We start from the raw sequence: 42,184 nt of genomic DNA on the forward strand, positions 1-42,184 counted from the left end.
CGAGCGCACATGCGCTTGCCAACCCCACATCGCTGAACACCGCATCGCACCACTCCTCCGTTTGGAATGGTTGTCAGGGTCGGCGTGATGAGGTCACGGCGGTAGGTGGGGTGGGCGGACGCTTACGTATCGGCGGATTTCCGTCCAGTCTTTGTGGCTCTCCAAGGTGCCAGTTCACCGAGCCGTGGAGCTTGGAAATGGTAATGGCGTTTTCGTCCGATCGGTCGTACGTGTACGGTTTGCCGATGGCTAGAAGGGCGGCTTCAAGCAGTCCGTCCCAGTTGAATGAGATCACGAAGTCTCTCGGTTGCAGTTGAGCCGCGAACTCTAGGTATAGGCTTGGGACGGAGCTTGGCTTGGGAGTCCTCGCAACGATGGTCTTCGCTAGGTAGTACCGAAGGGCCAACTTCTCGCGGCTCCCGTTCTGATTCCACCGCTCGCCGCCGCCATACTCTCGTAGCTCAATGAATTCAAGGAACGTGCAGAGTTCTGAGAAGTTCAAATGATCAACGTTGAGACTGCCGGACTCCTGGCCAATCGATTCCATCGCGTAGTTCTCGACGCGGCTGTAGATCCCCGGGCATTCAAGTGAGAAGAGGTGTAGGGCCTCTTTCAGCAATTCGTTCGTCAATGGCACTCCCGCGGCGGCTGAGAAGCCCGCACCCAGGATGAACACCCGATTCGCCCTGATCGACTCGCGGAAATCGCTACGGTCGGCAGTGGTAGTCATTTCAGGCGCCTAACTGTTGAGCTAAGCGGCAGCATCAATCGCGAAGCGATTGATCTGTCCGCTTGAGCGAAATGTTAGGCATCAGATTTTCCCGCCGCCGCCTTGAGCGCTGCAATTGCCTTGGATGCAGACTTTAGCTTCTCCATTCTCTCCCGCTGCTCAAGTAAGCCATCGAGGATCAACTCAATAGCCAGCCTCACCACCGGGAAAGCACTCAAGCAATCTGCCTCGCTAAGAGTGTGGACGCCAACGCTTAGCACACCATAAAGAGCCTTGTTCTCCACAAGGAAGTCCGGCAAGTGCCCCTTGAGCATGACAATCTTCTCGACCATGCGAGCGGAGGCGTATTGATCGTTGTCCCAATCCGGTTGCTTCGAAGCCTCGACACGCGCCTCTTCAATCAAGGACTCAAAGATTCGCCGGAGATAAACGAATGCGCCAACGCCCACGCCATGCGTGGCAAGCCCGATAGCTCGTGCCAACTCCTTGTAGCGCTCGTCACCGAGGACTGCGCGATACTTCTTTAGGTCTGGCATCGCCAGATCAGCCAGAGAGGGAATCTGACCAATTTTCTGGATCGTCCCGCGATGAGCACGGAAGATGAAGAGCGCTTGATGTTGGCTGTCTCGGGAGCAGCGGAAGAAGAGTGAGAAAATGTAGTTCGTGTAGCGAGAACTAGTCGCGTACGAGTTCTTCTTTACGGCGAAGACGCTGTGTTGCCCACATTCTGGGCAGTGCATGTCCAGCGTTCCTTCGAACTGCTCTACCGCAAAGAAGCCATTGTTCTTGTCGTCGTCGTACTCGAACCGCTCGTAGAGCGGAACAGAAAGACAGAACTCCTTTACGGACGGAAGTGCTGGGATGACTTTCTTGGCAATCGCCACGAAACCTCCAATCTGATGCCTAACTTGTACTTATGCCCCGGCTCCGGGCGGTAAGCCGGATTGTTCAGGTAGGCGGGCGCGGCTGTCAATCAGATTTTTCTTACGAAGATTCAAGCACTTCTCCGGCTTTCACGCATCCGGACAGGGTCCAGGCTGAGGGATAACACACTTCGGATCCGAGCACTTATGCCTTATACCCCCGATTCCGCGGTATATCCCAGCCCCGGCGCGGCTCCAGCGCCGCGGCTGATGGACGAGGTTCGTCGGGTGCTGCGGCTGAAGCACTACAGCCACGCCACCGAGAAGGCCTATCTCGGCTGGATCCGTCGCTTCATCCTGTTTCACGGCAAGCGCCATCCGCGGGAGATGGGCGGTGCGGAGGTGGAGGAATTTCTTTCCGCGCTGGCCGTGCAGGGCCAAGTGGCCGCCAGCACGCAGAACCAGGCGCTGGCGGCCTTGTTGTTTCTGTATCGGCAGGTGCTGCTGGTCGAACTGCCCTGGCTTGATGGGGTAGTCCGCGCACGCAAGCCCAGGCGGCTTCCGGTGGTGCTGTCGGTGGCCGAAGTGCAGACACTGCTCGCCTGCATGGACGGGCGTGTCGGCTTGGTCGCGCGCCTGCTGTACGGCACAGGAATGCGTTTGATGGAGGGTTTGCGCTTGCGGGTCAAGGATCTGGATTTCGCGCGCAACGAGATCATCGTCCGCGAAGGCAAGGGCGGCAAGGACCGGCGCACCGTGCTTCCGCAAAGCCTGGTGGCCGGCTTGAAAGCCGAGATCGAGCGGGCGCGGGTGCTGCACGGCCTTGACCTTGCGGACGGCCGCGGCCAGGCCCGATTGCCACATGCACTGGCGCGCAAATACGTGAGCGCCGCCAGCGAGTTCGGCTGGCAGTTCGTTTTCGCATCGGTGCAGTGTTCCCGCGATCCGCTGGACGGCGTGATGCGGCGCCATCATTTGGATGATTCGATGCTGGCCCGCGCGCTTCGGCGTGCGCGTCACCAAGCCGGCATCGACAAGCCGGTGACCGCGCACACGCTGCGGCACTGCTTTGCGACCCACCTGCTGGAGAGCGGGTATGACATCCGCACCGTGCAAGAGCTGCTGGGCCACAGTGATGTCGCCACTACCCAGATCTACACGCACGTTCTCAATCGCGGCGGCTCGGCGGTACTCAGCCCGCTCGACCGACGCGCTTGAAACTGAAGGGCCGGCGCGGTGCGCAAAGCCCTCGCCATCGCCAACCCGCGCCCCACCTGCGATCATGGCGACCCTTTGCCGAACCCTGCGGTCCTGGCCGCTTTCTCTATGCGCCTCAACAAACACATCGCCGACACCGGCTACTGCTCGCGCCGCGAGGCTGATCGTCTGATTGCTGCCGGGCGCGTCAGCGTGGGTGGCAAGCGCGGCGGTATCGGGACGGAGGTCGAGGACGGCGATGAAGTGCTGCTCGATGGCCTGCCGTTGCCGAAGCGGGTCGAGAAGAAGGGCCGCAAGCACATCTATATCGCGCTGAACAAGCCGGTGGGCATCACCTGCACCACCGACACCGAGGTCGGCGGCAATATCATCGATTTCGTCGGCCACGAGCAGCGCATCTTTCCGATCGGCCGGCTCGACAAGGACAGCGAGGGCTTGATCCTGCTGACCAGCAACGGCGACATCGTCAACGAGATCCTGCGTGCCGAGAACCGCCATGAGAAGGAATACATGGTCGGGGTCAACAACGCGGTGACGCCCGAGTTCCTGTTCGGCATGGCCAAGGGCGTGCGCATCCGCGGCGAGATGACCCTGCCCTGCCGCACCGCGCGGCTGGCCAAGTTCGGTTTCCGCATCACCCTGACCCAGGGCATGAACCGGCAGATCCGCCTGATGGCGGCGGCCTTCGGCTACCGGGTCAAGCAGCTGCGCCGGGTGCGCATCGACAACATCAAGCTCGGCGCGCTGAAAGTCGGCCAGTGGCGCAACCTGACCGACGCCGAGCTGCGCGGGCTGATTCCGGGGCGTACGGATTGGTGAGCATCGCGGCACCGGCGTGAGGCAAACACGGCGGAGGCCTGCTAGATTGATTCAGGCGTTCGAAGGCCGCTACCGAGGTGCAGCGTGAGCAAGATTGATCTCCAGGACATGACACCCGGAGAGCTGGACGAGCTGATCGCCCAGGCGGCAGCCACCAAGCGCAAGAAGGAGCACGGGGCCAAAGCCGGTCGCGTTCGACGTACGGCGGCGGCGGACGCGACGAGGGCGGCGGCGAAGACGCAGCGGGAGCGCACCGTTTTTGCCAAGGGCGCGACCAGCACAGGCGCCAACAGGGTTCGCAGCAAAACGATTGATGGCTACGTGGTGTTTGCCTCGCCGATGCAGGGCACGCACGTAAGCGCCGACCTGATCCGCAAGGCGCTGCAAGGCGCTAAAGGTGGCTGAGGCGCTGGCGTCGGCGGAGCTTCCGCCCGAGCTGAGCGTTTTCGTCAATTGTCCGTTCGACGACACTTATCTGCCGCTGCTGCGAGCGATGGTCTTCACCATCCACGATTGCGGCTTCATCGCTCGCTTGGCGATCGAGGACGCAGGTTCCGGTGAAACGCGTATCGACAAGATCGCCCGGATCGTCGAGAGCTCACGGCTCTCCATCCACGACATCAGCCGGGTTGAGCTGAGCGCGGGCTCGCAGCTGCCGAGGTTCAACATGCCGTTCGAGTGCGGCTTGGCCTGGGGCCGCATGCTGTTCGGGCGGTCCGACCTGCAGCGCGACCTGCTGCTGCTCGATTCGAAGCTGTATCAGGACAAGCAGACGCTGAGCGACCTCGCTGGCCAAGACCCCAGTTACCACGGCAACGACCCGCACAGCATGATCAGCAAAATTCGCCACTTTCTGGCGAAGAAGAAGCCCGCAGGCGAGAAGACCCGCGGCGGCGCTGCCATCGTCCGACGCTTCGCTGCGTTCGAAACCAAGCTGCCCGAGCTGTGCGCGAGCGTGGATATCTCGATGGATGAGATCCACCGCTTCGACTACCTCGGCGAATGGATGGTGGCCATGTCCGAGTGGCTGCTTGAGCCCGGCACCCATGCATAAACAGCGCATCGCCATCGACATGGACGAGGTGGTGGCCGACTCGCTCGGCCGCTTTCTGGCGTTCTACGAGCGCGACTTCGGCATCAAAGTGGATCGCGTATCGCTGCGCGGCCGGCATCTGTTCGAGGCGGTGCCGGAGGCGCACCGCGAAGTGGTGCGTGCGTATCCGCGCGAGGCCGGGTTTTTCCACGATCTCGACGTGATCGACGGCAGCCAGGCGGTGGTGCGCGAACTCAGCGAGCGCTACGAGATCTTCTTCGCCACCGCGGCGATGGAGTACCCGAACTCGTTCCAGCCCAAGTACGAGTGGCTGCATGCGCACTTCTCATTTGTGCACTGGCGCAACTTCATCTACTGCGGCGACAAGTCGGCGGTGTGTGCTGATTTTCTGATCGACGACCACGCGCGCAATTTCATCGGTTTCCGCGGCAAGGGCCTGTTGTTCAGCGCCCCGCACAACCTGCTCGATACCGCCCACACGCGCCTGCAGAACTGGCGCGAAGTGCGCGAGTTCTTCAGCGCCTGACACCCGAGGAACTCAATGGACACCATCACCCTTGTCGGGCTGGCCGCAGCGGCCTGCACCACCGTCGCCTTTGTTCCGCAGATCATCCGCAACCACCGGCGGCGCTCGGCGGGCGATCTGTCGATGATCTCGTTCAGCGTGTTCACTGCCGGCGTGGTGCTGTGGCTGGTGTACGGGCTGATCATCGACAACCTGCCGATCATCGTCGCCAACGTGCTGACCCTGGGCGTGAACCTGATCAACCTCGGGCAGATGCTGTGGTATCGGCGCCACCCGAGTACAGCCGCCAGCAGTACCGGCTGAGCCTGTCGTCTGGCAGCAGCGAATCGGCGCGACCGCATCGGCACGCCGCCCCATCGACCGGACCCCGGCCGATGCTGCACAGTGGCGGCCACCGCTGATCGCCCGCCTGGGGGCCCCGTGAAGTTCTTCGATGCGCAGCGCCGCGAGGCGCGCAACCGCTGGCTGTGGCGCTGCGGCTATGTGCTGGCGATTCTCGCCACCCAGCTCAGCGTGGCCACGCTGGCGGTGCTGCTGGCGCAGCTGTTCACCCGCGACGGCGGCGTGTTGACCAGCGTGTTCGTGTTCACCCTGCTCGGCCTGGGGGTGGTGATCGGGCTGAGCCTGTGGCGGCATCCGCTGGCGCGGCTGTCGGGCGCGCAGATGGCGCTGGAACTCGGCGGCGAGCCGCTGCGGGGCAGCAATCTTGAGCGCACCCAGCTGTTGAACGTCAGCGCGGAGATGGCGGTCAGCGCGCGGATTCCGGCGCCGTCGATCTATGTGCTGGAAGAGGTCAGCTCGGTCAACGGGCTGGCGATCGGGCGCACCGCCGCCGATTCGGTGGTGCTGATCAGCGCCGGCAGTTTTGTTCACCTGCAGCGAGACGAGCTGCAGGCACTGGTGGCCTGGTGCATCGGCCGCATCCGCGCGGGCGAAAGCGCCATCGACACCTCCCTGCTCGGCCTGCAGCACGCGTTGCTGGCGCCGTTCGCGCTGTGCGTGCGCGCGTTTCGATGGATACGCAGAACGGCCGGCAGCATCCCGCTCGGCTACACCCGTCGCGGTACGAGTGTCGATGCCAGCGCCTTCGGCATGCTGATCGGCCTGCCGGCCCTGCTGGGGGCCGGAGTCAGCGGGCTGGGCTACGTGTTCGCAACGGTGCTGCAGGCCGCGGCCATGCGCCGCGGCATGTTCAAGGCCGACGCGGCGGTGATCGAGCTGACCCGCAGCCGCGAGCCGCTGCTGAGCCTGCTGCTGAAACTGCCGGACGACTATCGCCTGAGCCGGATGGGCATCGAGCTCAGCGAGGAACTCACCCATCTGTGCTTCGCACCCTCGGGCTGGACGGCGCGGATGTTCCTGGAGAGCCACCCGTCTGCCGCACGCCGCATCGCGCGCTTCGACGCGGGCGTCGACCTCGATGCATTGCGCAAGGCGCCCAAGCGGCGCGTGCACGAAGCGCCCGTCGCCTGGGCCGATCCGGAAGCCCAGCGCCTGGGCCTGGTGGTAACGCCGCAGCATCCCGGTTGGCAGGCCTTGGTCGGCACGCTGGCGACTGCTGAAGGCGCGCCCGCAGCGCCGCTGCCTGATCCACAGCAGCAGCCGGGCGCGGCCTGCGCGCTGTTGTTCGCCCTGTTCGAAACGCCGCTGCGTGAGGACGGCCTGCGGCAGCGGCTGCAGGCGAACCGGGACCTGTGCGCGAATGCGGGGTCTGATGCTGAGAAGACCGATATCGCGAAGACCGATACGGCCGTGATCGACGCGGCACAACTGATCGCCGCCGTGCAGCCGCTGTCACCGCGCCAGCGTATCGAGCTGGTCGAATCCTGCGCCGCCGCGCTGGCGCTGCAGCCCACCGAACAAGGCGAGCGACTGCTGCGGGCGGTGCAGCGGCAGGTGTTCGCCGATGGCCGCATCGAGCTGCTGGAATGGGCGCAGTGGAACTGCCTGGAGACCATCCTGAAACCCGCGCAGAGAACCCAGCGACGCCCTGGCCAGCACAGCCTGCAGCAGCGTGCGGCCGACATCCGCCAGCTGCTGCTGTGGATGGTCCGCCGCAGCGGTGCCAGCGATGCCGCCGCGCTGCAGCTGCTGCGCCGACACGAGACCGCGCTGTGGCTGGATGTGGACGATGTTCTGCCAGCCAACGAACTGCAGCTGTTCGACACCGTGATCGAGCGGCTGGACCAGCTGCAGCCGACTGCGCAGCGTCAGCTGCTGGATCAACTGCAGTCGATCGCCGAGCACGACGGCCGCTGCAGCGATGAGGAATGGCTGCTGCTGCGCGGGCTGTCGGCAGCCTGGGCATGCCCGCTGAAACCGACAACACGCGAGGCCGCCATCGGCACGCTCGAACTGGCGCCCTGACAGCCCCCTTGAAGCACGGCCGCGCGAGCGGCGGGTGCCGTTTCCACCCCGGGGGCTTGCAACATAGGGGCGATAGCAACGGCCAGCCGGATTGGCGCCAGAGTCGAACAGCCAGAGGCACGATGTGCTGGGGCTAGACTGACCGCCCTATCCTCGCACTGGAGCTCCCATGTCTTCGATCGCCGTGCTGGCGCTGGCCGCACTTGCCGGCAGCGCCAGCGACTGTGCCAGTACCGCCGCCTGCAATCGTGTGGGCAGTGATGCCTTGAGCGCCGGCCAGTTCGATGCCGCGCGGCAAGCCTTCGAGCGCCAGGTCGACTTCGCCGAAACCGCGCTGAAGGGTGCAGACGAAGGGGCGGATTCAGAACGTTTGGCTGCGGCCCGCCAGATCGCCCTGAACAACGCCGGCTTGGCCGCGCTCCGCGCTGGCGACTGCCTGCGAGCGCGCGCCTGGCTGGAGGTCGCCGACGCGGGGCACAAGGCGACCCAGGCCAACCGTCGACAGCTGCAACAGCGCTGTGCGCAGGCGTTCGCTGGCAGCCCACAGACGGGCGAGTTCTGGCAGTACGCCGGCCACGGCGCCTGGAACTCGATCAGCATTCGTCCGACCGGCGATGAAACTCTGCGGCTGGATGCGTTCTGGATGCGGATCGGGCGCGGCCCCCTGCAGGAGTACGGCCCGGCCGCCATGGGCGAGTTGGAGCAGGTCTTCCTGCAGCTTGAAGGCAATGCCGCGCAGGGCCCCTTCGAGGGCAATGATCCGGACGTCGAGTGCCAGCTGCAGCTGCGCTATCTGCCCGAGGGGTTTGAGGTGAGCCACACCGACGACGAGCACTGCCGCACCGGCGGCGCAGGTGCGGTGCTGCAGGGCCGCTATTGGCTTGTCGGAGATCCGGCACCGTTGAGCGAAGACGAGGATCTTTGAGCGTCAGTGCCGGAGGCTGAGGGCTGCGCCACGTGCCCGGCGGGGCGTGCGGGCCTGTGGCGCGCAGCGGCGCTCGACGAGCGGAGTGATGGCTGCGATGCGGGAGGTCGTGAGGCGTGCGGAACTTCGGCCGGCGAACTCCGGCGAGGCTCGACTCACGGCTTCCGTGTCGCTGCTTCGTGGTTGCTCCGTGTGCGCCGCTGCACCTGTGGCTCAGTGCCAAGCTGCGCCAAGCGAACACCCGCAGGCGCGCACCTGCGACGACCTAGCGCCCGCCGCCACCGCCGCCGCCTCCACCGCCACCGGAGGAACCTCCGCCACCGCCGCCCGAGCTGCTGCCCGGCGGGCTGCTCGACGAGGCGATTGAACTGTTCAGGCCGCTGCCTACCGCCTTGGCCAGGCTGCCGATGTCGTTGAAGCCTCCGCCGCGATACCAGCTGATGGCGCCGGTGGCCGCGGCCGCTGCGGCGGCACCGACGGCGAGGGTGAACTTGCTGGACCAGGCCTCTTCCACGTCCAGCGCGATCGCATACGGCAGCAACGCCTCGTACCGCGCGGCGTCGAGCTGCGGGATCTCGCCCGGCCCACGCACCGCCGCCAGCTCGTCGCGCTCGGCCACGCTGAGGTAGAGCTTGAGGCCCTCGATCTCATCGAGCAGCTTGCGGCCCTCAGCGGTGGGCGCCTTCACCAGCCAGGCGAACGCGAACACGGCCACCGCCATCAGCACGCACTCCGCGATGATCGCGGCCTCGGCATGCCCGCCAGAGCTTGCAAACGCCAGCACGCCGCCGAGCACGGCAATGAGTGCCGCAATCCCTGCACTGCCGAGGTTGGCGTGGAAGTGGCTGCCGTGCAGGCGCTTGTGCAGGACCTTCAGATGCGCGGCCATCGCGGCCTGCATCTGCTGCGCGGTCTGCTTGCTCTTGGTCAGCTCGATACGCGCACCCGGCGTCGGCAGCAGGCTGCCCAGCAGTGCGGATTGAGTGGCGTGCAGCCGCTCCACGGCGACGCCCGGCAGGCGCCCGATCTGCCAGTGCTCACCGAACAACAGACCTTTGCTGCGCTCGACCTCCACCGCACCGGCCACCGCGCCGGCCAGCAGATCTGCGGTCAGACAGCGGGTGTCGTAACTCATCCGACGCAGGTAGCGCAGTTCGGCCGCTGAACGCCCGGCGGGCGGTTCGTAGCGGGCGAAGATCACCCCGGCCGCCGGATCGCGCCCCACCGCGTGCCAGCGCATCGCGCAGTACACGAGCAGCAGCACCAGCGCCGCCAGCGCGACCAGCAGTCCTCGATTGTCGGCCAGCAACCAGCCCAATCGCTGGCTGCGCGTGGGCTCGGTGACCAAGCCCTTCGGAAAGCCAAGCACGATGGTCAGGCCCTCGCCGGCCTGCAGCGGCTGGGTCAGCGTCCAATCCGCACGCCCGGGCGACACCACCTCGGCGCGAAAGCCACGGCCCTGCGCACCCTGCGGACCGGTGTAGCCGTCGAGCTGCAGATCGGCTGCGGCCACATCGGCCGGCAGCCGCACCTGCACCTGTGCGGTATCGATCGGAAACGCCCAACCGGTGCCGATGGCGTTCCAGTACAGCTCGTCGTGCTCGGCGAAGAATCCGAGCTGACGGGTGGTGCGGTAGCGCAGGCTGAAGCGGAACTCGCGCGGCAGGTCGGGCAGGAACTCATCGCTGCCGGTATTGATGCGCACGCCGTTGTCCATCGGCTCGGTGAACCAGGGCTCGGGCTGGCCGTCGCGCTGAAGCTCGAGCACTTCGAGTTCAACCACCACCGCATTGCCGAAGCGATCGCGATAGCGGGTCGGGAAATCGCGGTAGATGCCGCGCCGGATCTGCTGGCCTTCGGCGCGCACGGTGATGTGCTCAACGACATCGATCGCGCCGTCTGCCTGCACCTGCACCTCGACCCGGTAGTCGCGGATGCGCTCCTGCGCGCTCGCTGCGGCGCTGATCAGCAGCAGCAGAAGGCTCAGCAGCACTTTCACCGCACGCAGCGCACTCATGGCAGCTGCACCTGCGCCGCGGCGCGCTCGCTGTCGCGCGCCTGGTAGAACTCGGCATCGATGAACCCACCGGCACGCGCCACCAGTAAATCAGGCACCCGCTGCACGGCATCGTTGTAGTCGCGCACCGCGCCGTTGTAGAAGCGCCGCGCCATCTGCAGGTGGTCTTCGATCTGAACCAGATCGCGCTGCAGGGCGAGGAAATTCTCACTCACGCGCAGCTCGGGGTAGGCCTCGCGCAGGGCGAACAAGCGGCCGATCGCCTGCTCCAGCTGCAGTTCCACCGCGCCCAGTGCGGCCGGGCTGGACAACGCCAGCGCCTGCGCACGCAGTTCGGTGACCCGACTCAGCGTGGCCTGCTCGTGCTGCGCGGCCGCCTGCACGGTGCTGACCAGCTGCGGCACCAGATCGTGTCGACGGGTCAGCTGCACATCGATATCGGCCCAGGCCGTGCGCGTCTGATTGCGCAGGCGGATCAGGCGGTTGTAGGCGATCAGCGCCCACAGCGGCGGTGCCAGCAGCAGGATCAGCAGAATCAACCAGGTCAAGGGTGTGTCCTCGCAGGATGTGCGTGCAGTCGGGGCACAGGATGCTGCCTGACAGGCGCCGTGACTAGCGAAGGCCCGTCGATGTCCGCTTGGCGGCTGGAGATGAGGCAGCGGAGCCTTGCCTGCGCACCGCCATGGGTTCGGCGTGTGCGCCTTTTGAATCGTCGGGGCTTGGTGTAGCGTGCCGCGCGGCGCCACGCGCCGCCGCAATTTGACCACTGCATGGGATTCGCGATGGACCTTTGCCGCATTTCTTCCGGTTTGAACTCGTTGCCGCATGCGCGGGCCTCGCATCAGCTGCTGACGAACAGTCGAGAGTTCGCCGACGTCGACATCCACACGCAGGCGCCCGGCCCCGGCGGCGATGACATCACCCTGCATGCCAGCGTGCGACAGCTCGATACCGCTGTGGATCGCGCTTTGGTCCCAGTGCTGCGCTTCCACGAGGGCGGCTGCATGAAGACCCTTGCCATGGTCGAAGCAGACGACGATGCGCAGTACTGCGGCCGCGTGCTGCAGGTCGCCGCGGGAGTCAGGCCGCGATGAGCCCTTCGTTGCAGAACTCCGCGATGTCGATCGCGCTGACGCCCTTCGCCCGCGCCCGCCTGTTCCCACGCGACCGGCGCGTCACCGCGATCCAGGACTGCACAGCCGAAGGCTTCATCGAGCACCTGAACACGCATGCGCCAGTGCAGGTGCTGGACGGCTATGCGCCGTTCTGCAAGCTGCACGTGCACCGCAACTGGACCTCGACCCGCTGCTCGGTGCTGCCGATCAGTGCCGACAACAGGCATCTTCTGCGCAGCGCCTACGAGGCCCGGACCAAGGAAGAACTGCCGGTGCTGGTGCGCTGGTTCGAGGGCATCGAGCCGCCGGTTGCGAACTATCTGCTGCCGATTCTCTACAACCGCGAACAGCTGGCGTTGGAGGACACGCCGATCGAGGCCGACTGGGGCGTGGTCGGCTGTCTGTACACGATGGAGCCAGCCGAGTTGCCGATGGTGCCGATCACCCTGCTGCGCAACGCGCTGGGCATCGCCGAGGGCGGTTCAGGCGTCGCCCTCGACCGCGCGGCGTATCGGCGCAGCGTGGCGTTCTGGGACGCGCACGCGAACTGGCGGCCGTAGGCGAAGGCCGGGCACGGCACAGAGTCGTCAGCCGCTCGGAAGCGTCAGTCCGGGCTGCTGGACGCATTGCCCCGACCCTCACCTGCGATACCGGCGCAGCAACTCGACGCCGCGAGCCCCTCTCCCAGTGGGAGAGGGGTTGGGGTGAGGGTTCGGGCAGGCCTCAGCCCCCAACAATGGCCGCAGGTTCAGCCGTCTCCACGGCAACTCGCCCGGATGCAGCTCGCATTCGCCGCTTCACAGTCCAAGCCGACCAAACGCTTCGGCAGTGCACTCTCTCGCGTGAGCCGGTGTCGCTTGAGCGCGCGGCCAAAGGCTTTGCATCGCTGAGATCGCGGGTGGCCCAGCTCGTAGTGGAGGTACGCGAACATTCTTGCAGCACCACGCGTTTGGCCTGTGCTCCGCTCCACCCCAGCCGTTCGCTGTCAGATCTGACAGCTGCGCCTGAACAGCCGCTCCGACAGCATGTCGGTCTTCTCCCGCCAGTCGGGGTGAAGCCAGTCACGGCGCTGATCGGATTAGGATTCGCCCCTGCCCTGAAGCGGCCGCGGGCCGCCTTCGACCGCTTGCACCGTGATCGCCATTCGGGGTGAGCACGTCTATGCGGCGAGACTTGAATCGGCATCGAAGCAGCCGTGGCGCCATGCGCGCGGTGCGTCTGTGCTCGCTATGCAGTCTGGCGGCCCGGTTCGCCCTTGCTGTATCGATCAGCGCGGTAACGGCTGCACCGCCGGTTTCCGCGGCCTCGTCGGCCGAGATGCTGGACGAAGTGCAGGTCACCGCCACCGCGCTGCCGACCACCGCCGCGGCCGCCACCCAGCACGTCAGCGTGCTGCGGCGTGAAGACCTGGATGCCCTGCGCGGGCAAAGCCTGGCGGAGGTACTCTCGCGCCAGGCCGGCCTCGTGATCGATCGCGGCGGGCGCAGCGGCGGTTACGGCGCGCTGTATCTGCGCGGTGCCGATCCGAGTCATGTGGTGGTGCTGATCGACCATGTGCGGCAGAACGATCCGCTGTCCTCGCGCGGCAGCGCGGTCGATCTCAACACTCTGACGCTGGACGACATCGAACGCATCGAGATCGTGCGCGGCAATGCCAGCGTCGCCCATGCCGAGGCGATGGCCGGGCTGATCCATCTGTTCACCCGACGTGCCACTGCGGGCGCCAGTGCCGGCGTGGCGGCTGGCGGCGATGGCCTGCGCGGGGCGCATGCGCGCATCGGTGGCGGCGGCTGGCGGATCGGTGCCAGCGATCGCGAAGACGGCGACGATGCGGGTGGCTTGCAGCAGACGCGCGCCGCCAACCTCGGCTGGGAACACGCGCAGGCTCAGCGCTGGTCACTGCGTGCCACCGCGCGCTTCGCCGACAGCGATCAGCGCGGCTTTCCGGACGACAGCGGCGGTGCGCGCTTCGCCGAACTGCGCGAGCTGCAGCTGCGCCACGACCAGACCCGCCAGCAATCGCTGCGTGGGGAGTATCGCCTGGCCGCCGGCACGTTCGAGCTGCAGGCCGCCCGCTTCAGCCGCGACAGCGAGGACGCCTCGCCGGGTGTGGCGCCCGGGCTGCGCGATCCGTTCGGCCTGCCGGCGCTCAGCGCGGACAGCGACTACCGTCGCGACGAGTCGCAAGCCAGTTGGCAGGGCGAACTCGGCAGCGCATGGCAGCTGGGCTTGGGCGCGCAGCATCAGCACGAGCGCGGCCGCTCTGCGGGTCGCATCGACTTCGGTGCCTTCGTGCTGCCGACCGCCTTTGCGCTCAGCCGACGCAGCGACAGCGTGTTTGCCGAACTGCGCTGGGCGAATGCGGGCTGGACGCTGCAGGGTGGCCTGCGCCATGAGCGGTGGCGCGACGATGGCGAGCACCGTTCCGGCTCTGAACACTCCAGTACCGGGCGCGACAGCGCGACCCATCCGATGCTGTCGCTGCAGCACCTGCTGCCGGGCGAGCGCGGCCACTGGGGCGCCTCGCTGGCGCAGAGCTCGAAGGCGCCGAGCTTCTACGCGCTCGGCCATCCGCTGGTCGGCAACCCGGCGCTGCGCAGCGAGCGTGCGCGCCACCGCGAGCTGTACTACGCCAGCGCGGCCGACGCCGTCTGGCCCAGCCGGCTCACGCTGTTCAGCGCGCGCTACCGCGATCTGATCGACTTCGACAGCGGGCCGCCGCCGCAGTTGGTCAATCGCGAACGTATCGAAGCCGATGGCCTTGAGTGGCGCAGCGAGCGACGCCTCCCGCAGGACTGGCGTCTGCAGCTCGACGGCAGCTGGATGCGGGTGCGCAATCCGGCCGACGGCAGTGCGCTGCGCTACCGGCCGCGGCTGCAGGCCGGCGCGGGGCTGCGCATACCGCTGCGCGCCGAGCGCGAGCTGATCCTGGGCCTGCGCCACCTCGGCCGCCGCTTCGATTCCTCGATTCCCACCGGCGACCGCTGGCTGGACGCTTCCACACTAGTCGATGTCGGCCTGCGCCAGCAGCTCGGCGCGTTCGAACTTCTGCTGGCGGTGGACAACCTCGCCAATGCGCGCGAGGAAGAAGCCATCGGCGTGTTGATGCCCGGCCGCCGCCTGCGGCTTTCTCTGCAGTGGCAGACGCCGTGAGCAGCGTCGCGCCGCCCCCGCGCATGCTCGCGCCGTGGCTGCGGATGGCGAGCCTTATCTTCGCCCTGCTCGGCTGCATCCTGCTGCCGTTTGCACTGTCGGGCGAACGCTTCGATCAACAGGCGCCGGTGTGGCTGCAGGCACATCACGCGCCTACGGGTCTGGCCCTGCTCGGCCTGGCCGTGCTCGGCACCGCCTTGCTGGTGATCGATGTGGTGCTGCCGGTGCCGAGCAGCGTGGTGGCGGTCGCGCTGTGCTGGGGGCTCGGCCCGTGGCTGGGTGGCTTGTCCGTGGCGAGCGGCGTGTTCTTCGCCTTTGTCGTGGGCTATGGCTTGGGCCGCTTGTTGCCGGAATCACGACTGCGCGGCTGGATCGGGCCGCGCCTGTGGGACTCCACGCGAACGCAGGCACGCGAGCACGCCCTGTGGTGGATCGTGCTGGCGCGACCGCTGCCGGTGCTGGCCGAGCTGAGCGCGGTGCTGGCGGGCGTCTGGCGGGTGCCACCAGCGCGCGCGTTTGCGCATGCCGCCGCGGCCTCGATCGCGGTCGGCGCGCTGTACGGCGGCAGCGCCTGGGTCGGTGCGCAGGCGCCGTCGACCGTGCTGCTGGTGCTCGCGATGAGCGCCCTGCCGACGGCGCTGTGGGCGCTGCATCGACTGCTACTGCGGCGACTGCTGCCCGAACGCGACGTGCGCGGCACATCGCTGCCGCAGCGCCCGTCTGAAACGGCCGAGGAGAACCGCGATGCACGATGACTCGACGGATCACAACCGCCATCCGGCGCTGATGTTCGAGCTGATCACTCGCGATCAAGCCAAGCTCAAGGCCTTCTATGCCGCGGTGTTCGGCTGGACCTATGAGACCGGCGCCAGCGGCTTCGCCTATGTCCACTTCGGGCGCCAGCCGCGGGCCTTGCTGGGTGGCATTGGTCAGGCCCAGCCGAACACACCGGGCTTCGAGCCCGGCCACAACTTCTATCTGGAGGTCGACGACCTCGAGGCAACCATCACCGCCGCGGTGGCGGCCGGCGGCGAGCGCTTCGTCGAACCGGCCGCGGTCGACGGCTACCGCTTCGCGATGATCCGCGACCCCGAGCGCAACCCGATCGGCCTGATCACGAAGTTCCAGAGCTGAACCACCCAGCGTCCATACGTTCCCGCAAGGAGGGACCGCCATGAGCTATCTCGACCCGCTTCGACTGCACTTCGCCGGGCGCTTCCAGGCCAATGTGTCCACCGTCAACAACGACCCCGGCCACTTCGACAACGCCAGCTTCAAGCCCAGCTATCAGGACATGCAGACCCGCACCGCGATGAACGGCTGGTTCAACCCGCAGGGCGATGCCGCCTGGCGCCTGCTCGGGGTCAAGGTCAGCTCGGCCTGGACCGCAGCCGGTGCAGTCGACGCCAGCGATCCGGTGCTCGCCTGCATCGTCGCCGACAGCGACGGCCGGGTGCCCGCGAAACTGGTTGACCTCGACCCCGAGCAGCAGCTGGTCTCGGAGATCTGGGGTCTGCAGGTCCGCATTGCTCATGCCGACGGCAGCACCCTGCTGCTGGCCGACTTCGAACCTGCCGCGTTCATCGACATCTGGGACCGCGCGACCGTCTCCAGCGGCGGCGATGCCGATGCCGGTGCGATGTATCAATCGGTGCTGCGCAACCTGCGCTGGAGCGATGTGTCGGCCTCGCCTTTCCTGAGCGCACTGAAGGCCGCGGCCAGCGACGGTCTGCTGTCGATCAAGTTCAATGTCGACGGCTTCAATCTGAACTTCCAGTCGCCGGACTTCATGACCGGGCGCATCGTCGGCAGCATCGGCCCCGCCAGTGCCGACGAGCCACGGCACTTCGTGCTCGGGCGCCAGTTCATGGCGGCCGGCAACCCGTATGCGCTGCCGCCGGCCAACTTCTTCCAGCCGGTTGGCAATATCAATTTCTGCGTCGCTCGGGTGGACGCCGAAGCCAGCCTGCTCTACCTCGACCTCGGCAATGCGCTGCTGACCGGCGCGAACGGCAGCCTGCTCGATCTGGGCGATCTGCAGATCGAGGTGTTTGTCAGCAGCGCCGGCCGCGCGTTCAACATCGGCACCCTGCCCTCGCAGGGCGCCAGCGGCTACAGCAGTGATCCGGACTGGTATGCGCGCACCGCCGGCGTGGTGGTGCTGCCGATCGCACCGAAACTGCTGGCGCAGGTGCAGGCGAACCCGCTGTGTCTGTCGGCGCCGCTGGGGCGGATCAACGAGGTCGCCGAGGGCGGCTTTGTGCGCGCCGACACCTATGTGTTCCGCGCCAGCCCCGGTGACACCGTGACCATCGATGTGTACGCCAGCGTGTTCGGTCAACCGGCGGCCAACGCGGTGATCGACTTCGTACCGGATTCCTCGCAACTGCAGCCCGGCAATTTCATCGGCGGCGAGGTGCCGCCGGTGGCCACACCGCTCGCGGCGAGCGGCTTCGCCACCCTCGCCTCCAGTCTGACTGCCAGCACCGGCGCCAAGGGCCTCGCACAGCTGAGCCTGCGACCGACCGATCCGGGCACGCCGCGCTGGTTCGGCGGCGGCACGCGCTATGGGATCGACGGCCAGGTGTACGGCATCCGCGCCTCGCTGCAGAGCGGCGCCGACCAGGGTCCGGTGAACCCCTGGAACTTCATCAGCCTGCTGCTGTGGAGCGGCTACAAACAGCCAGCCACACCGACCTGGGCCGACGTGCAGCCGATCTTCCAACAGTACGCGAACCTCTACCCGGTGATGAACCGCTTCCTGGACATGGGCGATTTCGATTCTGTTCTGGCCCATACCCGGCTGCTCAGCCTGGCGTTCGGGCTGGATCCGGCCGATCCCAATGCGATGCCGGTCACCCGCGATCTGTCGCCGGCCAAACGCTCGACGATTCTGGCCTGGCTCGCAAAGCCGCTGCCCGCGCCAGCAACGAAAACCTCGGCGCCACCGCTTGCGGTTGCTGCGGCAGCCAAGGCGGACACCGAAGCCAGCCTTGATTCCGCAGCGCGCGGCGGCAAGGCCGCTGCCGCGGCGCGGCGCCTGGTGCTGCAGAACCCCTGAAGGAGAACCGACATGATCCGTCTGCAACGTTCGCTGGCCGCGGGCCTGTACGAGGCCCTGCCCAACCCCGCCGCGGTGATCCAGGCGCTGCAAAGCGCGGTCGAGCTGGAGCACGCCACCATCCCGGTCTATCTGTACGGGCTGTACTCGCTGGATGAATCGCGCAACCCCGAGATCGCCGACATCCTGCGCTCGGTGGTGATCGAGGAAATGCTGCACATGACCCTCGCCTCCAACGTGCTGAATGCGCTGGGCGGCGATTCCGAAGTCGGCAACCCGGGCTTTGTGCCCAACTTCCCGGGCCCGCTGCCCGGCGGTGTGGAAAGCGAACTGGTGGTGCATCTGGCGCCGTTCTCGATGGATCAGCTGCAGACCTTTCTGACCATCGAACGCCCCGAGCAGCCGCTGGAGTTCCCGGTGCTGAAGGCGGCGACCGGCGCCGAGCCCATCACCATTGGCGAGTTCTACACCGCGATCTCGCGTGCGATCGGCCAGCTCGGTGACAGCGCCTTCGTGAAACCGCCGCGCAACCAGGTCGGCCCAGACCTGATGGACGGCTCAATCGTCGTCACCGACGTCGCCAGCGCGCAGGAAGCGCTGCGGATCATCATCGAGCAGGGCGAAGGCACCTCGACCTCGCCGGAAGAAATCGACGGCGATGAAGTCGCGCACTACTACCGGTTCCTGCAGATCGAAAAGGGCCGGCTGCTGGTCGAGACTCCCGGCCAACCACCGGGCTGGGCCTATGCGGGTGCGCCGATCAAGTTCGACCCGGCTGGCGTGTACGCGGTGCCGACCGACCCCGCCTACCCGAAGCCCTATCCACCGGGCTCGGCCCAGGCCATGGCCAATGACAATTTCAACTACACCTACACCAGCCTGTTGCTGGCCCTGCGCGGCCTGTTCAGCGGCAACGCCACCAATACCCAGATGAACCGCGCGATCGGCCTGATGATGTCGCTGAAGGGCCAGGCCAAGGCGATGATGGCGGGCATTCCGAACCCGGCCGTGCTGACCGGACCGAGCTTTCAGTATCAGCCGGTGAACCCGGCCGGCTGAGATCGCAGGTGCTGCTTGCGGGTGGATCGAATGCCCGCCCGCAAGCAGCGGTCCGACGGCGCTCAGCAGCCGTAGAAGCTACACAGCGGAACGAAATTGGCCGAACTGAAGCGCGGCCCGACGAAGGTGGTGCCAAACCAGCCGGGATACGGGCCGCTGGTCACACCGGTGACCAGGTTGTGTGCGCCGCTGCTGGAATACGGGTGATAGCGCAGCAGCCAGCCGCCGCCGCTGCTGCCGTAGGTCATGTCGCAGCCCTTGGCCAGCACATCCAGCCCGCCGTTGAAGCTCTCCGCAGCGCAGATGTGGGTGTACTGGGTGCTCAGATTGCTGGCATAGCCGACGGAATGCAGGTTCATCACAGAGGGCTGGTTCCAGGTCCGGCCCAACCAGCCGACATAGCTGGTAACCGGAATACCGGTGCTCAGGTTGTTGCCGAGCCGGATCATGCCCACGTCCCAGCGCCGCCCGCCAATGGTGATCCAGTTGGTCATGATGCCGGCCGACTGCCAGCCGTAAACACCGTACGGCGCCACCCCGAAGCGATCGGCCGGCACAAAGCGGAAGTTGCTGTGCCAGCCCTGGCCGCGGGTGTACAGGCAGTGCGCCGCGGTGACCAGGATGTTGCGCTGGCTGATCACATTGGCGGTGCAATAGCTGCTGCCACCGCCAGGCGTGGTGAAGTACAGCTTGCCGATCTTGTTCCAGGGGGAGAACTGCCACATCTGGGTGTTGATGTTGCCGGAGTAGCGGGTGAATACGCCGGGAGTCCCCTTCGGCACGGCCTGCCGGGTGTCGAGCTTGGAGTCGAGCCGAGCGTCGAGATCGATCTCACCCCGCTCGATCATCCGATCCATCGCCTCCAGTTCGGTCCAGGCCTCGGGAAAGTCGGCTTTCGCCTGCGCTGCGGCATCAGCATCGGCCGCTCCGCCCGCCGCGATGCCAGGCTCCAGGGCAGCAGCCTTGCCGCCGGGATCGGTCGCGGTGCCGCTGGAATCGTCCTCGACCCAGCGCAGCGGCGACACCCGCTCGCGCTGTTCGGGTTTCTCGAACGGATCGGGGCCCTCGTCCGCCGGCGCCTCAATGTTTCTCACGTCTTCCGTCGGCTCGGTCTGCGCGGCCGCGGTCAGCGGCGCGAACAGCAGGGCCAGAACCAGCGCACCCAGCCAGTGACGGCCAGACGGCAGGCGATGCAAGCGTGATGTGTTCATGATCTGCTCCTTCGTAGGTTCGGATCGAGAGTTTCGGATCGACACTCCGCCGGCATGGCGCATGCGCACCCGGCGGCGGAACCACCTGTCGCCGCGGTGTCGGACTTCCCTCACCCGATCCAGCACTGCTGCGGAACTGAATGAAGCCCGGGCCGAGTCGACTGCGCCATGTGGTCGATCTATGTTGCGCCGGGGTTTGGTAACCCGCGGGAACAAATGGGGGAGCGATGAGGGGAACAAGTGCGGAATATTCCGGAGCAAGCGGGCAGGTTCCTGCGGCGGCTGATTCACAGGCCGGCGCCGGTCGCCCAGGCGCACCGTCCGAGACGCGCTCTCGCGTGCCCGCAAACCGCCACCTGGCGCCCGCATGTGCGCCGAACGCGCGTGGCATGCTCACGCTTTCACGGAATCGAGTCCCGAGCATGTCGCCACTCACCTCAATACTGACCCTGACGTTGCTGATGGCCGGCTCGTCGGCCCAGGCCGAGCCGCATGCGGTGCAGGACCTCGGCGAGTTCCACGGCGGTGAAACCATCGCCCGCGATGGCGAGACCTGGCTGGCACTGGTCGAGGAGGATCAGACCCTTAGCCTGCGCAGTGTGCAGGTACAGGTACGCCCGGTGAACGACCCGGTTCTTGACGCCGAGGGCGAAACCAGCGGACGCGAAGTCAGCGTCCCGGCGCTGTCTAGCGCACCGGTTCTGCTGCTGCGCGGGCCGGCGTTAACGGATGGCACCATCAGCGCGACCGCGCCACGCTATGTCGGCCCGCAGATTGGCAGCGCGATCGAAATCGCCGAACCAGACGGCGAGACGCTATACCTCGGGCTCAGCTGCAATTCGCTAAACCTGGCTCCGCAGGACAGCCAGCCCGGCGTGTTTCGCTGCGACGTGAGGCTACGCGGGCGTGGCCGCGAGCAGGTGCTGCACAGCCTGGATGCGCGCATGGATCCCGATGCGGGGCTGGTGCTCGGCAGCGACGGCAGCGTGATGCTGCGCTTTGCGGGCGATCTCGACGGCGATGGCCGCAGTGATCTGGTGCTGGACGTGAGCGAGCACTACAACGGCATGCGCACTGTGCTGTGGCTGTCGTCGGGTGCAACCCTGCCTGCACTGCTACACGAGGTGGCGGCAACCAACGTGACCGGATGCTGATCGATCGGTTGACAGCCAAGCCCGAGTTCGCCGCCGCAGGTCAGCCGCTATCGAACAGGCTGAAGCGCGCGGCATCGCCCCCTGCGCCTGCGCGCACGAACCCGGCTAGCGCGCAGGCGCCTGTGCTGCCAGCGGCACCGGAATAGCTGAGATTTTTGCTCAGCGTTGAGTTCGGCGCGATTACCCGCACATGGGTGCGCTGGTGCCACGACATCGGATAGCAGCCGATGTTGTTGCGGACGATCGCGTTGCCGTCCGGCACATCGCAGCCCGCGTACTCCATATGACCGACGCTGATGCCGGTCTGAAACGCGAGCTGGGTGTTGATGATTCGATCGTCCTTGATCAACACCCCGTGGCTATCATTGCGGGCGAGGCAGCAAGCGAGGGAGTTCGCGCGAGTGTCCTGGCTGACTTGGATTCGGGCAGCGGACCAAGCACCCGCGGACTGAGCCGGCAAAGGCCGGGCGATCAGCGCGATGTGCCGGGAGCCGGGAGCCGGACGGTAGCGCAGGGCTGTGCCCGGAGGGCGCCCGGCGGAACCCGCGGCGGTCGGCACAGACATCGCAGCGCCGAGATCGCACAATCGCGGCATGGCAGACAAACCGATCAAGGGCCGCGGTGCGGCCAGCAATCGTGAAGGACGCTTCGAGTCGGTGCAGGTCGAGGGCATCGACGACGGCTGGGCAACGCCCGAGCTGGAGGAGGCGTTCGCTTCAGGCCGCCCGGCGACCACGGTGACCGAAGAGCGCGCACGAACGATTCTGAGCCACAACGACTCACCCGACATTCCCTTCGACCTATCGCTGAACGCCTACCGCGGCTGCGAGCACGGCTGCGTTTACTGCTTCGCACGACCCAGCCATGGCTACCTCAACCTGTCGGCAGGCCTCGACTTCGAAACCCGGTTGTTTGCCAAAACCAATGCGGCCGAGCAACTGCGCAGCGAGCTGGGCAAATCCGGCTATCGCGTCTCCCCGATCAATCTCGGCGCCAACACCGACCCCTACCAGCCGATCGAACGCCGCTACCGATTGAGCCGGCAGGTGCTGGAGGTGCTGCTGGAAACAGGCCACCCCTGCACCATCGTCACCAAGAATGCCGGCGTTGAGCGCGACCTTGATCTGCTGGTCGAGATGGCCCGGCGCAACCTGGTGTTCGTGGCGGTGTCGGTGACCACTCTGGACAACCGGCTGGCGGCCAAACTGGAACCCCGCGCCAGCGCGCCGCATCGGCGGCTGCAAGCGATCGCTCGGCTGAGCGCTGCTGGCGTAGCGACCGGGGTCTTCGCGGCCCCGATCATCCCGGCCATCAACGACCGCGACCTTGAGGGCATTCTGGAGCGCGGCCGCGAGGCCGGCGCGCGCTACGCCAACTACACCTTGGTGCGCCTGCCCCACGAGGTCAAAGATCTGTTCCGCGAGTGGCTGCAGCTGCACTTCCCGGAACGCGCGACCCACGTGATGAACCTGATCCAGGACATGCGCGGCGGCCGCGACAACGACCCGCGCTTCGGCGCGCGCATGCGCGGCGAAGGCGCGATCGCACAGATGCTGCACGCCCGCTTCGAGCTGGCTCGCCGAAGGCTGGGTTTCGTGCATCGCGACCAGATCGAGCTCGACTGCGGCCAGTTCAAGCCGCCGCGCGCGCCTTCACCGCAGGGGGAGTTGTTCTAGCGGAGCAGCATCAGACCGAGCTTGCATCTCGTCCGGGCATTGCGCGGTCGCTCCGGCCGATCGGCGCCCACTCTCGGGGCACGATCCTCGTTGAACAGCGCCGCTGTCCGGGTCTGCCTTCGGCAGGCACCTCACTCGATCAGTAGCGTGGCGAACCCTCGCGCATCACGCCAGGTGCGATCAGCCCTTGGCAGTCGGCTGCAACCGCGCCACCGCCTGCAGCAGCTGGGTCTCGTCGAGCAGGTTCAGCGCGTGCAGGCCCGCGCGCAACAGCTCGCTCTTCTTGACCGGTCGGCCGGCGGCTTTGGCGCGCTTCTTCAGCGCTGAGATCAAGGCGTGGTCGCTGGCCGGCATGGTGAAGCGATCCTTGATCTTGCCCTCGCCGTCCTTGGTCTGACCGTCCTTGGGCCCGGCGACACGCGACTTGGCGCTGGATTTCTCGGCTTTCGGCGGCTTGGCAGCCGAAGACTTGCGGCTCTTCGGCTTGGCCTCGGAGGCGGATTTCGCTTTCGACGTGGCAGTCTCGCTCCGCTCAGGCAGTGCGCGTTTGCGCCGCGAGGCGGCAGCCTTGACGACCGGTTCCGCGCTGGAAGTCGCAGACGGTTTGCCTGCCCTGAGAGGGGATGCAGTATCGGTGATGGTTTTGGACATCGGTGCCGTGCTCGGAAGAAATCAAGCGCGGAACCTTAGCGGAACAGGGCCGCGGAGGTATCACAGAAAAGTTGCATATTCGTGACACCCCACCCACTCGTACCGCGAACTCGGCACGGCCGAAAGCCATCCAGATCAGCCGAACCAAGGCGTGGACGATGGGGTTTCCGACCCCATCCGCACAACGACGGGTTTGCAGCGTGCTGCAAGTTCAAGGGCGCGTGGCCTGAGCCAGCTCGCGAGCCTGGAGGCTGCTCAGGCGCGGCCTCCACGCGCGTGCTCAGCGTTTGCTGTCGCGCATGCTGCCGACCAGCATGCTGTCGTCCATGGTCGACAGCATGCAGACGATCTCGCGGTCGTTCTCTTCGTCCCAACCGGACTGGGTCGGCCACAGCATCTGATAGTTCAGGTCGGACTCCTCGTACTCACGTCCAACAAAGGACACGAAGTTCTCCAGGCACATTTTCTCCGAAAGGGTCTCGATGGCGGCCTGCCCCGGGTACTGGGCGTCCTCCACACGGTGCACGTGATAAATCTCGTACTTGTGCGGTTCGCTGCACGGGCGCTTGCGCACCTGTTCAACACTATCGGTATCGCCGTCGATGGCGTCACTGGCGCTGGCGTCGTTCATGCACTCACCCTGGCGCAGGGTGAACACCGAGCCCAGATCGCCTTCCGGCGGGGGCGTGCAGCCGGTTGAGAACACGGCGAACAGCAGAACAAGCGGCGCAACAATCCGGGCGGTCATGCAGAGATCCAGAGGCGAGGCCGAACGATTTCGGGCACGCAGTATGCGCGCTGCAATCCGCCAGACCCAGCCGGCGCCTGCAAGGCCGGCCAGCGGCGCGTCACTGTTCGGCATCGTTTAGACTCCGCTGCCTGTCGCCGTCCGCGGCACTGCTTCGCCATACAGGCCGTTCGAGACTCCGATGGAACTTCTGCTGCTACTCGCCCTGATCCTGCTCAATGGCCTGTTTGCCATGTCTGAAATGGCACTGGTGTCCTCGCGCAGTGCACGTCTGGAGCAGCGCGCGCAGGCAGGCAGTGCCGGCGCACGCGCGGCATTGAAGTTGTCGTCCGATCCATCGGTGTTCCTGTCCACCGTGCAGGTCGGCATCACCACCATCGGCATCTTGAGCGGCGCCTTCGGCGAGAACGCCATCGCCGAGAAACTCATTCTGGTGTTCAACGACTGGCCGCTGCTGGCGCCCTACAGCAATGGGCTGGCAACCACGATCATGGTGATCACCATCACCTATTGCTCGGTCGTGCTGGGTGAGATCGTGCCCAAGCGCCTGGCCCTGCTGAACCCCGAGCGCGTGGCCAGTTTTGTGGCGCCGCCGATGGCGGTCGTGGCGCGTCTTGCGCATCCACTGGTGAGCCTGTTCAGCCTGTCCAGCAATGCGCTGCTGCGCCTGCTCGGTGCCCGCCCCAACAGCGAGCCCGGGGTGAGCGAGGACGAGATCCGGATGATGCTGGCGCAGGGCGCTGCCGAAGGCGTGTTCCACCGCTCGGAGGCGGCGATGGTCGGCAATGTGTTCCGCCTCGACGACCTGCAAGTCACCGCGATCATGACCCCGCGGCCGGATATCCGCTGGCTTGATTTGAATGACAGCCTGGAAGAGAACCACGCGGTGCTGCGCGAGGGCCACTACCAGACCCTGCCGGTGTGTCGCGGCAGCCTGGATGAAATCGTCGGCCTGCTGGATACCAAGCGCTATCTGGCGCTGTGCCTGCAGGACAGCACCGCGCGGCTGGAAGACGCACTGGACGCACCGGTATTCGTGCCGGAAACCGTGTCACCGATCCAGTTGATGGAAACCCTGAAGCGCAAGCACAGTCATCTGGCGCTGGTGGTGGATGAGTACGGCAGCATCGAGGGCATGGTCAGCCTGACGGATGTGCTGGAGGCCATCGTCGGCGACCTGCCGGACCGCAGCGCCGATGAGTCCAATGCAGCCGTGCAGCGCGCCGATGGCTCGTGGCTGCTGGACGGCATGCTGGCACTGGATCGGGTGTCGCAGCTGCTGCAGGTCAGGGACGGTCTGGATGACCCGTCCGCCGGCTATCACACGCTTGGCGGGCTGGTGATGGACCAGCTCGGGCGCGTGCCCGAGGTCGGCGCCAGCTTTGACTTCCGCGGCATCCGCTTCGAGGTGGTCGACATGGACGGCAACCGCGTCGACCGCGTGCTCGCTTCACATCGCGCGAGTCCGGCCGTGGCGGGGGATTTCAACTGTTGATCGTGCACGGACGCGCCGACTTCTCGATGGCGAATTGCAGCTGCTGAACCCGCCAATGCGCGAACACTCAACGCAGATCAATCGCCTCATCACCGGCCTCGGCCACGACCTCCATGCGCTGATAGGCCCAATCGCCCGCCTGCTTGGTTGCCTCGACATGCAGGATCGCGCTGCCGCGCGGGCCCTGCAGTGGAATCGACAGCTCGGCCTCACCCTCGTCGTTCTTGAAATTGATGTTGCCCTGGGTAAACCAGCCCGCTTCCACCGGTTCGCCCAGCAGACGACGCACGTCAGCCGAGGCTTGGGCGCGCTGCAGCGGCACGGTGTAGGCATCGGCCTGCTGGATCACGCCGTTGACCAGACTCAGCATCGCGAACAGCGCGCCGCATGCCAGCACAAGCAGACCCAGACAGCCCAAGGGCAGAATCCAAAGCCAGGGTCGGCGCTTGGGCTGGTTGGGCGCAGTGGCATCGTTCATCGCTGGAACCTCCAATGGCAGGACGGTCGGGATTCGCCCGCAGCGCTGCGGGCCGTGCGTCCAGTGTGCCGCCACCGGCTTGTGCCTCGCTATCGGGTGTCAGTTCCACTGAGCTTGCCGCGCGTGCAGCCCGGTCAGGCCAGCTGCAGTTCTAGACCGATGTCGGCCAGCACGCCCTGTTCGGTGACGAGGTCGGCGCGCGAAAGCGGATGTTGGGCCAACCAGGCGGCCGGGTGCTCCAGCTCCAGGCCGCGTTCCAGCGCGCGGGCGCGGATGTGCGGCAGGCCGGCCGGGTCGTGGCTGCGATGCAGCAGCACCGCCAGGCGCAGCAGCATCACACAGCGCAGAGTGGTGACAGGGTCGCGCCCGCCGGCGCCGGCCAACACGGTTTTCGGCACGTTGCGGCGCTGCGCGCGCACCAGCGCCGCCAGGAACTGCTGCTCCTGGGTCGAGAAGCCGGCGATATCGGAATGTTCGATCACGTACGCGCCATGCACATGGTGCTGGCTGTGGGCGATGGCCTGGCCGATCTCATGGACGCGGGCCGCCCAAGCCAGGCTGTGGCGTTCGTCCTCGCCCAGCCGCCAGTCGGCGGCGACCTGATCGAACAGGTCCAATACGGTGGATTCGACCCGTCCGGCCTGACGCGTATCCACGCCGTAGCGCTTGGCCATGGCATCGATCGACCCATCGCGTGGATCGCGCAGGCCGACGCGGCCCTGCATGTCGTAGAGCACGCCCTCGCGCATCGCCGTCTGCGCCACCTGCATGCGGCTGATGCCCAGCTCGTTGAAGGCCGCTTCCAGCACCAGCAGTCCGCCGGGAATCACGCTGCGGCGCTCGTCGGAAAGATCCGGCAGCTGGATCGCGTCGATGTCGTCAAAGGCCAGCATCGAATCGCGCAGGCGGGCGATACCCTCGGGCGTGATCTCGCCGCGGCCGAGCTTCATCGCCTTGAGGATGCCGCCAATCGCCTTGACCGTGCCGGACGAGCCGATCGCATCCTTCCAGCCACGCGCGCGATACACCGCAGCGAACTGCTGGAACTCGGCCGAGATTTCGGTCAGGCCCTCTTTCCAGCGCTTCGGCGACAGCCGGCCGGTGCCGAAGAAGCGCCGGGTGGTGGCGATGCAGCCCATCTGCAGGCTTTCGCGCTCAAGCGGCTCGAAGCCCTCACCGATGATGAACTCGGTGCTGCCGCCGCCGATGTCGATCACCAGCCGGCGCGACTCACGCGGCGGCAGGCCTTGCGCAACGCCGAGGTAGATCAGGCGCGCTTCCTCGCGGCCGGAGACCACCTCGATGCGATGACCGAGCGCGGTCTGGCCGGGGATCAGGAACGATTGCGGGTTGCGCAGCTGGCGCACCGTATTGGTAGCGATCGCGCGGACACGGTTCGATGGAATCGTGCGCAGGCGCTGGCCCATGCGCTCAAGACACTCCAGCGAACGCCACATCGCCTCCTGGGTCAGCTCGCCGCGCGCAGTCAGGCCCGAGCCCATGCGCACCTGCTCGCGCAGACGATCGACCACCCGCAGCTGTCCCAGCGTGTGCCGGGCCACGATCATGTGGAAGCTGTTGGAGCCGAGGTCGACGGCTGCGAGCAGCTCGTCTTCCTTGAGGCCGGTGCTGGCGGCGGCAAGTCGGGCGTCAGGCATCGGCGGGTTCGATTCTCATTGGCAGATCAGGGCGAGCAGGTATTGCTGGGCCGAGTGCGGCATCGCATCGCCCTCGGGCACCACATGCGTGTAGCTGCCGTCGGACTGCAGCTCCCAGGCCTGGGTGTTGTCGCGCAGATAGTTCTCGAGTTCCTCACTGCGTACGCGCTCGGCCAGCACCGGGTCGAGAATCGGAAAGCAGGTCTCGATCCGGCGCATCAGATTGCGCTCCATCCAGTCGGCGCTGGAGGCGTACAGCTCGGCCTCGCCGCCGTTGGCGAACCAGTAGATACGGCTGTGCTCCAGGAAGCGGCCGATGATCGAGCGCACGCGGATGTTCTCCGACACACCCTCGACGCCGGGGCGCAGGCCACAGGCGCCGCGCACGATCAGATCGATCTGCACGCCGGCCTGCGAGGCCTCGTAGAGCGCGCGGATCACGGTCGGCTCATTGATCGCATTGAGCTTGGCGATGATCGCGGCCGGCTTGCCGGCGCGCGCGTTGTCGGCCTCGCGCTGGATCTTCTTGAGCAGGCCCGGGTGCAGGGTGAACGGAGACTGCAGCAGGCGCTTCAGGCGAATGGCCGGCGCCAGGCCCGACATCTGCTGGAACAGCAGGTGCACGTCCTCGCCGATGTCCGTATTCGCGGTGATCAGGCCGATGTCGGTGTACACCTTGGCGGTACCGCTGTGATAGTTGCCGGTGCCGAGGTGTACGTAGCGCTGCAGCTTCTTGCCCTCGCGGCGCACGATCAGCAGCATCTTGGCGTGAGTCTTGTAGCCGACCACGCCGTAGACCACCTGCACGCCGGCTTCCTGCAGCCGATCGGCCAGGCGCAGGTTGGCCTCTTCATCGAAGCGCGCGCGCAGCTCGATGACGACGGTGACGTCCTTGCCGTTGCGCGCGGCTTCGATCAGCGAGATCACCAGCGGCGAGTTGTTGCCGGTGCGGTACAGGGTCTGCTTGATCGCCAGCACATCGGGATCATGCGCCGAGGTTTTCACCAGGTCCTGGATCACCGCGAAACTGTCGTAGGGGTGATGCAGCAGCACGTCGCCGCGGCGGATCACATCGAACAGCTCCAGCCCGGATTCCGGCGGATGCACGCGCTGCTTGAGCGCCGGAAACTTCAGATCCGGGCGGTCGACCATGTCATAGACCGCGGTGACCCGGTTGAGGTTGACCGGCCCGTTGATGCGCGAGATCGCGGTCTCCGGCAGCTCGAAATGGCGCAGCAGGGTTTTCACGATCGGGCGCGGGCAGGTGTCGGCGATCTCCAGCCGCACCGCGTGCGAGTAGCCACGGCCGACCAGTTCGTCGCGCAGCGCGGCGGCGAGGTTCTCGACTTCGTCCTCGTCGACCACCAGCTCGGAGTTGCGGGTCACCCGGAACTGGTAGGTTCCCTTGACCGTCATGCCGGGGAACAGATCCTCGACGAAGGCCGACAGCACCGCCGACAGCAAGACGAAATCATGCTGGCCACCGGACACATTGGCCGGCAGCTGGATGATCCGCGGCAGCGAGCGCGGCGCACGCACCAGGGCCAACCCGCCGTTGCGGCCGAACGCGTCCTTGCCCTGCAGCACCACCACCAGGTTCAGGCTCTTGTTCATGATCCGCGGGAACGGATGCGCCGGATCGACCGCCAGCGGCGACAGCACCGGGGTGATGTCGCTGTCGAAGTAGTCCTTCAGCCAACGCTTCTGCTTGGCGCTCCAGCTGTCGCGCGTCAGGATGCGGATGCCGGCATCCGACAGCGCCGGGCGCAGGGTTTCGTTCCAGTAGCGGTATTGAGCATCGACCAGCTCGGCCGCGCGGGTGTAAATCTGCTGCAGGGCTGCGGTCGGCGCGATGCCGTCGGCCATGCCGCCGCCGCCGAAATCCTGCTGATGGCGGATCGCCGCCACCCGCACCTCGAAGAATTCATCGAGATTGGTGCAAGAGATGCACAGATACTTCAGCCGCTCCAGCAGCGGGACGTGCTCATCCATCGCCTGCGCCAGCACGCGGAAGTTGAACTCCAGCTGGGACAGCTCGCGATTGATGTAGAGCGCGGGATCATTGAGGTCGCGGGTCGAGGACATCGCAGCAATTCGGCTGGGCAGTGGCGAGGCCACCGCGATTTCGGAAGGGATGAGCGGTGCGCGCCGATCAGGCTGCGCGCGGCGGCCAAGAGGGCCGCGGGGCCTCATGATGCCGTATCAGCCATCTCATCGTCGCGCGGCAGACAGTGCCGGGCGATGAACGCGCAGCAGAAGCGGCTGCCGCGGCCCACTTCACTCTCCAGCCGCAGCTGGGCATGGTGCAGCTGCAGGATGTGCTTGACGATCGCAAGACCGAGGCCGGTGCCGCCGGAGTCACGCGAGCGACTGGTGCTGACCCGGTAGAAGCGTTCGGTCAAACGCGCCAGATGCTGGGGCGCTATACCGGGGCCGGTATCGACCACGCACAGCCCGACGCCGCCGTCGCCCGAACGATGGAACTCGACCCGCACATCGCCGCCAGCCGGGGTGTAGCGCACCGCGTTGATGATCAGGTTGGAAAACGCGCTGTGCAGCTCCTTGGCCGAGCCGAGCAGGTCGCAGCCGGCGCTGTCCTCCAGCACGATCCGATGGCGCCCGGCGCTCATCGCCTCGGCTTCGGCCAGCAGCGAGGCCAGCATCGGCGCCATCTCGACCCGCTCCAGCGGCAGCGAATCGCGGGACTCAAGCTGCGACAGGGTCAACAGGTCCTCGACGATCTGGGTCATGCGGCCGGACTGCCGGCGCATCTCGCCAAGCACACTGGCCCACTCCGGCACGTCATCGGGTTCGAGCATGTCGAGATAGCCGTGCAGCACGGTCAGCGGCGTGCGCAACTCGTGCGAGACATTGGCCACGAAATCGCGCCGCACCTGTTCGAGGTGCAGCAATTTGCTGACGTCGCGGGCGATCAGCAGCTGTTCCTCCGCGGTGTAGTCGATCAGGCGCATCGACAGCCGCAGGCCTTCTTCGCCAGTGCCCTGCACATCCAGCAGCGGCTCTTCGGCTCCGGACTCAAGCCAAGCGGTCACGCGCGGTGTGCGGACCAAGTTGCTGAAGCGATTGTCGAGGTCACGCGGATAGGACAGACCCAGCAGGCGTTCGCTGGACTTGTTGAACCACTCGATGCGCTGGTCGCTGCGGCTGAGCACCACCACGGCATCGGGCAGCGCCGCCGCGGCCTGACGGAACGCACGCAGGGTGCCGAGCAGGCGCCGCTTGCGCGCCTGTCCCTCGCGCTGGCGCTCGTACAGCACCCGACTCAGTTCGGAGAACACGCCCTGCCCGCGCGGCGGGCTCAAGCGCCGCCTGCGGTTGAGCAGACCGAGCAGGCCGTGCAGCTGGGCGTAGTGCCAGATCAGTACGCCGAGCAGGCCTGCGCACAGCAGCGGCCACGGCTGGCCGATCCAAACGCCCACGCCGAGCACCGCCAGCAGGATCAACAGCAGGCGCAGCGCGGTGTGCTGCCAGGCACGCTTGTACGGCGTGGAGGCACGGAAACGATGGCGCACAGAGAGCGTCAAGGGGGCGGCTCGCGAAGGTAGCGCCTTTCGGCGCAGGCAGACATCAGGGGCTCAGGGATCAACCGAGAAACGGTAGCCGGCGCCACGCACGGTCTGCACCAGGTTGTCGAGCGCATGCGGTTCCAGCGTGCGACGCAAACGGCGGATGTGCACGTCGACGGTGCGCTCTTCGACATAGACATTGCCGCCCCAGACGTGGTCCAGCAACTGGGTGCGCGAGTAGACGCGCTCAGGGTGGGTCATGAAGAAATGCAGCAGGCGGTACTCGGTAGGGCCGATGTGGATCGGCGTCTCACCGGCATAGACGCGATGCGCGGCACCGTCGATACGCAGGCCGCCCAAGGCGACGCTGCCGTCCTCACCATCGCCGCGCGAACGGCGCATCACCGCCTTGATCCGCGCCAGCAGCTCGCGCGCGGAGAAGGGTTTCACCACGTAGTCGTCAACGCCGGCTTCGAGTCCACTGACACGGTCATTCTCTTCGCCGCGCGCGGTCAGCATGATGATCGGCACCTCGCGGGTCAGGCCTTCCTTGCGCAGGCGTCGGGCGAATTCCACCCCACTCATGCCGGGCAGCATCCAGTCGAGCAGGATCAGGTCGGGCACGCGATTGATGATCGCGGCCTGGGCTTCACGGGTGTCGCCTGCATGCACGGGCTCATACTCGGCTTTGCGCAAGGCAAAGGCGACCATGTCACGGATGGCGGGCTCGTCGTCGACGATGAGAATCTGCTTCTGCACTGGGCGTCCTTGAGGTTTCAGCCGCGCCCAAAGTAGATAACAGTTTTATGACCCTTGCGTGACGCGGAAGGCCGTCGTTTGCTCCAGGCCACGATTGCTCTGCTGCTCGCGCCCGGCGCGGATGCCGCGCTCGCGCAGCTCCAGCACCACCGGCGTGAGTTCGGCGATGCGCGCATCGATGCGGGCGCGCTGGTAATAGTCGAGATCGTCGCGCAACTTCAGCGCTTGCAGCTGGTTCAGTGCGTCCTCGGCACGCCCGCTCAGGTAGGACGCCTCGGCATGCGCTTCACTGGCGCGGACGATATCGCCGGCCAATTCGCTGGCGCGGCCAAAACTGCGCTGCAGGGCGATGTCGTCGCCACGACGCAGCAGCAGTGGCCGCAGCACCTCTTGAGCGCGGCGGCCATGCTCGGATCCGCCGGTGCGGATCAGCACATCAGCGTAGCCAAGCACGATCGGGCGGCTGTCCGGATACAGCGCCAGCAGCTGCGCATATGCGCTTTCTGACTCGGCCTGGCGCCCGGCCAGGTGCAGCAACTCGGCCTCGGCAAGCTCGATCCAGAAGCCCGGCGGCGGCTGCCGGATCTTCGCCAGTTCGGCCAACGCGCGCTCGGCTTCGCCGGTGCGCGACAGCGCCAATGCGAAACCATAGCGCTCGGGCTCGGGCAGGCTGGCGCCCAGCGCGACCGCGCGGCGGTTGAGCTCATCCACGGCCTGACCTGGGCTACCGGCGCTGAGCACGCGCAGCCGCGCCTGCACCCACGGGAACAGTTCACGCGAGGGCGGCGCGTCGAGCCCGACGTGCGCGTACATGCCGCCGGGCAGCAGCGGGTTGATCGGCTCGGCGGTCGGCTTGATCGGCGGCACGAAACCGATCGGGCGGGTGGCGCCCTCGGCGCGACCCTTGGCCTCGCTGATGCGGCTGCTGGTGACCGGATGCGTGCGCAGGAATTCGGGCGCCTCCTCAGCACCGATGGTGGAACGCAGGGTGCGGTGCATGCGGCCAAAGAAATCGGCCATCGCCATCGGCTGGTAGCCGGCCTTGGCCAAGGTGGCGATGCCGACGCGATCGGCCTCGTACTCGTTGGAACGCGTGTGGTTGATCGAACGCTGCTGCAACAGGGCCATGCCGCTGGTGATGGCGGCCTGGGTGGCATTGCCAGCACTGCTGCCGCCGGCCTGCTGGGCCAGCACCACGGCGCCCAGGGTGGCCAGCAGGATCGGCAGGGTGTCCTTCTGCTGACGCTCGACCGCGCGCACGATGTGGCGCTGGGTCACATGTGAGATCTCATGCGCCAGCACCGCGGCGACCTCGTCTTCGGTCTGGGCGGTGAGCACCAGACCGGCATTCATGCCGACGTAGCCGCCGAGGGTGGCAAAGGCATTGATGTCGCGGGAGTGCATCCAGAAAAAGGTGAACTCCTGCTGCGGCCGATCGCTGAAGCTGGCCAGGCGATTGCCGAGGCGGTTCAGGTACTCGTCGAGCAGCGGATCCTCCAGCAACATCTGATAGGCGCGCAGCTGGAACAGGGTGTACTCGCCGTACTGCTTTTCCTCACCCGGAGTAATCAGGGTGCCGGCCGAGGAACCCATATCGGGGAGTTGCAGAGGATCGCGCGCCTGCGCAAGCAGGCCGGTCGAAAAGGTCGCTGCCGACAGCAGGATCAACAGGGCGCTCGGGCGGATCGACATGCGCAGGCTCCAACAGACAAGACCGGCATCTTGGCCCTTCGGCCCTGCACCGGGGTTAAGGGCGGGTAAAACCGCGCCGCGGTTTTCAGCCGGCGTTGCGGAAAATCAGCAGATACATCAGCACGATATTGGCCGCCAACACGCCCAGCGCGGTCGGAATCTGCACGCGAATGACCGCATAGGGGTCTTTCAGTTCCAGTAGAGCCGCCGGCACCAGGTTGAAGTTGGCCGCCATCGGCGTCATCAGGGTGCCGCAATAGCCCGACAGCATGCCGATCGCCGCCATCGATGCGGCATCGGCGCCGTGGCCATGCACCAGCAGCGGCAGGCCGACGCCGGCGGTGATCACCGGGAACGCGGCGAAGGCGTTGCCCATGATCATGGTGAAGGCCGCCATCCCGAGCGCGTAGGCCAGCACCACCACGAAGCGGTTCTCGACCGGAATCCACTCGCGCATAAGCTGCGCGACGGCCTCGCCCACACCGGCTGCAGCGAACACGCTGCCGAGGGTGGCAAGCAGCAGCGGCAGCAGGGCCGCCCAGCCGATGGCATCCACCAGCCCCCGCGAATGTCCGAGCGCGGCCAGCACCGGTGTGCGGGTCAGCCATGCGGCGGCGAACAGGGCCAGCAGGCAGGAGGTGCCGAGGCCGATCTGGGTGATCTGCTGCGCGCCGAACAACCGCCAATCACCCCAGCCGATACCGGCGCCAAACAGCACCACGCCCACGGTGACCAGCGGGATGACCAGGGCAGGCAGAAACAGGCGATGGCCGAGCCGCTGCGCTTCGGCTTCAGGCTGGCCGACGGGCGACGGCTCAACCCGGCCGGCGCGCACGCCGCCGAGCCCGGCCAGCGCGGCCAGGGCGATCACCACGCCACCCATCCAGGCCGCAGGCAGACGATCGCCGATCAGAAACGACAGCGCCATCAGCGCCCAGAACAGGGCCGTGGGCAGTCGCCGTGGGTTGGCCGGATCACGCGCCGACAGCCAGGCGATGCGGGCCAGGTACAGGCCAGCGAGGACGTAGATCAGCTCCAGCGAAATCATGCCGGGTCGACCTGCTGCGCGGCGGCACGAGACGCCTCTCGCGCTAGCCTTGCGTCCAGCCGCAGCAGGCGTGCGCCATGGATCGCGAACGCGCATAGCGCGGTGGGAATGCCCCACAGCGCGATCTCGATCGGCTGCAGCTCAATACCGTTGTCTGCGAAGAAGCTCTGCATCAGCAGCACCGCGCCGAAGGCGATGAACACGTCTTCGCCGAAGAACAGGCCGACGTTGTCGGTGCCCGCACACAGCGCGCGCAGACGCTCGCGTTCGGCCGCCGGCAGCAGGCCGTGCTGAGCCTCGGCCGCGGCTTCGGCCATCGGCGACAACAGCGGGCGCACGGTCTGCGGATGGCCGCCCAGGCTGTGCAGACCGATCGCCGACAGCAGCTGGCGCAGGCCCAGGTAAACCAGCAGCAGACGCCCGGCAGTGGCACCGCGCAGGCGCACGATCACCGCCTGCACATGCGCCTTCAAGCCATGCCGCTCCAGCACCGCGATCACCGGCAGGGTCAGCAGCAGCAGGGCGAGGAAGCGGTTCTTGACGAAGGCTGTGCCAAGCAGCTCCAGCGTGGCGATCGGCTCGATTCCGGCCAGCAATGCGGTGATGAAGCCTGCGCCGACCACCACCAGGGCGGGATTCAGACGCAGCGCAAAGCCCAGTACCACCAGGGCGACGCCAAGCAGGGGCAGCAGACTGACGCTGTCGCTCACAGTGCGCTGACCTGCAGACCGGCCGCGGCCAGGCTCGCGCGCAGGCGCTGCCCGAACTCGACCGCATCGGCACGGTCGCCGTGCAGGCACAGGGTGTCGGCCTGCACCGCCACCGTTTCGCCGCCGCGGGCGATGACTTCACCGCGCGCCAGCAGACCCAGCACCTGAGCCTCGGCGGCCTCGAAGCTGTGCAGCACGGCGCCGGGCAGGCTGCGCGGCGTGAGGCTGCCATCGGCTTCGTAGCTGCGCTCGGCGAAGGCCTCGGCGGCAACGCGTAAGCCGGCCGCGCGACCGGCTTCCAGCAGTGCGCTGCCGGCCAGTGCATACAGAATCAGGCCAGGGTCGAAATCGCGCACCGCCGCAGCCACCGCCTGCGCCAGCGCGGGGTCACGCGCGGCCTGGTTGTACAGCGCCCCATGCGGTTTGACGTGGTGCAGCCGGGCGCCGCGCGCGCTGACAAAGCCCGCCAGCGCGCCGATCTGATAGAGCACGAAGGCATAGGTTTCCGCCGGCGAACAGGCCAGCGCGCGGCGGCCGAAGCCCTGCAGATCCGGCCAGCCCGGATGCGCGCCGATCGCCACGCCATGCTGCAGACACAGGGCCACCGTGGTCTGCATGTGCAGCGGGTCACCGGCGTGATAGCCACAGGCGATGTTGGCCGAACTGGCCAGCGGAATCAGCGCGGCATCCTGGCCCATCCGCCAGTCGCCGAAGCTCTCGCCGACATCGCAGTTGAAATCGATCTGTCGGCGCATGGCGAATTCTCTGATTGCAGCCGGAACGCGGGCCGCGTGCGCGCGGGCCTCCGCCGTGAGCCGGGGGCGGGCCGCAGTCCAGCATGCGGGGCGTGGGCTGTAAAGCTCCAGGCCGGCGTACGCCTTCGGGCATCACCGCGATCGCGCTTCCGCGCTCCGACCCGGACCCTTGGCTGCCGACGGCTCGGTCGGGGCATCGCCAACTGATCCGCTGCAATCTGCACAAAACTGCTGCTGTACCGGATGAACTGATCCGCTCAACATCCTCGCCATGCAAATCTTCCTTCGCCCTTTGCTGGTGCTGGCACTCAGCGGCCCTGCCCTGGTCAACGCCCAAACCGGGCACGAAGCCCTCGACCTCAGCGAGCGGCTGGCCGCCTGCAACGTCTGTCATGGCGCGCGTGGGGAAGGCACTGCGGGGTCGGAATACGTGCCGCATCTGGCCGGCAAACCGCGCGACTATCTTCTGCAGCAGCTGCGCGCCTTCCGCGATGGCGGCCGCCAGCACGCGCAGATGGCGTGGCTGGTGCGCAATCTGGACGACGGCTATCTCGAAGAAATCAGCGCCCACTTTGCGGCGATGCCGCCGCGCACGCGCGCCGTGCTCGCCGAAGCGCCCGCTGCCACGGATCCACGCGCCATCGCGTTGGTGCAACGCGGTGATCCTGCACGCGGCATCGCGGCCTGCACGGCCTGCCACGGCGATGACTTGACCGGTCTCGAACCGGCGATTCCGGCGCTGGTCGGACTGCCGGCCGACTACGTGGTGGCGCAGTTCGGCGCCTGGCGAACCGGCGTGCGTAATGCGCGCGAACCCGACTGCATGGGTGCGATTGCCGACGCGCTGGAGCCAACCGAGATCCGCGCGCTGGCCAGCTGGCTGGCCACCCAGGGCCACGCCGACCCACGGCCACCGGCGGCGGCCGGCAGCTTCACTCCGCCGCAGGATTGCGGCGGCCTATCGAATGCGGAGGCGCAGCCATGAAGCTGCGCCGGCGCTATCTGTTCGCTGGGTTGCTTCTGCTGCCGCTCGGCTTGGCTTTGGTCAGCTGGGCCGGGGTGCTGTTCATGGCGCAAGGCGGAATGACCCCTCTGCGAGTGCCCAACACCGGCACGCGCCAGCTGTCATCAGATCCGCAGGTGTTGGAGCGCGGGCACTACCTGGCCCGGATCGGCAACTGCGCCGGCTGCCACACGCGGCAGGGCGGCCCGCCCTATGCCGGCGGTCGCGGCTTCGGCACGGCGTACGGGCGCATCTACAGCAGCAACCTCACGCCCGACCCGAGCCACGGCATCGGCAGCTGGACGCGCGAAGAGTTCCACCACGCGATGCGTCACGGCGTCAGCCGCAGCGGCGTGCAGTCGCCCGTTTTTCCATATGCGAACTTCGCCCACCTCGCGGCAGCCGACCTCGACGCCCTGTTCGACTACCTCGGCAGCGTGCCCGCGGTAGCCGAGGCCGCGCCTGCTGACGTGCTGGAGTTCCCGGCCGACCTGCCCGGAGCGATGCTGTTCTGGCGCATGCTCAATTACCGCCCGGTCGCATTGGCCGAAGCCGCCGAACGATCGGTGGATTGGCGGCGTGGCCGCGACCTCGTCAACGGCATCGGCCACTGCGCGATCTGCCACGGCAGCCGCGGCAGCCTGGCCGCACTTTCCGACGCTGCACAGCTTGGCAGCAGCACGATTTCCGGCTGGTACGCGCCGCCACTCGATCAGCTGAGCCTGCAGCGCTATGCACAAGGCCAGCTCGCGCACTACCTGCGCGGCGGCTTGGTCGATGGTCGCGGTGGCTACGGCGGCATGGCCGATGTGATCGCCCACAGCCTGCAGCATCTGCAGGCGACCGACGCCGACGCGGTCGAAACCTATCTGCGCAGCCTGCCGCCCGCACCGCGCGCAGCGACGCGGCCAGCAACGCTGAAGGCCAGCGATCAGCACATCGCCCTGGGCACCCGGCTCTACACCGAGCACTGCGCCGACTGCCACGGCCGCGAGGGTGAGGGCGAGGCCGGCAAATACCCGGCGCTGAAGGACTCGCCCGCGCTGACGGGACCGGACCCGATCAATGCGATCAAGCTGGTGCTGTTCGGCGCGGTGCCGCCCAGCACGCCGCTGAATCCACGCCCGTACAGCATGCCGCCCCACGCGCAGCAGCTGTCGGCTGACGAAGTCGCGGCGCTGATCAATGCAATGCGCCAGCGCTGGGGCCAGCGCGATCTTGCGCCGGTGACCGCCGACGAGGTGCGCAGCAAGGGCGGCATCGCGCCGCGCTGGGGCGCATGAAACTCTACGAACAATTCGCCGAAGAGCTCAGCGCTTTGATCCGGAGCGGCCAGCTGCGGGCCGGCGAGCGACTGCCCTCGGTACGTGAAGCGCGCGCCCGCCGCGGCGTCAGCGCATCGACTGTGTTCATGGCCTACCAGCTGCTGGAGCGCGATGGTCTGGTGCATGCGCGCCCGCAGTCGGGCTTCTACGTATCTGCGCAGATCAGCGCAGGCACGGCCGCGCCTGCGTCCACCGCGCCGCGCGCGGAAGCCAGCGAAGTGGCGATCAGCGAACTGGTGTTCGAGGTGCTGCGCGCGGCGCGCTCCGACGGCATCGCGCCGCTGGGCTCGGCCTTTCCCGGCCCCGAGCTGTTCCCCTTGCCGCAGCTGGCCAAGGCCACTTTTGCAGGCCTGCGTGGGCAGGATCCGCAGACCATCGTCGACAACCTCTCGCCCGGCAACCCGCGCCTGCGCGAGCAGATCGCGATGCGCTACCGGCTCGACGGCGTGCAGGTGCAGGCCGATGAGATCGTCATCACCAACGGCGCGCTGGAAGCTCTGAACGCCGCCCTGCAGGTGCTGACCCGGCCCGGCGACACCGTGGTGATCGAGTCACCGGCCTTCTACGCGGCCCTGCAGGCGATCGAGCGGCTGAAGCTCAAAGCGCTGGAAGTGCACACCGACCCGGTGGCCGGGATCGATCTCGACGCCCTGCGCGAGGCGCTGAGCCGTCATCGCGTGGCGGCCTGCTGGCTGATGCCCGGCTTCCAGAACCCGCTGGGCAGCCTGATGCCGGAAGCGAACAAGCGCGCGCTGGTGGCCCTGCTGGCCGAACACGCGGTGCCGCTGATTGAAGACGACGTCTACGCCGAACTGTTCTTCGACCGCCAGCGCCCACGACCGGCCAAGGCCAGCGACAGCGCAGGTGGCGTGCTGCACTGCGGCTCGTTCTCGAAATCGCTGGCGCCGGGCTACCGGCTGGGCTGGATCGCCGCTGGGCGCTACAGCCAGCAGGTGCAGCGACTGACCCTGATGACCACGATGTCGGCCGCGCTGCCGGCACAGATGGCGGTGCTGAACTATCTGGAGACCGGCGCCTACGACCGCCATCTGCGCCGCCTGCGTACCGCGCTGCGCGCACGCATGGAGGCCGCACTCGCCACCATCGAGGCCAGCTTCCCGCAAGGAACCCATGTGTCACGTCCACGCGGCGGCTATTTCCTGTGGCTGGCGCTGCCGCCGGGGGGCGACGCGATGGCCCTGCATCGGGTCGCTCTGCGCGAGCGCATCGGCATCGCCCCGGGCCAGATTTTCTCGCCCGACCACCGCTTCAGCCACTGCATCCGCATCAACTGCGGCCACTCGGGCTCGATCGTCCTGCCCGCCCTGCAGCGACTCGGTGCCCTCACCCACGCATTGCTGCGAGAGTCCACATGAAAACCCTGCTCGTTCTGGCCGCACTGGCCTTGATCGTCTATCACCTCGGCGCCGGCCTGTATCACCTGGTGCACGACCGCAGCGGCGAACGCGTGCTGCAGTCGCTGACCCGCCGCATCGCGTTCTCGGTCGGCCTGATCCTGCTGGTGCTGGCCGGCATCGCCAGCGGACTGATCGAGCCGCACGGCCTGGCCGGTTAGGGCACCGCGCATGCATCCGCTGATTGAAGCCAACCTCGCCCTGGTCCTGTTCCTGCCCTGGTACCTGGTGATCGCCATCGCCTACTGGCGCCACCGCGCCCGCCCCGCGAGTTGGCCGCAGCGCCTGTTCGACAGCCTGGCCCTGCTCGCCGCGATGATCGCCGCGGCCATCGGCGGCTGGTGGAGCTTCCACAGCGCCGACCCCGATGCCGGCAACATGTGGAAGCACGTACTGTCGACCGTGGTCGGATACGGCTGTTTTCTGCTGCTGGTGCTGCTGGCACTTTTGGCGCGTGGACCACAGCGCCGGGCGCAGCCGCGCTAGGGCCGCCGCGGCGATCGAGCGGGGCTTGAGTGCTTTGGCATCCACGCGAACGGCAAGCGGATGCGTGCCGAACGCGATGTCGAGGCACAGGGGCTTACGCGCCCCGGATTCACCGCAAGAGTATGGGTCTGAGGACGGGCCTCCAGCCGGGAGTGTCCGCCGGACTTGAGCCACGCGCGACTGTGCAAATCAGATGGCGGAGGGAGTGGGATTCGAACCCACGGTGACATTGCTGCCACGCCGGTTTTCAAGACCGGTGCCTTAAACCGCTCGGCCATCCCTCCGCGAGCGGCGCGATTGTACTTGCTCCGACCGCTTCTGAGCAGGCCCGCCGCTTGGAAGGCCGGGGCAAAGTCGAGGCAGAGCGTACGGGCGCAGGGCAGGAGCGGGAGCGGGGAAGTACGTGGGTCAGTCCGCCGACACCAGCTGCCAGCTGACCGCTGAGGACCCGCCTGAAGCGCGCGGCGCCACAGTCTGGGGGCTGATTCACAGCTCACGCTGCAGTTTGTGGGCAAACTGCAACGCAATGTTTCGACCCCCCAGGCTTCATCATGCGTCCTCTCTTTCTCTACCGTGTCTTCGTAGGCCTTGCCTGCCTGTTGGCTTCCGCCCTGGTCAGTGCCGAGGGCGCGCGCATTCTGGCGCATTCGCCGGTCGCGATCGTCGCATCGAGCACCGATGCACCTTCCCGCATCGAGCTGCTGCTCGAGGGCAACAGCCTGAGCATGCTGCTGGAGCCGAACGTCGAGCTGCTGGCCTCGCTGAAGGATGCACAGCGCAATGCGTTGTCGAGCCGCGGTGAATTGTTCATGCGCGGCAGCATCGAGGGTATCGATTCGAGCTGGGTCCGGCTTTCGCGCGTTCAAGGCCGCTGGAACGGCGCCTGGTGGGACGGCACCGAACTCTTTCTGCTCGATCCGACGGAGTCGGTACAGGCGCAATTGAAGTCGAAGGCTGACGGTACCGGCCACGTTGCCTACCGGCTGTCGGATATCGAGATGCCGAGCCTGTTGAACGACATGGTCAGCCTGCCCGGCTACGCACTCGGCGCCAAGTCTGCGCGTACCGACTATGCGGGCTTCGCGCGGCATCTGGCGGCGGCCAGCCTGCTTGAGCATGCCCAGCCCAAGGGCGGCCCGGTGCGCCAGATGCGCATCACCGTGGTCACCGACACAGAGTTCAGCAGCACCCATGGCGGCGATCGCGACGCGGTAGTGGCGTCGCGCGTTAACGTGATTGACGGCATCTACAGCGACCAGCTGCAGACCCGGATCGTGCTGGGCGAGCTGCGCCACCTCAGCAGCAATGGCACCCTGAACATCACCGCGGTCAGCGGCGAAGACACGCTGTGGGATCGCTTTATTGACCCGGCGGCATTTATCCATCAAGCCGCGTACTTGACCTTTGGGTCCTGAAAGTAGGCCCGCACGACCTCCGGCCGCTGTTCGAGTTCTTTCATGTGGTTCTCTGTGGCCAGCGTGAGCTT

General features: G+C 66.9%; 41 protein-coding genes and 1 tRNA gene. 24 read left to right on the forward strand and 18 right to left on the reverse strand.

The annotated features are described in order from the left end of the window. Positions 1-73: 73 nt before the first annotated feature. Together ACIQ7H_RS14385 and ACIQ7H_RS14390 are read right to left on the reverse strand one after the other, a co-directional pair. On the reverse strand, positions 74-730 hold the full coding sequence (locus ACIQ7H_RS14385) for a hypothetical protein (RefSeq protein ID WP_395792659.1): 657 nt from the start codon (positions 728-730) through the stop codon (positions 74-76). Positions 731-804: 74 nt separating this feature from the next. Further along, positions 805-1,614: a hypothetical protein gene (locus ACIQ7H_RS14390; protein ID WP_395792661.1), complete on the reverse strand. Its 810-nt coding sequence runs from the start codon at positions 1,612-1,614 to the stop codon at positions 805-807. Positions 1,615-1,800: 186 nt separating this feature from the next. Between ACIQ7H_RS14390 and ACIQ7H_RS14395 the strand changes: the two genes are divergently transcribed. The 8 genes from ACIQ7H_RS14395 to ACIQ7H_RS14430 all read left to right on the forward strand — a co-directional run bounded on the left by ACIQ7H_RS14395 (position 1,801) and on the right by ACIQ7H_RS14430 (position 8,502). After that, positions 1,801-2,811, forward strand: coding sequence for an integron integrase (locus ACIQ7H_RS14395; RefSeq protein WP_395792663.1), 1,011 nt, complete (start codon positions 1,801-1,803; stop codon positions 2,809-2,811). A 108-nt stretch (positions 2,812-2,919) separates the two neighbouring features. Further along, a complete protein-coding gene (locus ACIQ7H_RS14400; RefSeq protein WP_395792665.1) occupies positions 2,920-3,630 on the forward strand; it encodes a pseudouridine synthase in 711 nt (236 codons plus the stop codon). A gap of 84 nt (positions 3,631-3,714) precedes the next feature. Beyond that, positions 3,715-4,035 (forward strand): hypothetical protein, encoded by a 321-nt coding sequence (locus ACIQ7H_RS14405; RefSeq protein ID WP_395792667.1) that lies wholly within the window; start codon positions 3,715-3,717, stop codon positions 4,033-4,035. Continuing rightward, positions 4,028-4,684, forward strand: coding sequence for a hypothetical protein (locus ACIQ7H_RS14410; RefSeq protein ID WP_395792669.1), 657 nt, complete (start codon positions 4,028-4,030; stop codon positions 4,682-4,684). The genes ACIQ7H_RS14405 and ACIQ7H_RS14410 overlap by 8 nt, the downstream gene beginning before the upstream one ends. Continuing rightward, positions 4,677-5,210 carry a hypothetical protein gene (locus tag ACIQ7H_RS14415; RefSeq protein ID WP_395792671.1) on the forward strand — a complete coding sequence of 178 codons (534 nt, stop codon included), beginning with the start codon at positions 4,677-4,679 and terminating at the stop codon, positions 5,208-5,210. Before ACIQ7H_RS14410 ends, ACIQ7H_RS14415 begins: the two co-directional genes overlap by 8 nt. Before the next feature lie 15 nt (positions 5,211-5,225). Then, positions 5,226-5,513, forward strand: a complete 288-nt coding sequence (locus ACIQ7H_RS14420) for a SemiSWEET family sugar transporter (RefSeq protein ID WP_395792673.1) — start codon at positions 5,226-5,228, stop codon at positions 5,511-5,513. A gap of 117 nt (positions 5,514-5,630) precedes the next feature. Further along, positions 5,631-7,577 (forward strand): M48 family metalloprotease, encoded by a 1,947-nt coding sequence (locus ACIQ7H_RS14425; RefSeq protein WP_395792675.1) that lies wholly within the window; start codon positions 5,631-5,633, stop codon positions 7,575-7,577. 169 nt (positions 7,578-7,746) lie between these two features. Beyond that, a complete protein-coding gene (locus ACIQ7H_RS14430) occupies positions 7,747-8,502 on the forward strand; it encodes a hypothetical protein (protein ID WP_395792677.1) in 756 nt (251 codons plus the stop codon). A gap of 265 nt (positions 8,503-8,767) precedes the next feature. Here ACIQ7H_RS14430 and ACIQ7H_RS14435 read toward each other — a convergent pair whose 3' ends face one another. Together ACIQ7H_RS14435 and ACIQ7H_RS14440 are read right to left on the reverse strand one after the other, a co-directional pair. After that, complete coding sequence (locus ACIQ7H_RS14435) at positions 8,768-10,519, reverse strand: DUF2207 domain-containing protein (protein WP_395792679.1); 1,752 nt, start codon at positions 10,517-10,519, stop codon at positions 8,768-8,770. Next, positions 10,516-11,067: a LemA family protein gene (locus ACIQ7H_RS14440; RefSeq protein ID WP_395792681.1), complete on the reverse strand. Its 552-nt coding sequence runs from the start codon at positions 11,065-11,067 to the stop codon at positions 10,516-10,518. The genes ACIQ7H_RS14435 and ACIQ7H_RS14440 overlap by 4 nt, the downstream gene beginning before the upstream one ends. Before the next feature lie 234 nt (positions 11,068-11,301). On the opposite strand from ACIQ7H_RS14440, the gene ACIQ7H_RS14445 reads away from it, so the two are divergent. The 7 genes from ACIQ7H_RS14445 to ACIQ7H_RS14475 all read left to right on the forward strand — a co-directional run bounded on the left by ACIQ7H_RS14445 (position 11,302) and on the right by ACIQ7H_RS14475 (position 18,907). Continuing rightward, complete coding sequence (locus ACIQ7H_RS14445) at positions 11,302-11,613, forward strand: hypothetical protein (RefSeq protein ID WP_395792683.1); 312 nt, start codon at positions 11,302-11,304, stop codon at positions 11,611-11,613. A 23-nt stretch (positions 11,614-11,636) separates the two neighbouring features. Then, positions 11,637-12,194, forward strand: coding sequence for a DUF3228 family protein (locus tag ACIQ7H_RS14450; protein ID WP_395792739.1), 558 nt, complete (start codon positions 11,637-11,639; stop codon positions 12,192-12,194). Between the two features lie 643 nt (positions 12,195-12,837). After that, complete coding sequence (locus ACIQ7H_RS14455) at positions 12,838-14,787, forward strand: TonB-dependent receptor plug domain-containing protein (protein WP_395792685.1); 1,950 nt, start codon at positions 12,838-12,840, stop codon at positions 14,785-14,787. Positions 14,788-14,831: 44 nt separating this feature from the next. Beyond that, entirely contained in the window at positions 14,832-15,542 is a 711-nt protein-coding gene (locus ACIQ7H_RS14460; protein WP_395792687.1) for a VTT domain-containing protein, read from the forward strand. Beyond that, positions 15,532-15,921 (forward strand): VOC family protein, encoded by a 390-nt coding sequence (locus tag ACIQ7H_RS14465; RefSeq protein ID WP_395792689.1) that lies wholly within the window; start codon positions 15,532-15,534, stop codon positions 15,919-15,921. Before ACIQ7H_RS14460 ends, ACIQ7H_RS14465 begins: the two co-directional genes overlap by 11 nt. Positions 15,922-15,961: 40 nt before the next feature. After that, positions 15,962-17,848: a hypothetical protein gene (locus tag ACIQ7H_RS14470; RefSeq protein WP_395792691.1), complete on the forward strand. Its 1,887-nt coding sequence runs from the start codon at positions 15,962-15,964 to the stop codon at positions 17,846-17,848. A 12-nt stretch (positions 17,849-17,860) separates the two neighbouring features. Then, positions 17,861-18,907, forward strand: a complete 1,047-nt coding sequence (locus ACIQ7H_RS14475; protein WP_395792693.1) for a ferritin-like protein — start codon at positions 17,861-17,863, stop codon at positions 18,905-18,907. Positions 18,908-18,969: 62 nt separating this feature from the next. Here ACIQ7H_RS14475 and ACIQ7H_RS14480 read toward each other — a convergent pair whose 3' ends face one another. Next, the gene (locus tag ACIQ7H_RS14480; protein WP_395792695.1) at positions 18,970-20,118 is read right to left on the reverse strand and encodes a trypsin-like serine peptidase; all 1,149 of its coding nucleotides are present in this window, start codon (positions 20,116-20,118) and stop codon (positions 18,970-18,972) included. Between the two features lie 422 nt (positions 20,119-20,540). On the opposite strand from ACIQ7H_RS14480, the gene ACIQ7H_RS14485 reads away from it, so the two are divergent. Further along, complete coding sequence (locus ACIQ7H_RS14485) at positions 20,541-21,272, forward strand: hypothetical protein (RefSeq protein ID WP_395792697.1); 732 nt, start codon at positions 20,541-20,543, stop codon at positions 21,270-21,272. A 40-nt stretch (positions 21,273-21,312) separates the two neighbouring features. Here ACIQ7H_RS14485 and ACIQ7H_RS14490 read toward each other — a convergent pair whose 3' ends face one another. Further along, complete coding sequence (locus ACIQ7H_RS14490; RefSeq protein WP_395792699.1) at positions 21,313-21,624, reverse strand: hypothetical protein; 312 nt, start codon at positions 21,622-21,624, stop codon at positions 21,313-21,315. Positions 21,625-21,865: 241 nt separating this feature from the next. Between ACIQ7H_RS14490 and ACIQ7H_RS14495 the strand changes: the two genes are divergently transcribed. After that, positions 21,866-22,948, forward strand: coding sequence for a PA0069 family radical SAM protein (locus tag ACIQ7H_RS14495; protein WP_395792701.1), 1,083 nt, complete (start codon positions 21,866-21,868; stop codon positions 22,946-22,948). A gap of 180 nt (positions 22,949-23,128) precedes the next feature. Here ACIQ7H_RS14495 and ACIQ7H_RS14500 read toward each other — a convergent pair whose 3' ends face one another. Together ACIQ7H_RS14500 and ACIQ7H_RS14505 are read right to left on the reverse strand one after the other, a co-directional pair. Then, on the reverse strand, positions 23,129-23,599 hold the full coding sequence (locus ACIQ7H_RS14500) for a hypothetical protein (RefSeq protein ID WP_395792703.1): 471 nt from the start codon (positions 23,597-23,599) through the stop codon (positions 23,129-23,131). Between the two features lie 280 nt (positions 23,600-23,879). Further along, the gene (locus tag ACIQ7H_RS14505) at positions 23,880-24,461 is read right to left on the reverse strand and encodes a septum formation family protein (RefSeq protein ID WP_395792705.1); all 582 of its coding nucleotides are present in this window, start codon (positions 24,459-24,461) and stop codon (positions 23,880-23,882) included. A 67-nt stretch (positions 24,462-24,528) separates the two neighbouring features. Here ACIQ7H_RS14505 and ACIQ7H_RS14510 point away from each other — a divergent pair, with 67 nt between their 5' ends. Next, complete coding sequence (locus ACIQ7H_RS14510; RefSeq protein ID WP_395792707.1) at positions 24,529-25,842, forward strand: hemolysin family protein; 1,314 nt, start codon at positions 24,529-24,531, stop codon at positions 25,840-25,842. Between the two features lie 67 nt (positions 25,843-25,909). Here the strand turns inward: ACIQ7H_RS14510 and ACIQ7H_RS14515 are convergent, their stop codons facing one another. The 9 genes from ACIQ7H_RS14515 to ACIQ7H_RS14555 form a co-directional block, all read right to left on the reverse strand. Continuing rightward, entirely contained in the window at positions 25,910-26,320 is a 411-nt protein-coding gene (locus tag ACIQ7H_RS14515; protein ID WP_395792709.1) for a cytochrome c oxidase assembly factor Coa1 family protein, read from the reverse strand. 134 nt (positions 26,321-26,454) lie between these two features. Next, positions 26,455-27,978 (reverse strand): exopolyphosphatase, encoded by a 1,524-nt coding sequence (locus tag ACIQ7H_RS14520; RefSeq protein WP_395792711.1) that lies wholly within the window; start codon positions 27,976-27,978, stop codon positions 26,455-26,457. 15 nt (positions 27,979-27,993) lie between these two features. Then, the gene (gene ppk1 / locus ACIQ7H_RS14525) at positions 27,994-30,063 is read right to left on the reverse strand and encodes a polyphosphate kinase 1 (protein WP_395792713.1); all 2,070 of its coding nucleotides are present in this window, start codon (positions 30,061-30,063) and stop codon (positions 27,994-27,996) included. A gap of 104 nt (positions 30,064-30,167) precedes the next feature. After that, entirely contained in the window at positions 30,168-31,523 is a 1,356-nt protein-coding gene (gene phoR / locus ACIQ7H_RS14530) for a phosphate regulon sensor histidine kinase PhoR (protein ID WP_395792715.1), read from the reverse strand. Positions 31,524-31,574: 51 nt separating this feature from the next. Then, positions 31,575-32,264: a phosphate regulon transcriptional regulator PhoB gene (gene phoB, locus ACIQ7H_RS14535; RefSeq protein WP_395792717.1), complete on the reverse strand. Its 690-nt coding sequence runs from the start codon at positions 32,262-32,264 to the stop codon at positions 31,575-31,577. 45 nt (positions 32,265-32,309) lie between these two features. Beyond that, positions 32,310-33,956 carry a M48 family metalloprotease gene (locus ACIQ7H_RS14540; protein WP_395792719.1) on the reverse strand — a complete coding sequence of 549 codons (1,647 nt, stop codon included), beginning with the start codon at positions 33,954-33,956 and terminating at the stop codon, positions 32,310-32,312. A gap of 85 nt (positions 33,957-34,041) precedes the next feature. Further along, entirely contained in the window at positions 34,042-35,004 is a 963-nt protein-coding gene (locus ACIQ7H_RS14545) for a DUF979 domain-containing protein (RefSeq protein ID WP_395792721.1), read from the reverse strand. Further along, the gene (locus ACIQ7H_RS14550) at positions 35,001-35,714 is read right to left on the reverse strand and encodes a DUF969 domain-containing protein (protein ID WP_395792723.1); all 714 of its coding nucleotides are present in this window, start codon (positions 35,712-35,714) and stop codon (positions 35,001-35,003) included. Before ACIQ7H_RS14550 ends, ACIQ7H_RS14545 begins: the two co-directional genes overlap by 4 nt. Then, positions 35,711-36,469 (reverse strand): LamB/YcsF family protein, encoded by a 759-nt coding sequence (locus tag ACIQ7H_RS14555; RefSeq protein ID WP_395792725.1) that lies wholly within the window; start codon positions 36,467-36,469, stop codon positions 35,711-35,713. Before ACIQ7H_RS14555 ends, ACIQ7H_RS14550 begins: the two co-directional genes overlap by 4 nt. A gap of 271 nt (positions 36,470-36,740) precedes the next feature. Here ACIQ7H_RS14555 and ACIQ7H_RS14560 point away from each other — a divergent pair, with 271 nt between their 5' ends. From ACIQ7H_RS14560 to ACIQ7H_RS14580, 5 genes are read left to right on the forward strand one after another with little or no spacing between them, the layout of a single operon-like run. After that, positions 36,741-37,454, forward strand: coding sequence for a c-type cytochrome (locus ACIQ7H_RS14560; protein WP_395792727.1), 714 nt, complete (start codon positions 36,741-36,743; stop codon positions 37,452-37,454). Continuing rightward, positions 37,451-38,755: a c-type cytochrome gene (locus ACIQ7H_RS14565; protein WP_395792729.1), complete on the forward strand. Its 1,305-nt coding sequence runs from the start codon at positions 37,451-37,453 to the stop codon at positions 38,753-38,755. The genes ACIQ7H_RS14560 and ACIQ7H_RS14565 overlap by 4 nt, the downstream gene beginning before the upstream one ends. Then, positions 38,752-40,173 carry a PLP-dependent aminotransferase family protein gene (locus ACIQ7H_RS14570; protein WP_395792731.1) on the forward strand — a complete coding sequence of 474 codons (1,422 nt, stop codon included), beginning with the start codon at positions 38,752-38,754 and terminating at the stop codon, positions 40,171-40,173. The genes ACIQ7H_RS14565 and ACIQ7H_RS14570 overlap by 4 nt, the downstream gene beginning before the upstream one ends. Beyond that, entirely contained in the window at positions 40,170-40,373 is a 204-nt protein-coding gene (locus tag ACIQ7H_RS14575) for a DUF2909 domain-containing protein (RefSeq protein WP_395792733.1), read from the forward strand. The genes ACIQ7H_RS14570 and ACIQ7H_RS14575 overlap by 4 nt, the downstream gene beginning before the upstream one ends. 10 nt (positions 40,374-40,383) lie before the next feature. After that, entirely contained in the window at positions 40,384-40,698 is a 315-nt protein-coding gene (locus tag ACIQ7H_RS14580; RefSeq protein ID WP_395792735.1) for a hypothetical protein, read from the forward strand. A gap of 194 nt (positions 40,699-40,892) precedes the next feature. On the opposite strand, the gene ACIQ7H_RS14585 is transcribed toward ACIQ7H_RS14580, so the two are convergent. Then, positions 40,893-40,982, reverse strand: a tRNA-Ser gene (locus tag ACIQ7H_RS14585). Between the two features lie 267 nt (positions 40,983-41,249). On the opposite strand from ACIQ7H_RS14585, the gene ACIQ7H_RS14590 reads away from it, so the two are divergent. Next, a complete protein-coding gene (locus ACIQ7H_RS14590) occupies positions 41,250-42,113 on the forward strand; it encodes a hypothetical protein (protein WP_395792737.1) in 864 nt (287 codons plus the stop codon). Positions 42,114-42,184 lie beyond the last annotated feature (71 nt).

The sequence above is a fragment of the Aquimonas sp. genome (assembly GCF_044377145.1).
Classification (GTDB): Bacteria; Pseudomonadota; Gammaproteobacteria; order Xanthomonadales; family Xanthomonadaceae; genus Aquimonas.

Coding starts and splice junctions, on each gene's coding strand:
- ACIQ7H_RS14385 (WP_395792659.1), bottom strand. CDS start 730: ATGACTACCACTGCCGACCGTAGCGATTTCCGCGAGTCGATCAGGGCG.
- ACIQ7H_RS14395 (WP_395792663.1), top strand. CDS start 1,801: ATGCCTTATACCCCCGATTCCGCGGTATATCCCAGCCCCGGCGCGGCT.
- ACIQ7H_RS14400 (WP_395792665.1), top strand. CDS start 2,920: ATGCGCCTCAACAAACACATCGCCGACACCGGCTACTGCTCGCGCCGC.
- ACIQ7H_RS14415 (WP_395792671.1), top strand. CDS start 4,677: ATGCATAAACAGCGCATCGCCATCGACATGGACGAGGTGGTGGCCGAC.
- ACIQ7H_RS14420 (WP_395792673.1), top strand. CDS start 5,226: ATGGACACCATCACCCTTGTCGGGCTGGCCGCAGCGGCCTGCACCACC.
- ACIQ7H_RS14430 (WP_395792677.1), top strand. CDS start 7,747: ATGTCTTCGATCGCCGTGCTGGCGCTGGCCGCACTTGCCGGCAGCGCC.
- ACIQ7H_RS14435 (WP_395792679.1), bottom strand. CDS start 10,519: ATGAGTGCGCTGCGTGCGGTGAAAGTGCTGCTGAGCCTTCTGCTGCTG.
- ACIQ7H_RS14445 (WP_395792683.1), top strand. CDS start 11,302: ATGGACCTTTGCCGCATTTCTTCCGGTTTGAACTCGTTGCCGCATGCG.
- ACIQ7H_RS14450 (WP_395792739.1), top strand. CDS start 11,637: ATGTCGATCGCGCTGACGCCCTTCGCCCGCGCCCGCCTGTTCCCACGC.
- ACIQ7H_RS14455 (WP_395792685.1), top strand. CDS start 12,838: ATGCGCGCGGTGCGTCTGTGCTCGCTATGCAGTCTGGCGGCCCGGTTC.
- ACIQ7H_RS14460 (WP_395792687.1), top strand. CDS start 14,832: ATGGCGAGCCTTATCTTCGCCCTGCTCGGCTGCATCCTGCTGCCGTTT.
- ACIQ7H_RS14465 (WP_395792689.1), top strand. CDS start 15,532: ATGCACGATGACTCGACGGATCACAACCGCCATCCGGCGCTGATGTTC.
- ACIQ7H_RS14470 (WP_395792691.1), top strand. CDS start 15,962: ATGAGCTATCTCGACCCGCTTCGACTGCACTTCGCCGGGCGCTTCCAG.
- ACIQ7H_RS14475 (WP_395792693.1), top strand. CDS start 17,861: ATGATCCGTCTGCAACGTTCGCTGGCCGCGGGCCTGTACGAGGCCCTG.
- ACIQ7H_RS14480 (WP_395792695.1), bottom strand. CDS start 20,118: ATGAACACATCACGCTTGCATCGCCTGCCGTCTGGCCGTCACTGGCTG.
- ACIQ7H_RS14485 (WP_395792697.1), top strand. CDS start 20,541: ATGTCGCCACTCACCTCAATACTGACCCTGACGTTGCTGATGGCCGGC.
- ACIQ7H_RS14495 (WP_395792701.1), top strand. CDS start 21,866: ATGGCAGACAAACCGATCAAGGGCCGCGGTGCGGCCAGCAATCGTGAA.
- ACIQ7H_RS14500 (WP_395792703.1), bottom strand. CDS start 23,599: ATGTCCAAAACCATCACCGATACTGCATCCCCTCTCAGGGCAGGCAAA.
- ACIQ7H_RS14505 (WP_395792705.1), bottom strand. CDS start 24,461: ATGCCGAACAGTGACGCGCCGCTGGCCGGCCTTGCAGGCGCCGGCTGG.
- ACIQ7H_RS14510 (WP_395792707.1), top strand. CDS start 24,529: ATGGAACTTCTGCTGCTACTCGCCCTGATCCTGCTCAATGGCCTGTTT.
- ACIQ7H_RS14515 (WP_395792709.1), bottom strand. CDS start 26,320: ATGAACGATGCCACTGCGCCCAACCAGCCCAAGCGCCGACCCTGGCTT.
- ACIQ7H_RS14520 (WP_395792711.1), bottom strand. CDS start 27,978: ATGCCTGACGCCCGACTTGCCGCCGCCAGCACCGGCCTCAAGGAAGAC.
- ppk1 (WP_395792713.1), bottom strand. CDS start 30,063: ATGTCCTCGACCCGCGACCTCAATGATCCCGCGCTCTACATCAATCGC.
- ACIQ7H_RS14540 (WP_395792719.1), bottom strand. CDS start 33,956: ATGTCGATCCGCCCGAGCGCCCTGTTGATCCTGCTGTCGGCAGCGACC.
- ACIQ7H_RS14545 (WP_395792721.1), bottom strand. CDS start 35,004: ATGATTTCGCTGGAGCTGATCTACGTCCTCGCTGGCCTGTACCTGGCC.
- ACIQ7H_RS14555 (WP_395792725.1), bottom strand. CDS start 36,469: ATGCGCCGACAGATCGATTTCAACTGCGATGTCGGCGAGAGCTTCGGC.
- ACIQ7H_RS14560 (WP_395792727.1), top strand. CDS start 36,741: ATGCAAATCTTCCTTCGCCCTTTGCTGGTGCTGGCACTCAGCGGCCCT.
- ACIQ7H_RS14565 (WP_395792729.1), top strand. CDS start 37,451: ATGAAGCTGCGCCGGCGCTATCTGTTCGCTGGGTTGCTTCTGCTGCCG.
- ACIQ7H_RS14570 (WP_395792731.1), top strand. CDS start 38,752: ATGAAACTCTACGAACAATTCGCCGAAGAGCTCAGCGCTTTGATCCGG.
- ACIQ7H_RS14575 (WP_395792733.1), top strand. CDS start 40,170: ATGAAAACCCTGCTCGTTCTGGCCGCACTGGCCTTGATCGTCTATCAC.
- ACIQ7H_RS14580 (WP_395792735.1), top strand. CDS start 40,384: ATGCATCCGCTGATTGAAGCCAACCTCGCCCTGGTCCTGTTCCTGCCC.
- ACIQ7H_RS14590 (WP_395792737.1), top strand. CDS start 41,250: ATGCGTCCTCTCTTTCTCTACCGTGTCTTCGTAGGCCTTGCCTGCCTG.